Origin of the sequence: Exiguobacterium sp. MH3, assembly GCF_000496635.1 — a bacterium.
Classification (GTDB): domain Bacteria; phylum Bacillota; class Bacilli; order Exiguobacteriales; family Exiguobacteriaceae; genus Exiguobacterium_A; species Exiguobacterium_A indicum.
Genome location: NC_022794.1, coordinates 3,057,230 through 3,114,900 on the forward strand (window position 1 = coordinate 3,057,230; position 57,671 = coordinate 3,114,900).

Genomic DNA, 57,671 nt, shown 5'->3' on the forward strand with positions numbered 1-57,671 from the left:
TTCTTTTTCAACGTATCGTAGAACGTCGTGATATCTTCAGACGTACTGCGCTGATATTGACCGTGCTCATCGACCGGGTTGTACGGAATCAAGTTGACATACGTCAAGTGACGTTTGTCTTCGAACAGTTTTGCGAGTTCGACTGCGTGTTCCTTTTGGTCGTTGACGCCACGAAGCAAGATGTACTCGATCGTGATTTTACGGTTCGTCGTTTGAACGTAATAATCGATTGCTGGCATCAATTTCTCAAGCGGGATCGCCCGGTTGATTTTCATGATTTGCGTACGCAATTCATTGTTTGGTGCGTGAAGCGAGATCGCCAAGTTGACTTGAAGTTTCAAGTCAGCAAACTTGTAGATCTTGTCTGCCAAACCACTTGTTGAAACCGTGATGTGACGTGCGCCGATTGCAAGACCATTGTGGTCCTTGATGACGTTCAAGAAATCGACCATGTTGTCGAAGTTATCGAACGGTTCACCGATACCCATGACGACGACGTGGCTGACACGTTCTTCGTTACCGACTGCATCGAGGTGATGCTGGACGTTCATGATTTGCTCAACGATTTCGCCTGCTGACAAGTCGCGGCTCTTTTTGATCAGACCACTTGCACAGAAGCTACAGCCGATGTTACAGCCGACCTGTGTCGTAACACAGACAGAAAGACCGTACTTATGACGCATTAGAACCGTTTCAATCAAGTTGCCATCATATAATTTGAAAAGGAACTTGATTGTTCCGTCTGCTGATTCTTGCTTGACCGCTTCTGTCATCGAGTCAATCGTAAAACTCTGATCTAACAACTCAAGGCAATCCTTGTTGACATTCGTCATTTCCGCGAAAGTCGTGACACGTTTACGGTAGAGCCAATCCCATACTTGTTTGGCACGGAATGGTTTGTGCCCTTGATTCGATAACCATTCTGTCATCTGCTCAAGCGTTAATCCATAAATGGATGGTTTATTCATTTCGAAAGACCTCATTTCTTTTTCCAGAACTACAACATTCCTTTATCTTAGTAAAAATCAGCGCTTGACGCAACGTTCAAATCCTAAATGTTCACTTTCTATAAAGTTTTTGCGCCACTTTCGATCAAATCGACAGACTCCGACGTCCGAATTGAACGACTGCTCCGGTCAAGAACACGAGACAGAGGACGAGTAAAAGAATCGAATGAAGAAGAAAATGATTCGTTCCTTCTAGTAATTGCGTCGTATTGAATAAGGAGAAGACGGATAGATAACGGAGCCACTCCGTCTTGTCACTTAGTTCCGACAGAATCGTCAAGACGATCGATAGGATAAGCACACTACCAGCAAGCGAAAAAGCACGACGTTCTTCGTCAAATAACGTCGCAACGAATAACGTAAAGGCACCGATCGCCAAGAGTAACAATAGCGCATTGAGTTGAATCCGCCATAAGATGACGTCATTGATCGAAATATCTGTCATCCACCAGTCGGATACCATCAAGACGAGTCCATTCAGTCCTACGAGAACCATACTTGCGATACCCATGACGATCGCGACAGCAAACGTATACGTATTCCGGGTGATCGGGGCTGCGAGATAGACGATCAGCTCTCCATTGTCGATTGGTCGCGCAACGAGTCGCGCTGCTAATGAGAGCAAGAATAGACTCGCAATGACTTGAAAAATCAGTCCATAATAGTTCCCCCCGAGCAGATCCAGTACATTCTCGAACCCTGTCATCTTATCGTATTGAAATGCTTTTAAGACTTCTGGAGGTAACGCTTCTAGTTTTGCTTCTAGTAAACCTGTCTTCATCATCGATGGATATAGCAACGCAAGTATCAATAAGTAGAGACTCGTTCCAATCGCATAAGCAAGCACGGGCTTTCTGACCTGCTTGAATAAAGAGCGGATCAGCAATATCACGACGATTCCTCCTCCCCATAATAATGCAAGAAGACCTGTTCTAAATCATCTGCTGACGGACGAATCAGCCGTACATCATACTGGGTTAAATAAGCAATCACCTGATTTAAGCTCAGCGTCTCGTCCGTTTGAAAACTGACTTCCAGCCGCTTCGGTTCAACACCGACTTGCATCGCGAACTGTGCCGCCTCCACCTCTGTTCGGAAGACGATCGTGTACGTCTTTCGACTCGATCGAACCAACTCATGAATATCCGATTCGACGATGATGCGCCCTGCTTTGATTAAAGCCGCTCGATCGCACGATTTTTCCATCTCCGGAAAGTGATGTGAACTCATCAGAATCGCTTTTCCAGCATGTTTCTCCTGTTCGATCCACTCTAAAAAACGCTCTTGCATCAAAGGATCGAGTCCACTGGTCGGCTCATCAAGTAGATAGACGGGTGCATCCTTCATGAAGCAACCGACAAGTGCCAATTTTTGTTTCATCCCTTTTGACATTTTGCGGATTTTCGTCTTCGTCTCAAAAGGAAATCGTTTTAACAACAGTTGTCGCCGTGCCGGATCGCTAGCATGTAGTTGTTGCATCAAATCGAGCATGTCTGCTCCCGTCATGTCTCCAGGTAAACTAATCTCTCCCGGCAAATAACCGACCAACTGCTTCACTTCTTTACTTTGCTTCCAGCAATCAAAACCGCCAATCGTCGCCTTTCCACCGTCCGCAGCCAGTAGTCCCATCAGATGTCGGAGAGTCGTTGATTTTCCAGATCCGTTTGGTCCGATGAAACCGAATATCGTCCCCGGATCAACTGTAAAACTGACATCGAATATTCCACGTCCCGGTGCAAACTCTTTCGTGACATGCTCTAAACGGATCATCATCCGACCTCCTTATCTTTTATTTCTTTCCTCACTGTATTTATACCCGTTTTGAAGCAGTTTGTTCGGATCAAAGCGATAGATGACGAACCGCTCGTCATGATTTTTTTCATAGAGGTCTCGTAATCGAATCTCATCGACTTGCTCGAATACGGTATGACGCTCCAGGTACTCCCGGTATTCATCGGTCGGGTAATACAAGATGAGATCAACCGAACGCGGGGAACGTTCGACCGAACTTAAAATGTGATCAATCACTTTCATGAAAATTTGTGAAGAGAATGGATTGAAGAAATAAAACTTATTCGTCTCATCCGGAATGGCATACTGCTCGGCATACGTCTGTTCAAATCGCAAACTTCCGGAACGCCGCTTCCGTCGACTTTGGTAGTTCGCCATATTCCGGAGTGCGTCCTCGTAAAATTGTCCGTTCATCTCGATTCCGATGACGGAACAATCGAATCGGTCGTGTAAGTAAAAGTTCAAACGCCCTTTCCCACACCCGAAATCAATGACCGTGTCCTGTTTTTGAAACAAATACGTTTCGCATAATTCGTCTAGTGCCGCATAAGGCGTTGGTTCATATCGATTGTAGTGACTAAACACACCATAAAGATGTTGCATCTCAATGGTCTCGATTCGTAATCGTTGATCGTATTCCTGTTCATTCATTGTCGTTTGTTCCTTCTTTCCGGCATTCTTGCCTTCATCGTACTATACTGAAGAAGTACGTTACTCGTTTTTTGAAAGGGGATTTTATGATGATCGTCGTTACGAACCGGATTAAAGTCAAAAAAGGGATGGCTGCAGCTCTCGCTCCTCGTTTTACGCGTCCAAGTGGACTTGATACGATGGACGGATTCATCCGCGTCGAGGTCTTATTGACGCAAAACATCGAAGAACATGATGAAATGAACGTCAACATGTACTGGGAAGACATGAAGAGTTTTCAAGCATGGCGTGAGAGTGACGATTTCAAAGCGTCACATAGTCGACCTGCGAGTAGTGAGGCAGGAGAATCGCCAATGCTCGGCAGCGAGATTCTGACATATGAAGTTGCTTCGGTCAAAGAACGCGCATGATGCACGAAAAGGACTCGTCTCGAGTCCTTTTTTATATACCTATACACAAATAGTGAAAGGGTGTAATTGTCTCAAATGGTATTATTTGTTATTATAGTGCCAATACAGAGAGAGAGGGTTCTTCATGAATTCATTAACTATATTTGAACAAGCCATTCGTAGCTTACCTGACGATCGTACGTTACGACGTGATGAATTATGGACGGACGATTTTTTATTGCAACAGGAGAACGAGCTGACCGTCTATTACTCTCCGATTGGCGAATATGTCAATACTGAAGCAAAAGTCGTCATCATCGGGATCACACCAGGTTTTGAACAGATGCGAATCGCTTTCGAAGAAGCAACGGATGCCCTCCATCATGGGGCTTCACTAGAAGGGACGGCACGCATCGTCAAATATGCAGCCAGTTTTGCCGGAACGATGCGACGTAACCTCGTCCAGATGCTTGATACACTCGAGCTTCCAGCATTGCTCGGAATCGAGACAACAGCTAGCTTATTTCATCAACACCAGGAATTGTTACATCCGACGTCGCTGTTAAAGCAACCCGTCTTTTATCGCGAAAAGAATTACTCGGGTCATCAACCGAAGATCAATCGCAGTCCTTTATTGAGGCACTACGCGGAAGAACACTTCGTCGCTGAGATCAATCAGTTACAAAAACCAGCGTTATTAATTCCACTCGGTCGGGTCGTCGAGACGCAAGTCCGTGGATTGATTCAGGATGGACGAATCGAACAGCATCAGCTTCTTTCCAACTTCCCCCATCCATCTGGCGCGAACGGTCATCGAAAAAAACAATTCGAAGAAAACCAAGCCTATTTGATGAAACAGCTCATTCAACATTTTGCAGAGTAACTTATTCTTTTTTGTAAAAAATGACGCCATCCTCATACGGATAGCGTCATTTCAACTTAAACCATTAATAAACATACATCATTCGCGAACGCGACTGGATCCTCGAGTGGGAGTCCTTCGACAAGCAATGCTTGTTGATACATCAGTTTCGTATAGCGCTCGAATTTCGAACGATCGTTTTGATAAGCCGTCTCAAGAGACTCGAACACCGCGTGTGACGGATTCAATTCAAGAATCTTGACCGCTTCTACCCCTTCATTATTCGGCATCGCCTTCAAGATTTTCTCCATCTCGATCGAGACGGCGCCGTCCGTCGCAAAACAGACGGGATGCGATTTTAGACGCGTTGATGCTTTGACTTCCTTGACTTGTCCACTTAACACTTCCTGCATTGCTTGGAACATCTCCGCTTGTGCGTCCGTCGTCTCTGCCGCTTCTGCTTCAATCCCTAGATCGCTACTCGTGACTGACTTGAACGTCTTCTCGTTATATGTCACGAGCATCTGGATCGCGAACTCATCGATCTCTTCGGTGAAGTACAAGATGTCGTACCCTTTATCACGCACAAGTTCGGATTGTGGTAACTTGTCTAAACGATTCGTACTCTCACCAGCGGCGTAGTAAATATGTGCTTGATCTTCCGGCATCGCTGCGACGTATTCCGCAAGCGTGATCAACTTCTTCTCCTTCGCTGAGTAGAAGAGGATGAGGTCCTGCACCTGTTCTTTATGCATGCCGTAATCATTGTACATACCGAACTTCAGCTGACGTCCGAACGCTTGATAGAACGTTTCGTACTTCGTGCGATCCTCGCGCAGAAGTGCTTCGAGTTGTGTCTTGATCTTACTTTGGATGTTTTTCGCGATCAATTTCAATTGACGATCGTGCTGCAGTAACTCACGCGAGATGTTGAGCGATAAGTCTTCCGAATCGACCATCCCTTTGACGAAACTGAAGTGATCCGGCAACAAGTCGCTGCATTTTTCCATGATCAAGACACCATTGGCATAGAGTTCAAGACCCTTTTCAAATTCCTTCGAATAATAATCGTACGGTGCTTGCTCCGGAATGAATAAGATCGATTGATAACGAACAGCGCCGTCGACACTGATATGAATATGTTTCGCCGGTGTGTCGAAACCATACCGCTTCTCTTGGTAGAAGTTCGTATAGTCTTCGTCTGTCAATTCCCGTTTATTCTTCCGCCAGATCGGCACCATGCTGTTGATCGTCTTGACGACTTCGACCTCTTCCGTCTCGTCACTGCCTTCGATCGGCTGACGTTCGAGTTCCTTCATCTCGATCGGATAACGGATGAAATCCGAGTATTTTTTGATGATGCTACGCAGACGATATGTCTCGAGGTATTCATCATACGATTCTTCTTCCTCGTTCGCCTTGATGTGGAGTGTAATCTCCGTTCCGACGGTTTCCTTGTCGACTTCCTCGATCGTATAACCTTCGACACCACGCGATTCCCATTTATAAGCGACCGCACCGCCGAATGGTTTCGTAACAACAGTGACGACGTCTGCGACCATAAATGCAGAATAGAATCCGACACCGAATTGACCGATGATATCATGACCATCTTGTGCTTCGTTTTCTGCTTTGAAGGCAAGCGATCCACTCTTCGCGATCGTACCGAGATTTTCTTCTAGTTCTTCCTTCGTCATTCCGATTCCCGTATCACGAATGATGAGTTGACGCGCTTCTTTATTTGGTTCGATCGTAATTTTGTAGTGTTCCTTTTCGAACGAAATCGTCTCGTCCGTCAATGCTTTGTAGTACATCTTATCCATGGCGTCACTTGCATTCGAGATCAATTCGCGCAGGAAAATCTCCTTATGCGTATAGATGGAATGAATCATCATCTCCAGCAATCGTTTTGATTCCGCCTTAAATTGTTTCGTTTCCATGCTCATTCTGCCTCCCTTTTTTAGCACTCAATCATACAGAGTGCTAATTCATCTCCTATTATTAGGGAGTTCGAAATATCTGTCAATCACCTTTTTCACTGTATGTCACGACTTTTTCACGGACGATTTTTCCGATTTGACGTAAGTGTTCTGCTGACCCATAGGTGCCATGGCTGACGCCGTTTTCATCCTTTCGATTACCGAGACCGATGAACTGTTCACTTGGTTTGAAATGGAGCCCGACGACGGGTACCTGAAATCGTGACGAAAAGCCAACTTGAAAGATCGCGTCCGGATAATCCGTTGGTCGATAGGTCGTCCAAGCGATGTCTGGTTCGAGCTTCGCAAATCGTTCCGTGTGTTCCTTACCGAGCAGGATGATTCCTTTTATCGAGAACAGTTCAAGCAGGCGTAACAAAAATGTCTGACCGAACGGACTATCTTCCAACACGCTGCGTTCTTTGATCGCTCCCATGTAGTGGTGTGTCGGAAACGGGAAAAAATCCAGATGAATGACCGGATCAAACGTCTTCTCGTAAAACGACGCACCGAGTCCGTTCAAGAATCCTTCGAGCTTACCGCCACCTGGTCGACCGAACCAGGTTCGGTACACATTTGGTTGTTTGAAGTAACGATTGAAGCGTCGGATCGATTCCGTCAATGTCTCTTCTTGTAAATACGCATTCCACGTCATGGATTGTGGACGTATGAAAAGTGGACCGTGCTCGTCAAATCGTAATGCACCTGTTCGGTCTAAAAACTGCGATCGGGATGGGTTCGTCGCGATCGTCACCCAACTGCTACGCGTCGCATCACCAAACCAGAGGACAGGTGTCGTTTGGTCGATCAATTCACTTGCAAATGCACTCTTCTCGAGTGTCATTTGGTACTGGACGGCTTCGTGTAATAATTTTTTGGCAAGTTGCCATTGATCGGATGTCAGCGTTCTCATCTCCCTCTATACAGCGATTGTGCTGTTGTAGATGTACCCCCTATCCTCTAACACTAGACGCATCGATGGGTTTAATCTCCATTTCTCCGGGAATGTTTCATAAGGTGAACGATACGACTTAGGAGGGATTTAATAATGGGTAGACTCGATCAAAAAGTAGCTGTCATTACCGGCTCGGCAACAGGGATTGGACAAGCGACTGCACTTGTCTTCGCAGAACAGGGAGCAACGGTCGTCTGTGCCGATGTCTCACTTGAAAAAGCACAACAAACAGTAGAACAGATTACACAACAAGGTGGGAAAGCGGAAGCCGTCCATGTCGATGTCTCAGACGTCGAGAGTGTCGAGCAACTTGCGAAGCACGTCAAAGAGACATACGGTACGATCGACGTCCTCTTCAACAATGCCGGAATCGATGAACAAGGCGGGAAAGTCCACGAGTATCCAATCGATCTCTTCGACCGGATCATCGCGGTCGACTTGCGCGGTACATTCCTCGTCAGTAAATTCTTGATTCCACTCATGCTTGATAACGGTGGTTCAATCATCAATACGTCATCGATGTCTGGTCGCGCAGCTGACTTGAACCGATCCGGTTATAACGCAGCGAAAGGTGGGATTGCGAACTTCACGCGCGCGATGGCAATCGATTATGCGCGTCATGGCATTCGTGTCAATTCGTTATCACCAGGAACAATCGAAACACCACTCATCGATACACTCGTCGGTGAAAAAGAAAAAGAGCAAGGCAAACAGTTCCGCGATGCGAACGCTTGGATTACACCACTCGGACGACTCGGTAAACCACGCGAGATGGCAACAGTCGCCCTCTTCCTCGCTTCTGACGACAGCTCATATGTTACAGGTGAGGATATCACAGCAGACGGCGGCATCATGGCTTATACATGGCCGGGAGAGATGTTAATCGATTCGAAGTGGAAAGACGAAGCAGAAAAAAGTGAATGAGTAAGGTACGGTGTAACCTTCTGGTTGCACCGTTTTCTTTTATCTCAAGACGTTCAGCTCCGTAAATTATTTTCCGAATTCGTTTACCTCCCTGAAGTATTTTTATCAGGGTACAGGATAGGTAAAGGAGGAAATACTTATGCAAACAGCAATTACTTACTTACAACGATGTCTTCAAATTCCAAGCGTTAATCCGACGGACGGAGAGGAAGCCGTCGCACGTTATGTGTACGATGTACTGATTGATCATCACATCTCGACAGAATGGATCGAAGTCTCACCGAAACGGATTTGTCTCGTCGCGACCGTTCCTGCGAGTGAAGAGGTTTCACGTCCTGCTGTACTCGGATTATCTGGTCATCTCGATACGGTTCCGGTCCAAGGAGACGGCTGGACGAAAGATCCATACGGTGGTGAAATCGAAGACGGACGCATTTATGGTCGTGGGGCTTCAGATATGAAATCAGGTGTCATGGCGATGGTGCAAGCGCTCATTCAATACAAGGAACGTCAAGACCGTCCGAATACCGTCAAACTTCTGATTACATCCGATGAAGAGAATGGCATGACAGGAGCTCGTCATTTGACCGAACAAGGGCATGCGGATGATTTAGATGCTCTACTGATCACAGAACCGACGAGTGGGATGATTGGGTATGCACAAAAAGGGGTCGTTGGGATTGAAGTGACGTGCCGCGGAAAAAGTGCGCACAGTTCTGCTCCACAACTCGGACGTAATGCGATTGATGACGTATATCGTGTCATCCAGGAAGTGAAGTCGGAACGCTTCTCGATCACGACGAATCATCACCCAGCACTCGGTCCGGTCGTCGCGTCAATCACATCCATAAAAGGAGGCGAAGGACCGAACGTCGTTCCGAGTCAAGCCTCGTTCTATATGGATATTCGGACGATTCCTGGATTCGGTCGAGCGGATGTTCTTGCTGCCTTTACGGATATGGAGCGTCGACTTGTTGCCGAAGATCCTGACTTTGACATGAGCGTAACCGTCATCAAGGATATTCCTTCCTGTGAAACCGATGAACAAGCGCCTTTCTTGCAACAGGTCGCGGATACGATGGAGCAGGTCAGCGGCGTGACACCGCGAAAAATCGCCATCCCAGGCGGAACGGATGGTGCGATGTTCAGCCAAGCAAAAAAAGCATTCCCGATTGCGATTGCTTCTTTCCATGATTTCCGTCTTGCGCATCAGGTCGATGAGTCGATTCCGTTATCCGAATATGAACAAACGATTGCGTTTTGCTTCAACTTGATCAACACACCATTACATCAACCTCTTCCATCACACTAAATAAAAGAAGGGACGACTTTCGGGTGCAATACCCAAAGTCGTCCCTTCTACTTTTACTGTGTTTAGTTTAGTACACACCAAGCTGTGCCAACGCCTCACTTAAATAACTTTGATCACTACGAAATTCTTGACTTGTTTGCCCATCAGACCAACTGATGAAGACACGACCAAGCCGGTCATATCGTAAACGGAGACGTATCACGCCCTGTTCGAATACGACTTCACCGTGTAACGACTCATGGACGCGAGCAAAGTTACGGATGAACGCGTCATATTGATTAAATGTAACTGAAAACTCGTGTGCACTATCTTGTTCCGTCATCTGAATCATTAGTTCCTCTTGCTTTGGATATACGTGTAAGATGTCCCACGATAGACTGCTTTCTTCTCCTCGAAACACGATGCGATGCTTCATTCGATTTCCACCTCTGAGTTACAGGATATTTACTAGTCTTTCTCGAAAGTAACCGATATCTTCTTCATCCGAAAGGAGTCTGCTTATGTCTGATACGCCAAAAACAGGTCCTACCGAACAGTCCGTTGATGCTTTTCTGGCACAAGTCGAACCGCCATTACGTCAAGCAGATGGTATCACGTTACGTCAGTTCTTCGAAGATGTCACGGGATACGAAGCCGTCATTTGGGGGTCTTCCTTGATTGGTTTTGGTGCCTATCATTATCGCTATGCCTCTGGTCACGAGGGCGACAGCTTTTATGTCGGCTTTTCTCCGCGCAAGACGAACCTCGTCCTTTACCTCGCGCTTGGTGAAGACGATGTATCGGAACGACTGCTTGCCACTCTCGGTACGTATCGACGCGGCAAGTCCTGCCTCTACGTAAAACGACTGACTGACATCGATTTAAACGTCCTTCGGGAAATGATTGAGCACTCAATCCGCACGTTAAAAGACATGTACCCGTCTTGATTTCAATCAAAAACAGCCGAAGCGGATTCGCTTCGGCTGTTTTTTGAAATTAATGTCCGCCTTCTGTCCGATCGATATGGCGAATGTGTTTGAGATTGACCCCGATGATGATGACGGATAAGAGGACAAAGCCACTTCCGACATAAAACGGTAAGTTTGCGTTGAAGATTTCAGCCAATTTACCGGCCATGAATGGCGCGATGGCTGCCCCGAGAAAACGTAGGAAACTGTATGCCGCAGATGCTGTCGAACGTTCGACAGGTGCTGCGTCCATGACAGCGGTCGTGATGAGCGTGTTGTTATTCCCAAGCACGGCTCCCGCCAAGATGACACAGACGATGACGACGGCTGGTGTTTCCGTGAAGATCCCCATTAATAGAAGCAAGATTGCGAATGTGATCAACATCATGACCATCGCTTTGATTGTTCCGAACCATTGTTTCAGTTTCGGAGCCGTTAAGACCGATGTGATCGCAAGCAACATTCCCCAGCCGAGGAAAACGAATCCGAGTCCTTGCGCTGGTAGTTTCATGACGAATGGTGCATAGGCCATGATCGTAAAGAACCCCACGTTATAAAGTGCCGCTACGATCCCGAGCGTCAAGAGTGAACGATGCTTCATCGCTTGAAACGGTGCTTTTAATGATAACTTCTGTTTCGGTGCAGCAGATGCTGCTGGTTTTGGCATCAAGAAGAGCAAGACGAGGAACGCGATGACCATGATTGTTGCAACACCCATGAATGGCGCGCGCCATGTGATTGAACCGAGCGTTCCGCCTAACAGTGGTCCAATCGAAATCCCAAGACCAACGGCTGCTTCATACAAAATGATGGCTTTTGCTGTTCCGCCTGACGACAGCGAAACAATCGCAGCAAGTGCGGTTGCGACGAACAAAGCGTTCCCAAGTCCCCATCCACCGCGTAACGCGACGAGCGTCCAAATGCTGTCTGCTTGTGAAGCAAAACCAGCAACGGTTGCGATGACGGCAATCCCGAGCATCAATGTTCCTTTTTGACCAATCCGTGATGAGATCGCGCCTGTAATTAACATCGCGAATGCCATGACGGCGTTATAACTTGTAAATAAGAGCGTTACTTCACTTTTTGATGCTTCTAAATTCTCGGCAATCGTCGGTAAGACGGGATTGACGAGCCCCATTCCCATGAATGCTGTGATACTGGCGAAAAAGACCGCCCAGACAGCAACCGGTTGATGGAATAATCCATGTTTGCTTTCTGCTAATACCGTTTCCGGCTCAAGCGTCGTTGTTTTTTCAGCAAGTGCCATAGTGTCCCTTCTTTCTATTGAATGTGTTACATGAACTGTTTAAACGAATGGCGGATGACGTCACCTCGACTAATGATCCCAACAAGACGTCCTGCTTTCAGAATCGGAAGCTTTTTAATCCGTTTTGCGCCGAGCGTTGCTGCAATCTCTTCCATTTCTGTATCAGCGTCCGCTGTTACGACTTTTCGACGTGCCAGTTCCATGACACGTCGATTCAAGATGTGACGAATCCGATCTTCATAACCTTCTTCGTCTCCTTTGATGACATCTACGTATAAGAATGTATCGACGATGATGTCCTTGTGTTTTCCAATTGCGCGCATGATATCTCCATCACTGATATACCCGACGACCTCCTGCTCGGCGTTGATGACAGGTACGCCGCTAATACCAGATTGAATGAATCGTTCGATGACCGTACGAATCAGATCTGTATCGTTTACCGTGATGACCTCTTGTTTCATCGACTCATAAGCTTTCATCTGAATTCTCCTTTGTCGTTCGTTTCTCATCTACGAAAGTTGTATGATACAATTAAAAGAACAAAAATGATTGTATAATACAACTACAACTCTGTCAAGCCTCCTGCTTTTCGCATTGACAGCTTATCCACATTGGGTAATCATGAGGGACAGAGAGACTTTTTCGAAAGGGGAGATACCCGATGTCTCAACAATCACTTGAAACCATTGAATTGGAGTTAGCGATTCTGATCCGGCGCTTAACGACAGCGACGGCAGACAATCGTAATTTGGATCGTGCTTCTTATCTCTTACTGCGACAATTAGCAGATTCCGGCAACGTCGGTGTCAAAACACTTGCCCGCGAACTTCAGTTGGATGTCTCAACCGTCAGTCGCCAAGCAGCGGCACTCGATCAGAAGCAACTCGTTGAAAAAGTAAAAGATCCGACAGATGGTCGTGCCTTCTTCTATCATATTACGGATAAAGGACAAGAAGAGCTCACGATTTACCGGACAGCGCGCCTCGCGAGCATCGAACGTCTACTGACGGACTGGCCATCGGATGATGCCGAAGATTTTGGACGTCTATTGCAACAATTCAACCGTGCCTTGCGCGAGCGGTAACGAAATCACACCATTTAAAGGAACGGACGCGAAATCAATCGATTTCGCGTCCGTTTTTTCATCATTATTCATGATGTATGAGAAACCTGACAAACCGAACGAATTTGTGCGATATGTTCAGGTGACGTTCGGCAACAACCACCGATCAATCGTGCCCCTGCCTCATACCATGTCTTCGCGACGGTTTGGAACGATGTACACTGATTCGTACCTGACCACGTTTTTGCGACCGGATCATAGACCTCACCAGAGTTCGGATAGACGATGATTGGCACATCCGTCAACGCCTTGACGTGACGGATAAAGTCGGTCGCGTAAGATGCCGGAAAACAATTTGCACCGATTGCTGCGAGCTGTGGATGTTGTCCGACCGTTTCAATACACGTCGCAAGTGCCGTTCCTTCACTAATGTGTGTCGCATCTTGAAGCGAGAACGTCAGCCAAGCAGACACTTCCGGATACGCTTCGAGAATCCGGAACAACACGACAGCTTCCTCGAGCGACGGAATCGTCTCAAATGCCAGCAGATCAGCCCCCGCTTCAATCAATGCTTCGATCCGTGGTCTGTGGAAGGCTTCTAGCACATCTGCTGACACCCCATAATGACCGCGATACTCAGAACCATCTGCTAAGTAGGCACCATAAGGACCCACTGATCCTGCGATTAATGCGTCACGCTTTCCGCTACGCGTGCGTGCGTTTTGCGCCAAGGTGACCGTTTGTCGAATCAGCGCCTGTGCTTCCTCTGTCGTGATATGACGTTGCTTGAACCCTTCGATACTTGCTTGATAGCTTGAAGTGATGGCAACATCAGCACCTACTTCAAAGTAGTCACGATGGACGTGTTCGATTTGTTCCGGTGCTTCGATTAAGAGACGTGCTGACCAAAGCGGATCGTTCAGGTCGAATCCCTTCTGTTCAAGTTCGGTTGCAAGGGCACCATCTAAAATGAGAAAGGGAACTTCCTGTAATCGTTGATCAACTGGATTTTTGATTCGGGACATCTTCAACACTCCGTTTCTGAGAAGAATTCGTGAACGCATGTACGACATAACAGATCACGATGAATGGAATACCACAGTACAAGGCGATTCGTTGTGTCGGATCAAATCCGATACCAATCAGGGAAATCAAACAGACGACGAAAGCGGCGATTGGCACGAATGGAAAGAGTGGTGTGCGATAGACCAATTCGTCGACCGTATGCCCTTCGCGGAGAAATTGTTTCCGGAAGCGATACTGAGCAATGCTGATACTCATCCAAACGACGACGACAGCGAGACCGGAAATCGAGACGAGCGCGATATAGACACTCCCTGCTGCATAGATGCTAGACAGCAAGGCAAGTCCTCCGCCAAGCATGCTGAACAATACAGCTCGAAGTGGAACCCCACTTGGTGTCACTTGGGCGAAGAAGCGTGGAATCATACGTTCGTTCGCAAGCGACCAGAGCATCCGAGAGGCGGCGTAAAGTCCAGAGTTCGCTGCCGACAAAATCGCTGTCAAAATGACGAAGTTCATCACGTCTGCTGCGTAGGGAATTCCGATCCGTTCGAACACGGCGACGAACGGACTTTCGAGTACACCTTTCCCATCCGTTGGCAATAAGACGGCTAACACGATGATCGTACCGACGAAGAAGAGGACGAGTCGCAAGATCGTCGTCCGGATCGCAAGCGGAATCGTCCGTTTCGGATCGACTGCTTCACCCGCTGCGACACCGATCAGTTCCGTTCCCGAGTAAGCAAAATTCACGGCAAGCATCGTCATGAAGATGACGAAAGCACCATTTGGGAATAATCCACCTTCCGTTAAGGAAGAAAAGAATGGGGCTGGGCTACCATCTTGCAGTGGAATGAAGCCGACGATCGCTCCCGCACCAAGTAAAATGAACGCAATGATCGTCACGACCTTAATGGCGGAGAACCAAAACTCGACTTCAGCGAACACGCGAACCTTCAAGACGTTGATACCAAGGATCATCGCAGCGAATAAGGCACTGAACACCCAAACCGGAATCGATGGAAACCAACGTTGCATCAAAATGCCTGCTGCCGTGAATTCTGAACCAAGGGCGACCGTCCACGTCAGCCAGTAGAGCCAGGCTACTGTATAACCGGTGCCAGGTCCAATGTACTTCGTTGCGTACTTATGGAATGATCCGGTTTCCGGCATGTGCACGGCGAGTTCACCGAGACTTAACATGACTAAGTAAACGACGACGGCTCCGATCAAATACGATAAAATCGTTCCGACACGTCCTGCTTGTTCCAACGTATAACCTGTACTTAAAAATAATCCTGTTCCAATGACACCACCTAACGACAGCATGATCAGATGACGTGATTCCATCTTGCGTCGAAATGCTCCGCTCGTTTTCATGAATCCATTTCCTCCTCGTTCCACCTATTTCAAACAAAAAACGCATCCTCACGGATGCGTCGGTCGACAATTCGGAAATCTTATCGATCGGGTGCAGCACCCGCAGGAATTAGCACAGTATCTTTCGACCTGTTGCTGAGGTTTCATAGGGCCAGTCCCTCCACCTCTCTGGATAAGTATGTAATTGTTCCTAACCATATCAGAATGCAGATAATTCAGTCAACAGGCATTTCCCGATTTTTTTGATAGATCCATAAATTAGATTCAATCAGTTGAAGATGACGTGAAGAGCGTGTTTCGAGCAACGTACTAAAGAAATGTTTCACTTCGACGGGCTGACCCTTTTCCATGTCCCGTAACATTGACGATTTCATCGTGTCTTCCATTGCATGCATCTGCTTCAGCAAGACCGCTTCTACATCGTCATTAAAGACTGCGCCTTGTTCTTCCATCGCTTGCTTCGCTTCCTTCATGACGTCTTGAATCATTTGATGACCAATTGGGTCCTTGCGAATTGGACCGATGGCAGAGCGAAATAGTGTCGTCACGCCCGCAAATGTCGAAATGAAGAGGTACTTTTGCCACATGTCATCCATGATATGCATCGAGTACGCCATCGGTGCCTTCGCTTTCGCAAAACGTGTTGCAATCTCCTCTAAACGCGCTGTTGGTTTACCGGTTCGTGAACCAAACAATAGCCGATGCGACGGGCTTGTCTGTATAATACGCCCTTCTGCATCAAGCGTCGATTCAATGAAGCAAAGTCCGCCCAGTACTCGATCTTCTCCGAAGACTTCTGTTAACCGTCGTATATGCTGCATGCCGTTCAACAAAGGAATGATGTACGTCTCGCTCGAAACAAATGGCGCAAGATCCTGTAGGACATCATCCAAGTGATAGGCTTTCGTCGAAAGTAAGACGACATCAAATGTGTGATTCAGTCGCATGTCTCGTGTCACTAACTGAGGCGTGATCATAACATCACCATGAGGACTAGTGATCTGTAACCCTGTCTTTTGTAATTGTTCATAGCGCTTCGGACGAACAAGGAATGTCACCTGTTCCCCTTGCTCAGCAAGACGTCCCCCGAAATAACCTCCAACTGCTCCGGCACCTACGACTAAAACATGCATATGCATTACCTCCTTTTTAACTAATCGATTCGTTACTTACTCCTTCACCCTAACATATCGGAAACCATTTTCCTGATTCCTGCTTGAATCACTAAAATGTAAGTTAAGCGTTTGCATTTTAGAAAAAAACGTTTATACTAACTTGTATACAAGTATACTCACTTTAGAAATCAGGTGATTCCATGTCAGAACTGTTATACCCCTTGAAGTGGTTAGCAAAAGCTTCCGCTGGAGATCGTGTCGCACACGAGCTACGGATGCGCATCATTTCAGGAAAGATTGAAAGCGGTACCATTTTATCCGAAAACAAATTAGCCTCTGATTTTTCAGTCAGTCGCTCGCCCGTCCGTGATGCGTTAAAGGTCCTTGCATCCGAACAATTGATTCGTCTCGAACGAATGGGAGCGGTCGTCGTCGGTTTGTCTGAGCGCGACATTCAGGAAATCTATGATGTCCGGTTGCTCATCGAAACATTCGTCTTCGAACGACTCGTCAAAATCGAACGGGCAGAACTCGTCCGTGAACTCAGTAAAATTCTCGAAATGATGAAAGTTGCCATCAAATACAAGGATGCCGATGAATTCTCCTTCCAGGACGTTCTGTTTCACGAAACAATCATCCGCTCGATTGATCATGGATATGTCAGCATGATTTGGCAAAATCTCAAACCGGTCATGGAAAGTTTCATCCTCCTATCGATGCGGGTACGATTCGAGGAAGACATCGAAGACTTCGAACGCATCCTCGCGAACCACGCCTTGTACATCGAAGCGATCGAGACAGGGGACCGTGAACGGATGGTTGCTTCCTTACATCAGAACTTTGATGACGTCCAGGAAGTCGAAGATCTCTGGAAAACGCAACAAATGATGTCGAAAGGAGTCGATTCACATGACTGAATACATGTTAGGCGTCGATATCGGAACGACGAGTACGAAAGCGGTCTTATTTACGACAAAAGGAGAGGTCATCGGACAAACGAACGTCGGTTACCCGCTCCATACACCGAACCGCTCGACGGCAGAGCAGAATCCGGAAGAAATTTTTGATGCTGTACTCGAATCGATCCGTTTGATCACGAAACGTCATCCGAGCATGCCACCGAAGTTCGTCGCGTTCAGTAGTGCTATGCACAGCTTGATCGCGATGGATGCACAGCATCAACCATTGACTGCCTGCATCACGTGGGCAGACAGTCGGAGTGAAGCATGGTCGAACAAGATCAAGGAACAATATGGTCTATCGATCTATCACCGGACCGGAACACCGATTCATCCGATGTCACCGCTCAGCAAAATCAGTTGGCTCGTCGAAGATCGTCCGGAGCTCCACGCTCAAACGAAAAAATATGTTGGGATCAAGGAATTCGTGTTCCAAAGACTGTTCGGCAGATATGTCATCGACCACTCTCTCGCTTCAGCGACCGGTCTCTTCAACATTCATGAATTAGGCTGGGATACGGGCGCGTTACACGTCGCAGGGATCGATGCAAGCTACTTATCGGAACCCGTACCGACGACGACGACATGTACCGGACTGAACGCTGATTACGCACGACAAATGGGACTCTCCGCCGATACGCCGTTCCTAGTCGGTGCCAGTGACGGTGTCCTTTCTAACTTAGGTGTCAACGCGATTCGCAAAGGGGAAATTGCGATCACGATCGGAACGAGCGGTGCCATCCGAACAATCATTGATCGTCCTCAGACCGATGAAAAGGGACGGACGTTCTGTTACGCGCTGACCGAGGACCACTGGGTCATCGGCGGACCCGTCAATAATGGTGGAATGGTCTTACGGTGGATCCGAGACGAACTCGCTTCAGCCGAAGTCGAGACAGCAAAACGCCTTGGCATCGATCCGTACGCTGTTTTGACGAAGATTGCCGAACGCGTCCGTCCTGGATCCGACGGGCTATTGTTCCATCCTTACTTGTCCGGTGAACGAGCGCCGCTCTGGAATCCGGATGTCAGCGGTTCGTTCTTCGGTTTGACACTTTCGCACAAAAAAGAGCATATGATCCGGGCGGCACTAGAAGGCGTCATCTACAATCTCTATACCGTCTTCCTCGCCCTAATCGAGTGCATGGACGGTCCCGTGACACGGATTCAGGCAACAGGTGGGTTTGCCCGGTCCGAAGTCTGGCGCCAAATGATGGCGGACATCTTTGAATCAGAAGTCGTCATTCCGGAAAGCTTTGAAAGTTCATGTCTTGGTGCTTGTATTCTCGGACTGTATGCGACAGGGGAAGTCGATTCGTTCGAAGTCGTCTCTGAGATGATCGGGGAAACGCATCGCCATATACCAAATGAAGAAGCGATGCATGAATATCGTCAGCTCTTACCAATTTTCATTAGTCTAGCGCGGACATTGTCTGAGGATCATAAACGAATCGCTACGTATCAACGGAGCTTGATTCAAGAAGAAAACTAACTTAATCTTTTGGGGGAAGTCATCATGCCTTTAGTCATCGTAGGAATTGGGATTGTCGCGTTGCTCGTTCTCATCATGGGGTTGAAATTAAATACATTCGTCTCACTCATCATCGTTTCCTTTGGCGTTGCACTCTTGCTTGGCATGCCGCTCGATCAAATCGTCAAGACGATCGAAGCCGGTATCGGAGGAACGCTTGGTCACTTGGCACTGATCTTTGGTCTTGGTGCCATGCTTGGAAAGCTGATTGCTGACGCCGGGGGAGCGCAGCGAATCGCCATGACGCTTGTCGCCCGATTCGGGGAAAAGAACATCCAATGGGCAGTCGTCGTCGCTTCGTTCATCATCGGGATCGCCCTCTTCTTCGAAGTCGGACTCGTTTTGTTGATTCCAATCGTTTTTGCGATTTCACGTCAGCTTCGTGTCTCGATTCTATATCTCGGGATCCCGATGGTCGCTGCCCTATCCGTCACGCACGGATTCTTACCACCTCACCCAGGTCCGACCGTCATCGCTGGTGAGTATAAAGCCAATATCGGGGAAGTCTTATTGTATGGTTTCATCGTTGCTGTTCCGACCGTCATCATCGCCGGTCCTGTCTTTACGAAAATCGCAAAACGACTCGTACCTGAATCGTTTACACGGACAGGAAACATCGCGTCACTCGGGGAACAAAAAGAATTTGATTTAGAAGAGACACCAGGCTTCGGTATCAGTGTCTTCACGGCGATGCTACCGGTCCTCTTGATGTCGGTCGCAACGATCTTCACGCTCTTACAAGAAACACTCGGTTGGGGTGAAAATAGCGTCATCTCGGCAATCGAGTTCATCGGGAACGCTTCAACGGCGATGTTGATTTCACTACTCGTCGCGGTCTACACGATGGGGATCGCGCGTCAGATTCCGATGCAAACGGTCATGGAATCGTGTACGACGGCGATCGCCCAAATCGGGATGATGCTATTGATCATCGGTGGTGGCGGTGCCTTCAAACAAGTCTTGATTGACGGTGGTGTTGGGAAATACGTTGCGCACTTATTTGATGGATCAGCGTTATCCCCAATCCTACTCGCTTGGTTGATTGCTGCGATTCTGCGGATCTCACTTGGTTCCGCAACAGTCGCTGCCCTTTCGACAGCAGGTCTCGTCATTCCGTTACTGGAGCAATCCGACGTCAACCTAGCGCTCGTCGTTCTCGCGACTGGTGCAGGTAGTCTGATCGCTTCACACGTCAATGATGCAGGCTTCTGGATGTTTAAAGAGTATTTCGGGTTATCATTAAAAGAAACGTTTGCGACATGGACTGTGCTTGAGACGATCATTTCCGTTTGTGGACTTGGGTTCGTTCTTCTCCTCAGCCTCGTCGTCTAAGAAAAGGAGTCGTTCTACTTATGCAACATTCTATCGGAGTCATCGGGCTTGGCGTCATGGGACGCAACCTGGCACTGAATATGGCGAGTCATCAAGAAGAAGTCGCCATCTATAACTACACACGTGATTTAACGGACGATCTCGTCGCACATGATGAAGGACTACCCCTTCATCCGTACTACGACATTGAAGCATTCGTTCAATCACTCGCTCGCCCACGTAAAATCTTCATGATGGTCACGGCTGGTAGCGCGATTGATTCAGTCATCGAATCGTTGCTTCCGCATCTCGAAACAGGCGATATCATCATGGATGGTGGGAACTCTCACTTCCTCGATACAGAGCGTCGTTTCGACGAGTTACAACGCCACGGGATCGAATACATCGGCGTTGGTGTATCGGGTGGTGAAGTTGGTGCGCGGACCGGTCCTGCGATCATGCCGGGTGGATCGAAAGAAGCTTACGACCATGTCGCACCGATCTTGACGAAGATCGCTGCTCACGTCGAAGGAGATCCATGTTGCGTCTATATTGGTCCGAAAGGCGCTGGTCATTTCGTTAAGATGGTCCATAACGGCATCGAGTATGCGGACATGCAACTGATCGCTGAAGCGTATAGCTTCCTCCGTTTCCGTCTCGGACTCGACGTCACGGAAGTCGCGGACATCTTCGCTGAGTGGAACGCAGGTGAACTGAAGAGTTATCTGATTGAGATCACAGCGGACATTCTCCGGAAAACGGATGACGAGACAGGACAACCATTGATTGATGTCATTCTCGATCAAGCCGGTCAAAAAGGAACCGGAAAATGGACGAGCCTGCAAGCCATTGATAATGGAATCGCCTCTTCGATCATTACGGAAGCCTTGTTCGCGCGTTACCTTTCAGCTATTAAAGAAGAACGCGTCGCAGCGTCTTCTGTCCTGAAGGGACCAGAAGACTTGTCAACGCTTGAGCGAGACGCGTGGATCGAACGGATTCGTCAAGCGCTTTATATGGGGAAAGTCGCCGCATACGCGCAAGGCTTCACCCAGTACCGGACGTCGTCTGAGTTGTATGACTGGAACTTACGCCTCGAGGAGATCGCCTTGATCTTCCGTGGTGGATGCATCATCCGGGCCGACTTCTTGAATGTCATCAGTGAAGCGTTCAAAAATGATGCGAACCTCTCGAACTTGATGCTCGCCCCGTTCTTCGCTGAGAAAGTACAGGCGTATCAAGAATCGTTACGCCATGTTGTTGCCGAGGGTGCGTTATCTGGTTTTGCACTCCCATCTCTATCGACGTCACTGACGTATTACGATAGTTACCGGACAGCGAATTCGAATGCCAACATGTTGCAAGCACAACGCGATTATTTCGGAGCTCACACGTATGCACGGACAGACCGCGAAGGGATCTTCCACACGGACTGGCAATAAAGAATACAGCTCCCGACTCCTGTTTCATTTAGGAGTCGGGATTTCTTTTTTTGTTCACACAATCTTTCCTGAAATAAGAAATTGCCGATTATACCTTGACAAAAGTGTTGGTCTATATGAAATTAGTATTAGATTAGAATTATTCTAGTGTGATAAATACAGATTCCTTGTGTGCACTAGAACAGATTCTAAATATAGAACCCTTGAGGAGGATTTTTATCATGTCTTTAATCGGAAGTGAAGTAAAACCATTCAGCGCATCAGCATTCCACAACGGAGAATTCGTTGACCTAACGGATGCCAACCTTCGCGGTAAATGGAGTGTCGTATGTTTCTACCCTGCAGACTTTACATTCGTTTGCCCGACAGAACTCGAAGATCTCCAAAACCAATACGAAACACTCAAAGCGCTTGACGTTGAAGTTTACTCTGTCTCAACAGATACGCATTTCACACATAAAGCATGGCACGAAACGTCAGAAACAATCGGTAAAATCGAGTACGTCATGATCGGCGACCCATCACACGTCATCTCACGTAACTTCGAAGTCTTGAACGAACAAGATGGTCTTGCTGACCGCGGTACGTTCATCATCGACCCAGACGGCGTCATCCAAACAGTTGAGATCAACGCAGGCGGTATCGGTCGTGATGCGAGCACGCTCGTCAACAAAATCAAAGCAGCACAATATGTACGTAACAATCCAGGCGAAGTTTGCCCAGCGAAATGGGAAGAAGGCTCTGCAACACTCACACCAAGCCTTGACCTCGTCGGAAAAATTTAAGGAGCGGATTCGCGATGGCTTTAGCACCAGACATTAAAGCACAACTCGCGCAATACCTCGAGCTTCTCGAAGGCGATCTCGTCCTAGCCGTTAGTGCTGGGACAGACGCCGTCTCGCTTGAGATGAGCGCACTCGTCGAAGAGATCGCAAGCATGACACCACGCATCTCCGTCGAGCAGGCAAGTCTTCCCCGGACACCAAGTTTCACAGTCAACCGTGTCGGTGAAACAAGCGGCATTACGTTCGCGGGAATCCCACTCGGTCATGAGTTCACGTCCCTCGTTCTCGCTCTGCTCCAAGTCAGCGGTCGAGCACCGAAGGTCGATGCGGACGTCATCAAGCAGATTCAAGGCATTCAAGAAACGTACCACTTCGAGTCGTACATCAGCTTGAGCTGCCACAACTGCCCGGATGTCGTACAAGCATTGAACGTCATGAGCGTCCTCAACCCGAACATCAGTCACACGATGATTGATGGCGCGGCATTTAAAGCAGAAGTCGAACAAAAAGAGATCATGGCTGTTCCGACGGTCTTCGTCAACGGCGAAGCGTTCGGTAACGGACGGATGTCGCTTGAAGAAATCTTGGCGAAGCTTGGTACAGGTGCCGATGCTTCTGATTTCGCTGATAAAGATCCATACGATGTCCTCGTCGTCGGTGGTGGTCCAGCTGGATCGAGTGCTGCCATCTATGCAGCCCGTAAAGGCATCCGGACAGGAATCGTCGCAGAACGCTTCGGTGGACAAGTCATGGATACGATGAGCATCGAGAACTTCATCAGCATGAAGTACACGGAAGGACCAAAACTCGTCGCAAGTCTTGAGGAGCACGTCAAGGAATATGGCATCGACGTCATGAACCTACAACGGGCAACTCGCCTTGAGAAGAAGGACCTCCTTGAGCTCGAGCTTGAGAATGGTGCTGTCTTGAAAACGAAGAGTTTGATCCTTTCAACAGGTGCACGCTGGCGTAACGTTGGTGTCCCAGGCGAACTCGAATTCAAGAACAAAGGCGTCGCCTACTGCCCACACTGTGATGGTCCGTTGTTCGAAGGAAAACGTGTCGCAGTCATCGGTGGCGGAAACTCAGGAATCGAAGCAGCCATCGATCTCGCAGGAATCGTCAAGCATGTCACAGTCCTTGAGTTCGCACCGGAATTAAAAGCAGACGCTGTTCTTCAAGAACGCCTCGCTTCACTTCCGAACGTCACGGTCGTCGTCAACGCACAGACGAAGGAAATCACAGGAACGGACAAAGTGAACGGTATCACGTACATCGAGCGCGAAACGAACGTCGAACGTCACGTTGAGCTCGAGGGTGTCTTCGTCCAGATCGGTCTCGTACCGAACACAGACTGGCTCGGTGAAACGGTGAACCGTAACAAGTTCGGTGAAGTCCAAGTCGATCGCCACGGCGCAACGAACGTACCAGGCGTTTTTGCTGCAGGAGACTGCACAGATAGCGCGTATAAACAGATCATCATCTCGATGGGATCTGGTGCAACAGCTGCACTCGGTGCTTTCGATCACTTGATCCGGAATTAATGAAAAAGAGCGGAACTCAAACGAGTTTCGCTCTTTTTCTGCCTCAATAGTAGATTTCACCGTACCATGAACAATGATATTCTTTCGTGATGTGATGTCTTGTTAAGATGCCTTGCTTCGCGTATGTACCACTGACAGTTACGACCATCGTTTGCAAAGCATCGATTGGAGTACCGGAGAATCCGGTTTGCGTCCACTTTCCACCATCGATCGCAAGAGACGTCATCGAAAAGACATCGGATAATCGTTGGCGTTTACTCTGTTCCAAAAGTTCCGTCTCGAAATTTCCGATGATCCGGACATCGTTTCCACGTTCCGTACGTTCAAGCGTTCGTTCACTATCCCACTCTAAGCTCGTTTGGACACGTAGCGGCTTCAACCGTTCGAGTGCCCGTTCTTGAAAACGTTCCGGCGAAACCCAGTCCTCGTCTGCGAATTGATTTGCTGCAAGCAACGTGACGTCCGCATTTTCATGTGTCCGATTTATGTTTTCCACGATTTTTTCATATGCTGCGTAATAACGTTGGTGTTGTGTCGTCTGGTCCTTTGCCTCCGATGTGACTGATGACAATGAAGCGAATAAAAAAACAGCTGTCGCAATCTGATATTTCACTGACTTCCCCTCCCTTTCGCTTTTCATTGTACGAAAAAAACGAGGAATAGATTCGAAAACGACAACCGTTTTATGGATTTTTTCATTCAAGAGTGTATCAATAGATCGTACTCTTATGGAATTAAGAACAGATCAAGATTTGTATTCAAAACTGACCCCTATAAATAATTCAAAGTTGACACTTTTGACTAGTCCAGGCATCTGATAGATTAAAGCTATCTTAAAATCTATCATAAAGAAGGTTAGCCACATGCAAAAAGCAGCACCGTATTCTAGCACTCGTACCCGCCAGCTCGTCATCACTGCGATGTCAATCGCACTTGTTCTTGTTGCAACGATGTTCATCAATATTAAATTACCCATCGCTCCAAACGGTGGTCTCATTCATATGGGAACAGCGATGCTCTTTCTTGTTGCCATTTTATTCGGTCCACGGACAGCATTGATTGCCGGTGCTGTTGGAATGGGCTTATTTGATCTTCTATTGGGCTATACGATTTGGGCCCCTGGTACGATCATCGCACGTGGACTTCAAGGGCTGATTGTTGGTTACATCGCGTGGTCAGGTGGTCGCAACGGAACGAATGTCACATTCAACTTGATCGGGATGATCGCTTCCGCTCCTGTCATGCTGCTCGTCTACTTCGTACATGAAGGGATTATGTTCAGCAACTGGGTCGCACCATTCGGTTCCATTACAGGAAACATTATTCAAAACGTCCTCGGAATCCTTGTCGCGATTCCAGTCGGGATTGCACTGAAGAAAACACGCTTCTTCCGTAACTTCCGCTAAATCAAAAAAACCGTCCGGCTCCTCGTAGAGTCGGACGGTTTTCGTTTAGCGAATCGGTTGACCTTGTTCGAGTTCGAGCGTTTTTGCTGTTTCGGCATGGATCTGTTCGAACAGCTCCGGATGTTCAACGAGTGAGATCCCGTAAGACGGAATCATCTCCTTGATTTTTGCTTCCCACGCCGGTAATTCGGACGGGAAACATTTTCCGAGTACTTCGAGCATGACTGGAACCGCTGTTGAGGCACCTGGTGACGCCCCGAGTAAGGCAGCGACAGATCCGTCGGCCGCACTGACGACTTCTGTTCCGAACTGGAGTGTCCCTTTTCCTTGTGGTGTATCCTTGATGACTTGGACACGTTGACCAGCGACGACGACATCCCAGTCTTCTGTCTTCGCATTCGGAATGAACTCTCGTAACTCGTTCATCCGTTGTTCCGTCGACAAGAGGACTTGTTCGATCAGATACTTCGTCAATCCCATCTCTTTAGCTCCCGCAGCAAGCATCGTCAAGACGTTATTCGGTTTGACGGACGCAATCAAATCAAGATTCGATCCTGTCTTAAGGAACTTCGGTGAAAAGCCAGCGAACGGTCCGAAGAGGAGTGATTTCTTCCCATCGATGTATCGTGTATCCAAGTGCGGTACTGACATCGGCGGTGCTCCGACTTTCGCTTTTCCGTAGACTTTCGCATGATGCTGTTCAATGATTTCAGGATTTTTACAGACGAGGAACAAGCCACTGACTGGGAAACCACCGATCTGCTTCGATTCCTCGATGCCTGTTTTTTGGAGCAATGGTAAACTACCGCCGCCACCCCCGATGAAGACAAACTGAGCCGTATGATGCTCGATCCGGTGATCGCGCTCATTCTTCACTTTGACTTCCCAACCTCCGTCAACACGTTTCAAATCCTCGACACCGTGCTGATAGTTGATCTCTACATCGTGCTGTTCGAGATATTCAAACAGGATTCGTGTCAACGCACCAAAGTTGACGTCCGTTCCTGAATCGATTTTTGTCGCAGCAATCGGCTCGGGTGACGTCCGACCGTTCATGATGAGTGGAATCCACTCGGCTAATTTCGCTGGATCCTCTGAATATTCCATTCCCGCAAACAACGGATTTGCTGATAGCGCTTCCAATCGTTTTTTCAGAAATTCGACGTTTTCTGTTCCTTCAACCATACTCATATGTGGAATCGGCATGATGAATTCTTTCGGATTCGGCAAGACACCTTCCTTGACGAGATGCGACCAGAATTGACGTGATAGTTGGAACTGTTCGTTTACTTTGACCGCTTTACTGATATCGATCGAACCATCAGCATTTTCCGTCGTATAGTTCAGTTCGCATAATGCGGCGTGACCTGTTCCTGCATTGTTCCACTCGTTCGAGCTCTCTTCCCCGGCACTCGCGAGTTTCTCGAATACCTTGATGTTGATCTCAGGCGCGAGTTCTTTTAATAAGACCCCTAACGTCGCGCTCATGACTCCGGCACCAATTAAAATAACGTCTGTTTTTTTAGGCATACTGCTCATGATATCCTTCCTATCCCCGTTGATATTATGGACTACCTGTCATGAAAAACTTCCCCCTCATGACGACAACTTACCTTTCCATTATAACCCTATCATAGCTTGCGCAGAAAGGAACTTCTTTTACATTCAGAAATGTGCCGAGGCAGCTGATTTTACAAAATCGTCTGCCTCTTTTCGAAGCAGACGATTCCGCTCATTTGATGCGTAATCCTAAGTTTCCTTTAATGGTTTCATACCAACGATAGGTGTGATAGCTTTTTTGAATCACTGGCTCCTCCATCGAAATAGCCATGACCTGCTGCCCATAGTCATCAAAGCGTAGATAAACAAGATAACTCCCCCGCTCCATTTGTTTGGGTAGCTCTACCCGCAAGCGATAATAATGATTTTCAAGATCTGTGACATCTGTCTTTAAAAGATGCGTTTCTTCCATCCAATTACGATGTTGTAACGAAATCCCTTCTACACGAATTCGACGATCTCCAAGTGTTTGAACCGTTAGCTCGAGTCCCTTTTCTGTCAGTTCTAATTCGTGCACCTTCACATATAGAGAAAGAGCTAGCATTTGTTTCTGACCACTGCCTAATGGAATACTCCAGTAAGGTTGATCATCCACCCATTCGATTTCCTTTGTTTCTCTCGATTTCGACCACTTGACAGCATCCATGAAATCATCAAAACGTCCGGTGTTCCAGTAATGATACAACAGACGATTGAACGGCTTTTCAATCAATGAATCGATGGGATAGGAACGGTGTTGCGTAAATAAGGCAACGACGCGCGCAAACATTTGATGATAGGCTGACGGATCATGACTCTTGAGAAAGTGCTTACGATCATACAAACGTGTGATGCAGTCAAACTCAATCAGTCGATTGAGGATGAGACGTTCCTTTTCAACAGGTAATTTATATTCCAACACACGTCGTAAGACGATAAGATTCGTTTCCATCTTTTCCATGATATCAGTCTGCTTCGTTAATGAGTCATTTTCCTCGAGACGGTTCAAATAATAGATGGGAGCAGTGACCGTTGATATCGCATCCGTTCGTATTAAGACATCGATAAAAAATTGTTTATCTTCGGCGAATTTCATCGAAGGAAATTGAATCGCATGACGTAGCAGAAAGTCTCGACGCATCATACGGGCACGTGGACCGAGATGATAAAACGCATGCTTTAACGTATAAGGAGAAACGTGATCACGATTACGATTTGATTCGTGAACACCGATGATTCGGTTCGGTTGATTCGTAGACACTTGAATCGTACGTCCGACGGCGTAGTCCACTCCGGTTCGATCCATCGTCTCATTCAAAATTCGTAATCCATCATGCGCTAACCAATCGTCCGCATCCAAAAACGTAACATATTTCGATCGTGCAAGAGCCAAACCTAGATTACGTGGCATCGCAGGCGTGCCCGTATTGTTTTTCAGCAGTATGCTGACAAGTTGAGGATATAAGGAAGATAAGCGTCTTAACAGACGGCGTGAGCCATCTGTGGATTTATCATCTACCGCAATGATCGTCACGTTTCGAATACCGATCGTCTGTACTAAAACGGAGTTAATCGTTCGTTCAAGATAGATAATCGCGTTGTACACTGGAATAACGACTGTAACAGCAACATGACGTCTTAGACGTTTTGCATTTAAAACCTCATAGTCTTTTGGTACTGATGAAATCTTTGACCTCACTTGATTCACTCCTCATCCTCAAAGGTGATTCAATTTATCAACTATATTGGTTTTTAATGTAAAATACTTATAGTATAAACAAAATTCAATTGTCCTGCAAGTATCGTTTGGAACACACACGAACGTATGAATTTATTCAAAAACGGTAATCATATAACAAAGATAAAGGAGGGACTCTCATGGCGACACGCTGGATATTCGGTAATCAATTGAATCACGATCTCCCCTTATTGCAGGAAGCAAACAAACAAGATGACGTCATCCTAATGGTCGAAGCGTCCTCACGCTCCAAGTGGAAGACGTACCATAAACAAAAACTTGTCCTCGTCTTCTCGGCGATGCGGCATTTCGCGGAAGAACTACGCGAGAAAGGCTTCACCGTTGATTACCGGGAAGCCGACTCGTTCGATCAGGCATTCAAGGCGCACCGGAAAGATCATGATCCGGATCATGTATTCTATACGGCGATTACGGACGAACCGATGCGCAAGGCAATGCACAAGTGGCAAGACGCCTTACCGAAGAAGATCACGGTCGAGGTCTGTTCTGACGTTCCGTTGTTTTTACTGACACAGGAAGAAGCGATTGAAGCAATCGGCGACAAACCATACAAGATGGATCGGTTTTATCGCAAACTGCGTAAGGAACGAAACGTTCTCATGAACGGCTCTAAACCGATTGGTGGAAAGTGGTCGTTTGACGCCGAGAACCGAAAACCAGCGAAGTCCGGAACGACGTTTCCGGATCCCGTTCAGTTTCGTCCCGATCGTATCACAAAGGACGTCATCGACAAGGTCGAGCGTGATTTTTCCGATCATCCGGGAGCACTTGATTCCTTCCATTGGCCGGTTACGCGAAAGGAAGCGACGCGGGCTCTCCATCGTTTCATCGAAGAACGACTCGAGACGTTCGGGACATATCAAGACGCCATGCTGACCGGTGAAGATACGTTATCGCACTCACTCTTGTCAGCAGCAATCAATCTCGGCTTGTTGACACCGGAAGAAGTCATTCGTCAAGTCGAAGCCGCCCTCGAAGATCAAGATGCTCCGCTCAATGCGGTCGAAGGTTTCATCCGGCAAATCCTCGGCTGGCGTGAATACATGCGCGCTGTTTACTTAGCCGAGATGCCGGACTATGCGTCCGTCAATGCACTGCGTCACGAAGCGGATCTACCGGACTTTTTCTGGACCGGGAAGACGAACATGAACTGTGTCGCAGAATCGTTACGTCCCGTCGTCGAGCATGCCCACAATCACCATATCCAACGCTTGATGGTGCTCGGGAACTTCGCTAATCTGTTTGCGATCTCGCCGCAACAGACGGCAGATTGGTTCAACGAGATGTACATCGATGCCTACGACTGGGTCGTCTTACCGAACGTCCTCGGAATGGCGCTTCATGCCGATGGGGGAACGTTATCGACTAAACCGTACATCGCTTCGGCAAATTACATCCATAAGATGAGTGATTATTGCAAGGGATGCCCGTTCCATCAAAAGGACATGCTCGGAGAGGATGCCTGTCCGTTTAACGCCTTGTACTGGGACTTCATCGACCGGCATGAAAAACGGTTCGCTGATAATCAGCGGATGTCGATGATGTATCGGCAATGGGGAAAGCGCGATGCGGACAGCAAACGCGATATTCGAAAGAAAGCGAAAGCACTCCGGAAACAGTTACAGGACGGTGCTTTTGATACACCATAAAACAAGCCGGTCGGATTAGATCCGACCGGCTTGTTTTGGCTTACGCACTTTTTTGATTAGCTGCTTGTTGTTTCTTTTTCCGGAGGTGATACAGTCCGAATAGTCCGAGGAACCAAACCGGTGTCAGCAACAAGGCTGGGCGTGTATCGTCAGCAAACAGCATGACGACGAGAATGACCGCAAACAATCCGAGTACGAGGTAATTGACGAGTGGTGTCAATGGTGCTTTGAATGTCGACGCCGCATGCAATTCCGGATTTTGTTTCTTGTACCGGAGATGACAGACGAGGATGACACCCCAAACCCAGATGAAACAGATCGCACTGATCGTCGTGACGATACTGAACGCTTGTCCTGGTAACAGTTTACTGAGCAAGGCACCGACTGAGACGACGATCGTCGAGACGAACAAGGCGTTTGCCGGGACATGGTTTTTGTTCAACTTCGAGAACTTTTTCGATGCTTGCTGTTGATTTCCCAGGTTATACAGAATCCGGCTCGTCGAGAACATTCCGCTGTTACATGCAGAAGCAGCAGATGTCAGTACGACGAAGTTGATGATTCCTGCTGCGAGTGGAATCCCGATCAGACTGAATGTCTTGACGAACGGACTTTCTGTCGCACTTAATCCTGTCCATGGGTTGATCATCAAGAGGACGAGTAAGGCACCGACATAGAAGAATAAGATCCGAAGCGGAATCTTATTGATCGCGGATGGGATGTTCTTCTTCGGATCCGCTGTCTCCGCTGCGGATACCCCAACGAGCTCAACACCGACATAGGCAAAGACGACCATTTGGAACGATAGCAGGAATCCAGTAATTCCGTTTGGCATCCATCCACCATGTGACCAGAGATTCGATACCGTCACGGGACCAGCGTCTGTTTTAAAACCAATGGCGAGTAAGACGATTCCGACACCGATCAAGGCAAGGATCGTCACGACCTTGATCAAGGCGAACCAAAACTCGAGTTCACCGAACAATTTAACGGTTAATAAGTTAAAACCAAGTAAAATCAAGAGTGCAAGAACGGCTGGAATCCATTGCGGGATATCAAACCAATACTTGACGTACAGACCGACAGCGATAATGTCCGCCATCGCTGTCATGATCCAGCAGAACCAATACGTCCAACCGGTCACGAATGCGGCACGTGGTCCGAGATAATCTTCTGCGATATCCGTGAGTGACTGATAACCTGCTTTTGACAATAACAATTCCCCAAGTGCGCGCATGACGAAGAAGATCGCGATCCCGACGAGTAAGTAGGCAAAAATGATCGATGGTCCGGCGAGTTGGATCGCTTTTCCTGATCCTAAAAACAACCCTGTTCCGATCGTTCCACCAATGGCAATCAACTGTACATGACGATTCGATAAATCCCGCTTTAATCCTTGCTGTTCCAAACCTGAACTCCTCCTTGTGATGGTTTCTCTACGCTTCAGACCGTTCTGTCGGTCCTGAAAAAGAAAAAAAGAGACTGGACGAATGTCCAATCTCAACAAAATCAAAGGAATAACCCATACACGCCACTACGACATTCCATGAATGCCCGTCGCTGCATGTGATTACTCTTCTGTCCGTTTGCCTGAGATTGTGAACCCTTCGGCGCCGTGTCGACACGGTCTCTCCAGAAGCTGCTCCTGCCATAGTGTGACCCATGACAATCATAGCTTTCTCTTTATTTGATTATCCGATGCGTCGCTGCATCGATGAATTGTTTCTAATTCTAGTAATCTCGACAGCGTTTGTCAACGCCTTTTTCAAAATGATTTTTCAATCTATGAAAAGGACTTTACCATCTTTTCCAGAAATCATACAGCACGACTTGATCACGAAAGGATGAAACATTCATGTCGACGATTTACTTGATTCGCCACTGTGAAACGACTGGTCAAGCACCGGAAGCCCCGTTAACACCTCGTGGAGAAGAACAGGCGCAACGACTGTGTACGCAGTTATTTGAGCTTCCAATCACACATCTTATTTCGAGTCCGTATCGCCGAGCGCTCGACTCGATTCAACCACTTGCGACTGCTCTGAAACTACCCGTTGCACAAGAAGAGGACTTAAAAGAACGACGGTTAAGTGCTATTCCACTTGACGATTGGCAGGACCATCTTCTTCGAACGTTCATCGATCCAGACTATACGTGTCCTGGTGGTGAATCTAGCCGGATAGCAACTAAGCGCATCACGCGTGTCGTTGAAGAAGCGTTGCAACAGCATGATGGTTCCATTCTCGTGACACATGGGAATTTGTTATCTTTATATCTGCATTCGATTGACCCTACGTTTGGATTCGAAGAAAGTTTACAGCTGAAGAATCCGGATATTTTTAAGGTGACACGTATTCAGCAACAAACAATCGTCGAACACTTGGAAGCTTTTTGAAAATCTATTCATTTTAGGCATACGACTTGATATAATCTATTCTTTTTACTTATGAAAAGCATAAGAACTATCTATTTTACTTCCCTTCGGAACGGCTTTATATTGAATGAATTGATAATAAAGTTAAGTAGTTTTCGATTCAGGTATGAAGCGGAACTTCAGAAAAGAAGGGATTTTTATGTCTACCACAAAAAAAGGCTATTTCATGATGATCGTCCTCTGGTTCGCCTATGCGACCTTCGCCATGAACTGGGTCGCGGGTTCATCGTTGACGCCACAAATCACGGCGCATTTCTTCGGTAATCAGACCGTTGACCCCCTCATCTCACAACTCGTCAACTATTCGATTACGACGGCGCGTGTCTTCGCGAACATTCTTGCCGCGCTCATCTTGATGAAGCTCGGTCCGAAAAAAGCACCGTTGCTCGCATTGTTGTTCCTGATGATGTCGATCGTCGCCATCTACCTACCGAACTACTGGGCGTATACGGTCGCTCGCATGATCATGGGACTCGGTGGTTCAATGGTCATCGTCTACATGAACCCGGTCGTGACACGTTACGTTCAAGACCCGGCTGAAAAATTACGGATCAACGCCTTCAACACTGTCTCCTATAACGTCGGTGCATTTGTCGTGTCACTCTTGTTCACCTTGTTCGCTGATCAATTCGTCAGTGACTGGAAACTGACGTTGACGATTTTCGCGAGTCTGACAGCGATTCTCTTCTTCGCATGGTGGATCGGTAGTGAGTCGTTCGAGTTGAATGATGCTGCGGACGCGGACGAAACGCCTTACGGTTACGGAGACGCTGTTCGCGATCCATTCCTCTGGAAATATGCGGTTGCCTTCGGCGGTTTCTTGACGCTCTATATCTTATCGCTCGTCGGCTTGAAACCTGTATTCGATACGTATACGCAGTTGAACGGTTCGCTCGTCAACCTGTTGGTCTCAGGTGCCGGAATCGTCGGAACGTTCGTCGGTCTACGGATCGGTAACAAAGGAACACCTCGTAAACCGATTCTGTTGATTAGCGGGACGGTCATGATCGCGAGTTTCCTCGTCACGGTCTTGTTCGGAAACATCTCGCCGCTCGTTTCATATGTCTTTGCGTTCATTTCTGGATTTGCGATGTACATCCAGTATCCGATCTTCATGAACTTGGCACACGAACGAAAAGGGATGACACCGCAAAAGATCACCGTCTTATTCGGTCTCTTCTGGGCGATCGCTTATGCGACGCAGACGATCTTTACGATCATTTGGAGTTACGCACTCGGACATGCGGGATATACGGTCTCGATGATCGTCTTCTTCCTGTGCTGTTCCGTGTATCTGTTCTTCACGTTCTTCTTACCAGAAACAAAACCAAAACGGACGGATTCATTACGAAAATCCGCTTAATCAAGCAATAAGCCCTTCCGAATCACCGGAAGGGCTTATTTTTATGCTTCGTTATGCGCGCCGTAACTATGGCGAAGGGCAAACAACAGTCGAATCAATGATTCATGGTACCCGATGAACCATCCTTCTTCGATCCCGTTGACGATCGCTTCTTCTGTCATCCAAGCGACGCGCTGGACTTCTTCTTCCTGCAACGTCAGCGTCGTCAAATCCACTTCCTGCTCGACGAGATAATAATCATCAAAACCGATTTCAAACGGAATCGTCAGATGGGGACGGATGCCTGTGAAATCGATATCGAGTCCAAGCTCTTCCGACAGTTCACGTTGCGCTGCCATCTGACTCGTATCCTCGCTGATTGCACTGCCTCCGACCGTCACATCCCACATGTTCGGCCAACCAGATTTGAACGGTTGCCGCTGTTGGACGAGCATCTCTCCTTTGGCGTTAAAGACACAGACATGAATCGTCATGTGATAATCGCCGGCTGTATGTGGCGTCCCCCGTGTCCAGAGCCGTCCTGTTTTCTTACGATCTGCTGTGTATACGTCCCACTGTTCCATCCTAAATCCTGCTCCTTTTTAATCAATGAAAGATGTAGAGTTCGAACTTTCCTCCGCCTTGACGCAATCAATCGCGACGACGAGGGCGATCAACAATTCTTCCATCGCTTCATCTTCAACTTCAATGATGTACTGATCGGTCCAAGAGATCCATTTCTTCTGCACGCGACCAATCCGTTGCCCTTGTTGTAAGACCTCAAAATCAACATCCCACCAGTCGCCCGTCACTTCGAATTGATCCGAATTGATCGTATAGCGGTCCTTGAAGAACGTGAACTCTTTAATGATTTCAAACGATTGCCCTGCTACTTCGACATAAAAGACCGGTCGGAAACTGAACGTCTTCTTCGTGATTTCCGCGACTTCCTCTCCATCTCGGTTCGTCACGATGAATGACTTCGGAAGTTTCATAAAACTTCCCTCGATGTGATAGGCGTCGTGCCCTGCCTCGTCTTGAATCGAGAATCGTCCACGTAAACTGAACGCTTTTTCTTTCATATAGAGTGTATGCATACCGGTCTCCTCCTTTAGTGTATAGTCTCATTTACGCGATCACCGACGGAAAAGATTCAATATCTGGAAACTACCTCCGTCCAACTTTCTCTTATTTCCTTCATTCCCTCCTGCATCTAGTGAATCGCATCCCTTACTTGCACTTTTTAGCCAGAGCGCTTAAAGTGTATAGTTGATGAAATTCTTTAACCACACATGTGCATTACCTTAAGGAAAGGGTTTAATATACTATGAAAAAGAACTTTTGGCAGGACTTACCACGACCATTTTTCGTCTTAGCACCGATGGAAGACGTCACCGACGTCGTCTTCCGCCACGTCGTCGCGAAAGCGGCGCGTCCGGACGTCTTCTTCACGGAATTCACGAATACAGAAAGCTATTGTCATCCGAAAGGCAAGCAGAGCGTCCGCGGACGTCTCGAGTTCACGGAGGATGAACAACCAATGGTTGCTCACATCTGGGGCGACAAACCGGAATATTTCCGCGAAATGAGCATCGGCATGGCAGAGATGGGCTTTAGCGGGATCGACATCAACATGGGCTGTCCCGTCCATAACGTCGCCGTGAACGGTAAAGGCTCCGGCTTGATCAATCGTCCGGAAGTCGCGGCTGAACTGATCCAAGCTGCAAAAGCGGGCGGTCTCCCAGTCAGCGTCAAAACGCGTCTCGGTTATACGAAGGTCGAAGAGTGGCACGATTGGTTGCGCCACATCCTCGAGCAAGATATCGCGAACCTCTCGATTCATCTCCGGACACGTAAAGAGATGAGCGCCGTTCCAGCGCACTTCGAATTGATTCCGGAAATCAAGAAGTTACGCAATGAGATCGCACCACAGACGTTACTGACGATCAACGGGGATATCAACGATCGCCAACATGGTCTTGAACTCGTCGAGAAATATGGTGTCGACGGTGTCATGATCGGTCGCGGGATCTTCCACAATCCGTTCGCGTTCGAAGTCGAGAAAAAAGAACATTCGAGCCAAGAACTCCTCGATTTGTTACGTCTGCAGCTTGATTTGCACGATCATTACTCGGCTCAATTTGAGCCCCGTCTCTTCAAACCATTACGCCGGTTCTTCAAGATTTACGTCCGCGGATTCCGCGGCGCGAGTGAACTGCGGGTCAAATTGATGGAGACGAACTCAACGGATGAAGTACGCGCTTTACTCGACGCCTTCGTTGAAGAAGAAGGGATTCACGAGGTCAACTCGTTTTCAATCTAACAACAAAGCACGCCTCCTCGTCTTGAGGAAGCGTGCTTTTTCGTGTCACCAGTGTTCGATGGTTTGACGCGTATCTGCACACCATTGTTCAAAGTCAGACTGATGCGTCAGCGATAGGAAACGCCGTTTACCGAGTCGCCGATCGAGCCGTGCGATACCACGGATGAAAGGATGTGGATGAACAAGCGCTTGTTCGAACGCGAGGTTCGGGTACTGCAACAAGTCCTGCTGCATCTCATAGTTTTCCATGTATCCGTCTTGTTTGACCTGTCGTTCGATCTCAGCGGATAACGCATGCGACTGCTTCAACCAGTCGGACTGCCATAGCGATCCGGCTGGTTTTTCCGGTAACTGTGCAGCTTGTAACGCGTAGCGCCGATCGACTTCCCGTTCGAAGTGAAAGTCGTCTGCTCCGAGAATCTCTTCTCCGTCAAACGTCATCCAGACGCGACTAGGACTATCTTGAATCCGGTAGACGGCTGCATGAAAAGCAATCCGTCCCTGTAACGACGGGGCGAGTAGTTGCTCGACCCGTTTTTTGATGATGGAAAACTGCACGCAATCCGTCCTTTCCGTCCGGCTAATCTAATCAGCCGTTCTTCATATGAAACGATTCCGCAAGCGTAAACGTCAACTCTTTTAACTCGAGACCACCGAGTGCAAAGTAGAGTTTCAGATAGTTGTGTGGGTTGAAGACGAAGACGTCCTTCGTCTGACTGACCCACTCGCCGTTCGTTCCGTTGAAGGTGAAGGTCGCGACCGGCATGTTGTTCGCAAACAATGTCACTGGCATCTGCGCCAGTTCGCCAGCATTCGAACGTGCCGTCAACGTGACCTGATACATCCCTGTCTCTTCCGCCGTGACAGCGAAGACATGACTGCTTCCTGTCGTCGTCGTGACGTCCGTTAACGGGAACCCATCCCCACTGACGAGCCGTTGGTGCGAGACCGCTTGCTCTTCGAGCGTCTCCTCTTCGACCGGTGCCCCGAGAACTTCGACCGGTGATACTGTTCCCATCACACGGTCCATGACCGGTGAGCGTAACAGGAACTGACAGATGTTCGCGGCACTCCGCAGTAACTCGGAACGCCGAAGTGTTCCGTCAGCGAGAGCCGTCAACGTATCATCTTCGAACGGATTCGTTCCTGGTTCGCCGACGACCATGTAGAGATCGTTTTGCGAACGGACCATCGTTGCCGTTTGCTGACGGTTTGCTTCCAAACCTTCCGCGTTGATCTTCGCCCACCAGTCGGTCATGACGATTCCGTCAAAGCCCCACTCATCGCGCAAGATGCGTGTGTTCTGATCGTACAAACCGGCAGTCCAGATCCCATTGACGGCACCATACGTCGTCATGATCGAGTAGGCTTTCCCGTCCTTGACGGCCATCTCGAATCCTTTCAGGTACAACTCACGTAACGCCCGTTCTGATACGATCGAATCCAGATCGTGCCGGTGGAACTCTTGGTTGTTGGCACTGAAGTGCTTCAATGTTCCCGTCACACCAACCCGGTGCATCCCGTCGAGCTGTGCCACAACCATTTTTCCAGTCAGATACGAATCCTCCGAGAAATACTCGAAGTTCCGTCCGTTGAGTGGATGACGGTGGAGGTTCATCCCAGGTCCAAGCAACGTATCGATCTCGTTCTTCCGTAACTCAAGACCTGTCATCTCAAATAGATCGGCAATCAATGTTGTGTTGAACGTCGAGGCAAGCAATGTTCCGTTCGGTAACGAGAAGGCTTTCGTCCCGATGTCCATCCGGATTCCGGACGGACCATCCGCACAGCAACCTGCTGGAATACCGAGTGCTTCGAGTTCTGTCGTCACGCCACCGAAGGCGCCCGCCGTTCCTGGTGTGACGCGCGGTGAGTTCATCCCTTCGCCCCGGACGATCGCCGCGAGATCCGCATCCGTCAATTGATCGAGGAACGTCTCGAGCGTGACCCGTCCTTCTTTGACGTCGCGTAACTTCCAACCGGCATCTTCCGTCTGCGTCCGTTCAACAGGACGCTCCTGTTGACGACGTTGTTCCGGATCGATCGTCCGCAGTGGTGTTGCTTCATACGTCACCGTATATCCCGTTTCGGTCGCTTGTGGTTTGATGCGTTCAAACGCCGTCACCGGTGCCATGTTCTCCGTTAAGACGTCCGTGACGTCAAGCGTCTCGACGGAATGGCTTGCGACTGGAACCGCTGACCGGACGTCCGTTCCGAGATACAACTGATACGTGCCAGGTTCGACAACATAAGACGATTTATACCCGGTGACGCCACTATCGTCATAACTCGCAAATGAGGTGAACGGTACGACGAGTGTGAGAGATTCTTGCTCGCCTGGTGCGAGTTCTTTTGTCTTGCCGAACGTAACGAGTTGACGCGTCGGGTTCCCGAGTTGTCCTTGTGGTTTCTCAAGATATCCTTGTACGACTTCCTTCCCGCTCGTCTGACCGGTATTCGTAACCGTCGCCGTAACCGTCCAAGCATCAGCTGACGTCGTTACGTCTGTCGTAAGGTCAAACGACGTATACGATAATCCATAACCGAACGGATACAAGACCGCTTCCGGTGCGAACGTCTCGAAGTAACGGTACCCGACATAGATGTCTTCTTGATACAACGCGCGATCGGCATGACCGAAGTATGGTGTCGACGGATAATCATCGAGTGAACGGACGATCGTATCCGGTAGTTTCCCAGACGGCGAGACGCGGCCGAGCAAGAGATCACTCAGTCCAGTTCCACCTTCCATCCCTCCTTGCCACGCGTAAAGGACAGCACTTGGCGCCGTCTCTTCGACCCAGCGCATATCGATGATATTCCCGACGTTCAAGACGACGACGGTCTGTTTGAAGTGTGTCGTCACGAGTCGGAGCATCTCCTGTTCCGTCTCCGTTAAAAAATAACTCCCTGGATCCGCCGTATTGTCGCGGTCTTCCCCAGCCGTACGACCGATCATGATCAAGGCAACATCGGAGTCAAGCGCTGCTTGCTGAACGAGTGTCGCGTCAAGCGGCATCTCTTCTTGCGACCACGGCTCGGCTGCCCAGCCTTCACCTTGGTCAAACGGATGGTCTTCAAGCCACGTCTCGTACGCCTTGAGGACGTCTGCGTTCAGCGTTACGTCTTCGCGTAGCATATCGAGCGGACTGACGACGTTCGTAACGTTGACCATCCCGCCTGATCCTGTTCCACTTTTATAGTAGTTGAACTGATTACGTCCGAAGACAGCGACCGTCGATGCGGGTTGCAACGGGAGCACACCATCATTTTGTAAGAGGACTGCCCCTTCCGCGACGGTTTGTCGAGCGAGTTTTGTATAGGCTTGCCAATCGAGTGTGTATGTCATACGTCATCCACCTTTATTAGTTAGTTTGAGAAAAGAGTCGTTTTAAGTCCTTCGCAATTTCGTCTAAGCTGTCTTCGGCTTGCGGATACAGACCGAGTTTATCAAGAAAGGCATGTTCCATCCCGCGGTAGTGGAGATAACGAGTCTTGACGCCAGCGCGTGCCAGTTTTTTCGCATACGCTTCCCCTTCAAGACGTAAGTAATCAAACTCTCCTGTAATGACGAGTGCCTCTGGTAGATCATCGAGCGTCGCGAACAACGGTGAGATCCGTCGATCCGTCGAATCACTTGCTTGAACATACCATTGCTCGAGGACACCTTCTTCATCTTGAAGCGACAAAATGATCCGTTCGAGTAACTGCGGTTCCGTTTGTCGGTCATACGCTTCAAGCGTCCAGTCATATTCCGAATTTGGATGTTCCCCAACGTTGACGACTGGATAATACAAGACTTGATAGCGGATATACGGTATCGGACGCTCGCGGTCGAGCAAACAACAGACCGTCGCTAAGTTCCCACCGGCACTATCACCGGCGACAGCGATTGCACCTGGATCAATCCCAAGTCGATCAGCGTGCTCGACTGCCCAATCGATCGCTGCATGACAATCCATAAGCCCTGTCGGAAACGGATGCTCTGGCGCCAATCGATAACCAACGGACAAGACGGCGACGTTCCCTTTATCGGCTAATGCCTTACACGGATTCTCGACCGTCTCGAGCGTGCCCCCGAAAAAACCACCGCCATGGAAATAGACGACGAGCGGGATTGGACGCGCCGCTTCCGGACGATACAGCCGTGCTTCGATCGTGGTACCGGATCTTGGAATCACGAGGACATCCGTCGCAATCTGTCGGGTCGTCACGTCTTCGTTGTCCCAGCCCATGCCGGCACGCGCCAGTTCGACTGGCGACGCCCCTTCTGGAATCGAGACCGATGGACGCTGCGTGAGGACGACCTCACGGACACGCGGATCGAGTGTTCCTGGAGTCGAGACGTCAGGAATCGGCTTATCGACGATTTCGAGTCCATCTTGATGAATCGATGAACGATTTCGTAACGTTCGTAGTAAATCTTGCATCGATGCGGTAGACAATTGAATTGCTCCTTTCCTAATCAAACCGTTATCGAAAGCGCTTTCGATAACGGTTAAAAAAATTTCGAATGCCTCTTTTTCAAAAAAGAGACCGCTTACATCACAATATACCTGTCTTTGACAGGAGAAGCAAATGTTTCACCTAAAAAAATCAGCGCAGTCGCCTGCGCTGATCCTCATCGTAATTGTTCTTGGGAAACGATCGTAAAGCCATCGATGACCGTGTCTTCCTCGACCTCGATCAACAGGCATCGTTTCCCTTGATAGTTGACTTGTTTGACGTACTTCAAGTCTTGCGGACTGATCGCGATGTTTGCGACCTTCGTATTGATTTTAATCGATTTCGCTTCATAGTTCGGGACGATGTTACTTGCCTTCATCTCGTATGTCGGATCGTCAACGACCGTCTTGAACGCCCGTTCGACCTGCTCTGTGCTGACGTCTTCGACACCACTTGCCTTGAGGACACGTTCGACTTCCTGAACGTCGAGCATTGGCACTTCTTCCTCATCCTGATCCTCTTCGACGACGATCAACTGATTGATGTTTTCATAGACACCGGCTAACGTCTTCGTATCCATCGATTCACCGACGACCGATTTGACGATTTCCTCGAAGATCGCTTTATCCTCATCTGCCGTGACGATCGGTTGACCGTTCAAGACGTTTTCAAGGAAGCCAAAATCCGGTTTATTTGGTTTGCCCGCCGCATACAAGACATGATTGACGTCTGCTGCATTGTCAGTGAAGGTCGGGAAGAGGAACCCACCAATCGGCGACGCCAGTTTGATGACCGGATTGATGAATAAGTTCGACTTGAATTCGCGTTCGACGAAATCAAAGACGAGTGATTGTTTCGGTAGCTCTGTCAAGTTAAGGCTACCGAGGATGAACGGTGTCGTATAGACGTCGTCATTCGGATCAATCTCTTTCTCGTCCGCTTGGCGCTTCGTCGTTTTATAGTATTGTCCGCGAATGAACGTGACGACGAGGTCATTCTCGTACTGAACGTCTTGGACCATCTTCAACGCCATCGTCTGCATCTGCTCGACCCAGTCCTCCGGCTCTTTCGCATACAGTCCTTCATAAAGGAGCTGCTGCGTATGACCCGTCTCTCCTTCTTCCGGATGCGTGAACTTGACCTCGAACAGCTTGACGTCGAGTTTTCCACCTAGTACCTTCTTAAAGTTCGCGAGGAACAGCTCCTGTTGTTCCGGATCAAGCAATGGAAACGGTCGGGCTTCCTCATGATAGATTTCGCTCGTCTCTTTTCGGATATAGACGTTGTAGATTTCATGGATTTTTAGTAAATCGGCATCCATCTTGAAGTGACGACGGATGTCGGCGATGTCTTTTTTATTCATGCATACCAGCTCCTCGAATCATTAAAATCCTGCTTCCTGAAAAGCGTACCATATGCGAGATGACCCGACATCTTTTAGAAAATCAATGCGCACGGAACGAATACGCGCGTGTGACAGGATTAACGATCTCATATTCATATTCCTGGTGGGCAGCGCGAGCTTGCGCGATGCAATTATCTAGTTCTTTTGTGTTGAAATAACGTTGCGCTTCCGTCAACGTGCCACTTACGACTAAAAATACGCCGAACACGATCAACCATCCTCTGATTCGTTCGTTCATGATGTAGTCCCCTTTCTTCTCCACCTAAATCCTAACATCAGACCCTTTTATATAATGACAAAAATTTTATTTTAATAACATTTACACGATATTTATTTTCTCCTAAATAAGTGATGCCATACTAAAAATTGTGAAGGGTGTCTTCACATCATCTCGTCTCATACATAGGAGGAATGACACGTGTTCAAAGCCATCAAGTCCATCGTCATCACTACGCTCGTCTGCCTGACCGCTTTCCAATTCGATACGACGTCTGTTTCCGCATTACCGTCGGGTATCTCGTCGAAAGCGACGGCCCAGTCTCAACTCGATGCCTTAACGGTTAAAACAGAAGGCAGCATGACCGGTTATTCGCGTGATTTGTTCCCGCACTGGAGCAGTCAAGGAGGCGGCTGTGATACACGACAAGTCGTCTTAAAACGTGACGCTGATTCATATGTCGGATCGTGCCCCGTTACATCTGGTTCTTGGTATAGTTACTATGACGGACTGACATTCACGAATCCGTCTGACCTCGACATCGATCACGTCGTACCGCTTGCGGAAGCATGGCGCTCAGGAGCAAGCAGCTGGACGACGACAACACGTCAAGCGTTCGCAAACGATTTGACAGGTCCACAATTGATTGCTGTCTCTGCAAGCTCGAACCGTTCAAAAGGGGATCAGGATCCGTCGACATGGAAGCCGACACGGGCAGGTGCGAGCTGTGCCTACTCGAAGATGTGGATCAATACGAAGAGCCGCTGGAACCTCAGCTTACAGTCGAGTGAAAAAACAGCCTTACAAACGATGTTGAACACATGTACATACTAAAAAGGAGTCGATTCGATGGAAACGAAAACCTCTACCTTTACCGCCACACATGGTGTCATGACGCAAGAAGTTGGTGTCATCAGCGGTGAACTCGAACTCCGGACGACCTGTCAGGAGGACGGAACGTTGGAACTGAAGATTGCTTACGTCGGAGCGATAGACGTCTATACGTTACCCGGAAGTTATCGTGTCCACGATGTCCGGGATCATGACGTCATCCATCAGATGCTCGTCAATGTACTAGAGCGAACATAATGAAAAACAGACACCGTCCAAGTTAATGGACGGTGTCTGTTTTGTTCTCAACTATTTTAAATGAGATTGTTATTATTTGGTTCATCACCATAACGCTTGGTCGTTAATTTAACGATCCTCAAGGCGCTGCATCCAGAAAGACAGAAGTGACTGCTTTCGCCATCCCGGGTGCAAAATCACTGACGATAGAACGAACACCTCCCAGTACATCTTGGAGCACAGCCGTAATCGCCGATGCGTCCCGGTCCGAGACGATGTATAGAAGACGTCCAGTCTTGGCATCAAGAATGATTCTCGCATGGTGTCCTTTTCTCGTGGCGAACTCATCGACAAGGATGTGTGTCACCTGTCCCACTGTATCGACTTAAGCGTACTGATAAAACAACCGTTCCATAGTCGTATAAGGGAGTTCATATTCACGTGCTACATCTGAAATCGTCTAACCATGGCAACGTGGCAGCAATGAGAACGCCGATGATCTTCTGCATGAATTCTTCCTAAAAGAAACAAACTTCGGGATAGTTGACTTAGCAGAACTAGATCACGTACTCTCTCGAATCAACAATCGTCCACAAAAATGTCTCAATTGGAAAACAGCATATGAGGTCTTTTCTGAAGAAGTGTTGCGCTTAATTTGACAAACCATCCCAATAAAAAAGTAGATGGTTTTGAAATCCATCTACTCACTTAGCATCACTTCATCTTACTCGACCACAATCCAATTCAATTGTGACAAACTTTGCTTGAGTTCATTCAATTTTTTCAATCTTTGAATGAAAAATATCTCAATCTCATCTATGTGGTCTTGTGTACTTAAGAAATGCGTCAAAGATTGGTCAGCGTACAACATAAACCAGTCATTTCGCTCTTCTGGCGCTTCATAGATCCATCCTTCATTCACTTCTGCGAATTGTTCGAATGCATCCATCAAAATTGATCTGTGTTTACTGTTCGGGTGAACCTCTATATAGACAGACACTTCTGGATAATCAGCTTGTTCAAAACTAAATCCGCAGCCGATAAATTTCCAATCACTTTGATCATTTTGAATGACGTATCTATTATAATCACGAAGTTCAATCGCACGATTCCCCCATGGTTTCGGCTTTCCAAATAAATTCGTAAACATGTGCATCGTCTTTTCGTTGAGACATTGATCTAACATCGAAATGGTTCTTCCTAAGTTTTGAATCGCATATACATCTTGAGGTAGGAATGTTCTTGATTTATTCAATTCAATATCCTCCATATATTTGAGCACTTGTTTGTAGTACAAATCCTGTTTGTTATTTTCCTGCAGCATCATGTAAAGTTGAAACCATTGCAATTGAAAGAACTTGGTTGAGAATGTAGCAACTTGTTTGGGATCAAAATATTGAGTGATATAAAACAGGTATGTCGAAAATCCTTCTTCTTCACTTTGCTCAAGATGTTCTCGATAACGTTGCAATTGATGATGTCCTTCGCCGCTACCTAACTTATTCTCGATAAATACAATGTGTGGAGTTTCCCTTTCACTAAACGTGATGACGAGATCGGGTCGACTGTCGGTATCATGTGTGTGTAGTTTATTATACGTTTTTTGTGTATATGCCTTCACATGACTAATTTCATACAAATCCACATTTGCAAACCGTTTAAAAAAATTCGTCAATAAATCCGGTTGTTCGAAAATCGGAGCAATGATTTCGGTCAAATAATCTTCGTAGGGATTAGATTCAGATTGACGTAACAGGTTATAGATTTTCGAATACGATGACAACATCAGCTTCGCTCCCTTCGCAGAGTTTTAGCATTTTACCAACATATATTAAAACATTTTTCAAAAATCTTTACCGTTAGTCCTTTAGAATACGGATACATTATATATTTCAAAAATACATATTCATTTAATCCATTTTATTCTATGGTAATCCAGAAAGGAGAATAACGTCGGACTATTCCATTAGTCAAGCTACCAAAACGAATAATTCATCCATTTCTCAATTACGCTATTATGATAATCAAGGACTCTTGCCTTTTCTAAAGCGTATCCCAAAAGGAAATCGTATCTTTGATGAAGATGCTATGATTAAACAACACGAAACCAATGTTATCCGTAAAATGCGTGAAACAGAAGAGTGCTTAAAAAATCCAAGTAAAATCACCCGGCTAGAAAAAGAATTAGATAAGTAAGTATGTTGTCCCCCCTAAGCTACATTGCTTAGGGGGGACAGTTTATATGTGTTCAACAAAACTAGCTTGTCACATTTAATCTATTAATCTTACTTAAATTAGGGCAAGCTCATTGTATTTGATTTAAGTGATATGGTCCATTTCTATACTCACTTCATTTTTCCTTACATCTTCATTTGAATAGGAGATAGAATTCAATCCAATTAATTCAATACCATTCTTTCTTTAAATAAAATTTAATAAATCTGTCGAATAGTGATCATAATGATTCTTCCTGACTTTTGTTTAGAAATTTACTTATGATACGGCTCATTCCGATTAATCCGGTACGCCCGATAAATCTGTTCACAGAGGATCATCTTCATCAACTGATGCGGGAATGTCATCTTCGAAAACGAGATTGTATCGTTCGCCCGCTGCATCACTTCTGGTGCAAGACCAAGTGATCCACCGATGACGAAGGCAATCTTGCTCTTGCCGTATGTCGCGAGTTGATCGAGTTCTTTTGCGAACTGTTCACTCGTCCGTTGTTTTCCTTCGATAGCAAGTGCAAGGACATGAACGTCCGGTCCGATCTTCGCTAAAATCCGTTCGCCCTCTTTTTTCTTCACTTGCGCCATCTCCGCTTCACTCAATTGCTCCGGTGCCTTTTCGTCCGCGACCTCGATTTCTTGGATCGAACAGTAGGCGCCGAGACGCTTCGTATATTCGGCGATACCTTGCTTCAAATACTTCTCTTTTAGCTTTCCGACCGTAATGATGGTAATTTGCATCTTATTTCTCGCTTTCTGACAGAAAATTCAGGAGTTATCCACAGAGTTATCCACAAATCCACATGTTGATATTTATTTTTTGCTTGACACAAGATATGTTGCCGGTGCGTCACAGTATTCACAGGTGATGTTTTTTTCTGGATTTAGCTGATCGAGAATCGGGTATTGTTCTGTTTCATCCACGATTTCGTCGAGTGCGAGCTCGACATGTTCTAAACAGACGTACTTATCCACAGGTGGTCTCCTCCTTTCACTTATCCACATTTATCCGCTTCCAGTATAACAAATATCGACCTTCCTGACCGGAAAAGCCGCAGGTTTCCTCACTCAAAAAACCATCCACAGGTCGGACCTGTGGATGGTTTTTCAAGTGATGCCTTACTGAACGGTTGGCGACTGAGCCGACAACTTTACATCTGCTGTCTGTTTTTCACCGCCCCGGTAGAACGTAACTTTGACTGTTTCACCGACTTTTGCATCCCGGTAGAGGACACTTTTTAGGTCCGCGAACGATGCGATCGCTTTTCCGTTGATCTCGACGATGACATCGTTTGCCTTCATACCCGCTTTTTCGGCTCCACTGTTACGTGTTAGACCAACGACGACGATTCCTTTCGTGACATCATTCGGTAATTTCAGACGATCTTCGCGATATCCGCTTGGGAATTCCTGCACGTCACGAATCTGAATCCCGAGCTGTGGACGAACGACTTCGCCGTTTTGCTCGAGATCACGCATGATTGGTAACGCTTCGTTGATTGGAATCGCAAATCCGACGCCTTCAACACTTGCTTCTGCAATCTTCATCGAGTTAATCCCGATCAATTGACCAGCTGTGTTGATGAGCGCTCCACCGGAGTTCCCCGGGTTGATCGCTGCATCGGTTTGAATGACTTCTGTATTAAAGTCTTGCTGTCCATCCTTATTCGTATCGACTGGAACCGTCCGTTCCTGTGCACTGATGACACCGCGCGTGACTGAGTTCGCAAAGATCCCGAGCGGGTTCCCAATCGCAAGCACCGTTTCACCGGCACGTAACGTATCCGAATCCCCCAGTTTTGCGACTTGTGTCACTTTCGATGAATCAATCGAGAGGACCGCTAAATCGTACGTCGGATCTTCTCCGAGGACTTTTGCCTCGAGTGCTGTTCCGTCGGATAACGTCACAGACAAGCGGCTCGCGCCTTCAACGACGTGGTAGTTCGTAACGACGTAGGCTTTATTACCGTCTTTTTTATAGATGACGCCGGACCCTGCACCCGTTTCCTGATCGGTTCCTTGGAACGAGCTCTGAAGGTTCGTCACGCTCACGACGGCTTCCTTCGTCTTACCGACCGCACCGACGATGTCGGCTTCATCCTCTGTCGTCTGTGTCGCAGTCTGTTCCGCTGTCGTCGACGAAACCGGAGTCGGACTCGTCATCTCATCGCGGACGAACGGCCACGCGACGAGGGCAATCAACAAGGCTCCGACGATTCCGCCGATCAGACCGACGAAAAAGGCTTTTCCGGCACCACGACGGCGCGGTGGTTCTGGTTGTTCTTCATATGGTTCACGATAAGGGCTGACCGGTTCGCTCGTTGCCGGTTGACGGGGCGGGAAGCCGCTCTCATCGGATGACTGTTCGTATCGTTCGGATTCGTTCCGTGGTTCTTCGGGTCGATCCATCGACATACGCCTCCTTTATGACTCTCTTTACACAAGTATACCCCCATCACGTGGCAAGTGAGCCAAATGTGGGGGTCTTTTGAGCATATTCAGTAATTTCCCATAATCAAAGCTTCAGGAGCGGTGTCGGAATGACCGGATCCGTGTCGAGAAGCTGAATCTTACTCAGATCGACGTCACGGCTCGCGAGCGTCTGGGAGACACTCATCCGGGCGAGTTCCTTCATGTTGTTGTCCTTGCTCAAGTGGGCCATGTGGATGCGTTTCGTCCGGTCATCGAGGACCTCGCTCATCGCGATTGCGGCGTCCTCGTTCGAGACGTGTCCGTAATCGCCAAGGATCCGTCGTTTGACGCTCCACGGGTAATGTCCCATCTGGAGCATGCCGATATCATGGTTCGCTTCAAAGATATAGGCATCGGCGCCCCGAATGACACCTTTCATCCGGTCCGAGACGTATCCGGTATCGGTGATGTGCGCCAACCGTTTTCCTTCGTGCGCGAACTGGAAGAACATCGGATCCGCTGCATCATGACTGACATTGAACGATTCGACTTCGATGTCACCGAACTGCTTGACCTCTCCGACTTCCCAGAGGAACTTCAGCGCCGGATCGATCTTACCGATCTTCGCTTCCATCGCTGCCCATGTCTTTTCATTCGCATAGAGCGGGATATTGTACTTCCGTGCCATGATGCCGACGCCTTTGATATGGTCGGAGTGTTCATGGGTGACGAACAGACCATCGATGCCATGCGGCGACCGGTCGATCTGGTCGAACAAGGCGAGCATCGCCTTGCCGGTCAGTCCCGCGTCGACGAGCAAGCGGGTCTGTTCACTTTCGATATAGAGGGCGTTCCCCGTCGAGCCACTGGCCATGACGCTGTAGTGTAGGCTCATCGTGCATTCCTCATTTCTCTGAGACTGTATCCAATCGTTCGACGGTCTGGACGCCGCCGTCAATCGCATTGACGAAGTAGACTTCTTCATTGTCGAGCTCGATTTGCCACGTCGGCGGCAGGATTTGGACCGATTCCGTGCCTTCCGTGACGAGACAGAAATAACCGAGCTTGTGACTCGTCAACCGCTTCGATGCCGGGAACAAGCCTTGCTCCGACAACTGGACGATTGCTTCACTTGCCGATAACAACGTCACGTCCTGTGCTTGCCGGACGACCTTGTTCAAGTGACGTTGTTTGTAGCTGACGATTTCCTTCGCATCGTTGAGCTGCAAGACGAGCAGGGACGGTCCGATCATCGCATCGTCCTCACGCGACTGCTGTGGTGTCGAATAGAGCGGCTGTCCCTTATACGTCTGAACGAATGTCATCTCCTGATACTTACTATCATACTTCCAAAATGTATATTCGGCACCATATCGAACGGACGCTTGAACGAACGATGAAGCAGAATCTCGCATCGTCTTCGCATCGAGTCGATACGGTTTCGTCAACCGGACCGACCACTCGACATCGTTCTTGACGGAGGCGACCGCATCACGAATCGGTGAACTCGCGAGTGGCGCTAGCGTCCGCGCATCGACTTCGGCTGTTAAATAGCCGATGTCTCGCGTGACCGGTTGCAGCTTTTTCTCATCGATTTGACGATCCTTCAAGATCGATTTACCGGTCGCACTCGTCGCGACGATCCGCGGCTCGACCATCCGGTCCATCAATTGAATGGCAAGGTAGACGTTCAGGATCAAAAAGGTCAGCATCAATAAGGTCTTCGCTTTACTCCAGTCCATTCATCCTCACCCCTCATTCCCGACAGCTTGATTGATCGATTGCCAGACACCGTCGATTTTGATGAACCACGTCGGCTCAAAGACGGCATAGCGGCTCGTTGAAATCTTATACGTCATCTCATATCCAATCCGGATTCCACTGATCTCTTTTAAGAGATCAGCACGGCTCAGACGTTCGAGAACCGTTTCAACGGCTGGCACCGTCTCTTCCCGAAGGATGAGCTTCCGCTTCGCTCGGAGCATGCTACGGCTGAGCGACCGGACTTGATTTTCCTCATACATGATCTTCAGTGTCGCGAGATCGAACTTCGTCTGTTCGAGTAGCGGACCACTCTCCCCAAATACCGGATACCGGTTCAAGTACAACCGGAACGTCGCCGTCTGTTCCTCACTCTTTTTACTCATCTGATCGAAGTAATACCGGAAGCCACTGCGTTGGGTATCTTGATCGAGCCAGCCCCCATGAATGTTGACATAGCTGACGAGCGTGCTGTAATCGACCGTCGAGCTTTGGGTGTTCGGCGATAACGTATTGAAGCGATAGACATTGTAGTTTCGGTCATACGTCGAAACGCTGACGCCGTCCGTCAAGACGTCGAGATCATCCCGACTCTTGATTTGCTGGACGTTCGAGTTCTCGGCAAAAAAGGCACTCCGGATGCGGTCGAGTGGTTTCGGCGATTGCCCAACCTCGTCATAGACGAAGACTTGCTCTAGTCGCGTCGTACCACTCGCGACATACGTATAATCGCCGCCTTTGAGTTCGACGCGTGTCATCGGTTTTTTCTTATCATGCGCGAACAGTCGCTTCAGAACCGTCTCATCGCCGACGAGCTTGAAGTCCTTCAGGCGACCGGTCGCCGACTCAAGACGGAGGATTGGTCCATCATAATCGAGTAAATAAAGCCGTTTGATTGGTTCCGAGAAGGCGATTTGTTTTTCGCCGAGTAACTCTTCAAGAATCGTCGCACTGATCGGTGTCGGGAAAATCATCTCGACACTCCGGTCACCGACCGGGATGTTATTCGCTTTATCCGTCAAGACGAGGACACCGATGTTAAACGACGCACCGATGCGGTTAAGGAAGGTCCGACCGATGATTTGTGTCTGATAGATCCCTTCCTGGTCCGAATAGACGAGTAGTTCCGGGTTGATCAGTTGGTTGCTTTCAATCGTCTTTGAGGCATCGATCTCGTTGAACGAGACCTGTTCCCGCTCGATTGATTCACTGCTTGGATGATAGGTCCAGAGCATCGCTGTCTGAGCGATCGAACCGGCGACAAGCAGGACGAGTAACAGCGAACTCCAGTGTTGTTTCTTCATCCGGCATCCACCTCTTCGATCACCTCATACGGAAGCGTAAAGTAAATCGTCGTGCCGCGTCCCCATTCACTTTCTGCCCAGATGTCGCCACCATGTGCCGAAACGACGTCTTTTGCAATCGACAGACCAAGACCGGTGCCGCCAATTTTACGGGCACGGGCTTTATCGACACGATAGAAGCGTTCGAAGATTTTTTGGAGATTCGCTTTCGGGATTCCGACACCTTCATCCTTGATGCTGATGACGATCCGTTTTGCCCGGAGCATCGTCCGGACGGTGATCGTTCCGCCTTCCGGTGAGTACTTGATTGCGTTCGTCAGGATGTTGTCTGCGACTTGGATCAATTTATCCTGATCCCCACGGATATAGACTTTCCGCTTCATGATCTTACGACGGAAACGAATCCGTTCCGGCTTCGTCATGTCATGGCGATCGAGAATCTCATTCAGGAACTGAATGTAATCGAAGCGGACCTTGTTCATTTTGTATTCCTTACTGTCCATCTTCGACAGCTGTAAAAGATCGGTGACGAGGCGGATCATCCGCTCCGTCTCGTTTTGTGTCGTCTCAAGGAAACGCGGTGCGAGTTCCTCGTCCTGATACGCTCCTTCTGCCAAGGCTTCGAGATAGCTGCGCATCGTCGTCAGCGGTGTCCGGAGCTCGTGACTGACGTTCGCGACGAATTCGCGACGATCCTGTTCGACTTGCTCCTGTTCCGTGACGTCATGCAGGACGACGATCATCCCGGTAATCGGACCACTGTGTTTCTTGACGGGCGAGAAGAATGCCCGGACGAGGAACAGTTCATCCTCACTGCTGAAATCAAGCAGACGCGGTGGCATCGTACCGTCTTCCGGAATCATGAAATCGTCACCAAGTGCCAGTAAGTCCTTCAAGTTCGTGCCGACGACGCTCGCATCGTCCGCACCGACGATATCCTTCGCTTGATCGTTCATCAAGATGACGCGCAGCGTCCGGTCCGTCGCGATGACGCCATTGGTCATATTCTCAAGGACACTCGTCAACTTCCGCCGTTCAGCTTCCGTCGTCGCGTTCGCTTCGAGCAACTCATCTGTTAATTCGTTGAACGAACGGGCAAGCTGACCGATCTCATCGTCCGAATAGACCTTAACCTTCCGCGAGAAGTTCCCGCGTCGCATCTCGATCGCTTGACGCCGCATATCGGAAATCGGGCGTGTGATCGTCCGCGACAGCAAGACACCAAGAATCGACGTGATGACGAGGGCGATGACCGTTCCGGTCGCAAGAATCCGCGTGACCTGTTGCATCTGCGAATAGATCGACTCCATCGAGGCGCGGACATAAATCATCCCGGTCGTGACGCCGTCTCGTTCCGAGGTAACCGGTACGGCAAAGATCCGGATCTTATCCTCTGATTCCGGATCAAGCACGGTGTCCGTCCGGGTCGAGCTCGTTGCCTGTGCTTTTTTAATCAATGAATTCGTCGCTCGTTGTCCGACCGCCGACTGGTTCTCGTTATCCGATGTCGCCTGGATGATCGAGTCCTGGTCGATGATCTGGACTTCGAGGATGTCGTTCCTTGAGGTGGAGCCATTACTAAACTCAGACAGCAGTTGCCCTAGTGATTGGGACAACTGCCGCTTGGAGGCGTCATCATCGCCTGTTTTATCGAATTCCTTCCCGACGTTATAGGCGACAAGACCTGCCCGGTCCTCGACCGACTTCGAGAAGTTCGTAATGTACTGCTTTTCAAGGGAACGAACGAAATAGACGCCAATGACCTGCATCGCCACTAAGATCAATAAGGCATAGATGACGACGAGTTTCCATTGGATGGATTTAAAGAAGTTCGTTCCTTTTAACATCGTTATTCATTCTCCCCGTCTTGGAGATAGTAGCCGACACCACGACGCGTCATGATATAGACCGGCGTACTTGGGTTGTCTTCGACTTTCTCACGGAGACGACGTACTGTCACGTCGACTGTCCGGACGTCACCGAAGTAGTCATAGCCCCAGACCGTCTGTAACAAATGCTCACGTGTCATGACTTGACCGATGTTTTTCGCAAGATAGTGCAACAATTCGAACTCACGCTGCGTCAGCTCGATTTTTTGATCCTTACGTGTCACCGTATGCGAATTCGTATCGATATACAGTTCTCCGACTTTAAGTGGACCTGGTCCAACCGGTTGTGGTGTAGCTTCCGGACTCGTGTTGCGTAAGTGGACTTTCACGCGGGCAAGTAACTCGCGCGAGCTAAATGGCTTCGTCACGTAATCGTTCGCGCCAAGCTCAAGACCAAGTACCGTATCGATCTCGGAATCCTTCGCTGTCAACATGATGATCGGAATCTTCGACGTCTTTCGGACTTCTCGGCAGACTTCCATCCCGTCCATTAACGGGAGCATGATGTCGAGTAACATCAAATCCGGTTTGAACTCCTCGAATTTCTCTAATGCCTCCACGCCGTCATTTGCGATCGCGACCTGGTAGCCTTCTTTTTCTAATTTAAACTTGAGTATATCTGCAATCGGTAACTCGTCATCGACGACTAGAATTTTGCGTTCCGTCACTGGGTGTGCCCCCTTAAAAATTTCTATTCAATCTATTTTACCTGTTTTTTCGGCATATAGAAAGGTGGCGACGGAAACTCCCGGCGCCACTCTCTCTGCTGTTCGTCGTCTCACGGGAGAGGTTCCACGTGAAACACTGTATTCAGTATACCTGTTTTTGCTTCCGTTTGTGAACCATTTCGCACAAAAAACAGCCTCTTGCGGGAGACAAGAGGCTGTTGAGACTTATGCTTCTTCGTAGAGATCACGCAAGACGACTGTCTGTTCACGACCCGGTCCGACCGAGAACGTGACGAGCGAGATACCTGTGAGATCCGCAATCCGCTTGACGTAGTTCTGTGCGTTCAACGGTAGATCTTCAAAGCGACGGACACCTGTGATGTCCTCTTTCCAGCCTGGAAGTTCTTCGTAAACTGGAACACATGCTTCAAGATCACGGAAGCTTGCTGGGTACTCATCAATCTGTTTACCGTTGAATTCGTACGATGTACAAATCTTCAACGTGTCGAGTCCTGTCAAAACGTCGATCGAGTTGAGCGCAAGATCCGTCAACCCACTTGTACGGCGCGAGTGGCGAACGACGACAGAGTCGAACCAACCAACACGACGCGGACGTCCTGTCGTCGTCCCGTATTCACGACCGACTTCACGGATTTGGTGACCGATGTCATCGAACAATTCCGTTGGGAACGGACCATCACCGACTCGTGACGTGTACGCTTTACAGACACCAACGACGTGATCGATCCGAGCTGGACCAACACCGACACCCGATGCGACACCACCAGCTGATGCGTTCGACGATGTAACGAACGGGTACGTTCCGTGGTCAAGGTCGAGTAAGACACCTTGTGCGCCTTCGAACAACACTTTTTCGCCATGATCGAGGCTATCGTTGACGACGACGGATGTATCGCAGACGTATTTCGCGAACTCTTGTCCATAGGCATAGTACTCTTCGAAGATATCGTCGAACGCGATTGGTTCAGCGTCATACATCTTCGTGAACATCCGGTTCTTTTGGTCGAGAACGATCTTCAACTTCTCAGCGAACGTTTCTTTGTCGAGTAAGTCTGCCATCCGGATTCCGATTCGTGCGGCTTTATCCATGTAGCACGGTCCGATTCCTTTTAGCGTCGTTCCGACTTTTGCGTCGCCCTTCGCTTCTTCTTCTAACTGATCCTGCAACTGATGATACGGCAAGATGACATGCGCCCGATTCGAAATTAACAAGTTATCCGTTGAGACACCACGATCGTGCAGATACTTCAATTCCTTGACGAGTGATTTCGGGTTGACGACGAGACCGTTCCCGATGACACATTTCTTATCCGAGTAAAAAATACCTGATGGGATCAAGTGCAATTTGTACGTCTCGTTATTGAATACGATCGTATGTCCTGCATTGTCTCCACCTTGATAACGTGCTACGACGTCGGCTTGTTTCGAAAGAAAATCGGTGATTTTCCCTTTTCCTTCGTCGCCCCACTGTGTTCCGACTACTACTACTGATGACATCTTATCATCCACCTCCACGTACGATTCAAAACCACGACTAAGTGTAACGCGATAAAAAAAAGAAGTCAACCAAATACCGAACAATTAATTGTTACAATTCTCTTTCGTTCGTTTAATTATCGTTTTTGATGAATAAACTGAGAATCTTTAGGTGAAAATAAAAAAAGCTACGTTTTGTCTCCGATGATCGAAGACAAAGCGTAGCTTGGATTAAGCTGGTGGCGCATACGAGTTACTTGGCTCGAGATCCACGAACTTGTTGAATTCTTTTCGGAAGGCGAGTTTGACCGTTCCGGTTGGACCATTCCGCTGTTTTGCGATGATGATCTCAATCGTATTCGCATCTTCCGTTTCTTTATTGTAGTAATCGTCACGATACAAGAAGGCGACGATATCGGCATCTTGCTCGATCGCTCCCGATTCCCGGATATCCGACATCATCGGTCGTTTATCTTGACGACTCTCAACTCCACGGGAGAGCTGCGATAAGGCGATGACGGGGACTTCGAGTTCACGCGCGAGTGATTTCAAGGAACGGGAGATTTCCGAGACCTCTTGTTGACGGTTGTCGCTGGAGCGACCATTCCCTTGAATCAGCTGCAAGTAGTCGATCATGATCATCCCAAGACCGTGCTCCTGCTTCAAACGACGGCACTTCGCCCGGATATCGTTAACCCGAATACCTGGTGTATCGTCGATGTAGATGCCGGCTTGAGACAGGTTACTCATCGCAAGCGATAACTTGCCCCAGTCCTCTTCTTCGAGTTGACCAGTCCGCAGACGCTGCGCATCGACGTTTCCTTCGGCACAGAGCATCCGCATGACGAGCTGTTCGGCACCCATCTCAAGACTAAAGATGGCAACGTTCTCGTCAGCGCGTGTCGCGACGTTTTGCGAGATGTTCAAGGCGAACGCCGTCTTCCCGACCGATGGACGTGCTGCGACGATGATTAGATCGTTACGCTGGAAGCCGGCCGTCATCTTATCGAGATCCTGGAAGCCAGTCGGAATCCCCGTCGTCTCGCCGCTTTGCTTATGCAATTTATCAATCGTTGCATACGCACTCGTCAAGACGTCCGAGATCGGGATGAAGCTCGCGCTCCCTTTTCCTTGTGATACTTCGAGAATCTTCCGTTCTGCCTCGTTCAGCAGGACATCGACCTCGTTTTGCCGCTCGTATCCATCAGTGACGATTTCACCCGCCGTCCGAATGAGACGCCGAAGCGTCGACTTCTGGTCAACGACGTTGACGTAGTAATTGATGTTGGCTGCGGTTGGTACACCTTCCGCTAGTTCCGCTAGATACGGTAGACCACCGATCTCATCTAGGATGCCAAGCGTACTCAGCTCGGCTGTGACCGTGACGAGGTCGATCGCTTCGCCTCGGTCGGACAGCACGAGCATCGCTTCGAAGATCCGTTGGTGAGAGGCACGGTAAAAGTCCTGCGGTAACAGACGTTCTGATGCACTGATCAAACGATCCGCATCAATCATGATCGCCCCTAGGACGGCTTGTTCTGCCTCGATACTTTGGGGAGGCATATTTTGCATGACTTCACTCATCACCGTTCCCCTTTTCTACTCACGCCTCTTTGACCTGAACGTTCAGCGTCGCTGTCACTTCGTTGTGTAGCTTCAATGGTACCTTCGTAAAGCCGAGTGCCTTGATTGGGTGCTCGAGCTCGATTTTACGTTTGTCGATTTTGTAGCCCATGCTCTTGAGTGCTTCCGCGATCTGTTTGCTTGTGACAGAACCGAAGACACGACCGCCTTCACCGGCTTTCGTCGAGACGACGATCGTCTCTTTTTCGATTTTCTCTTTTAACGCTTGTGCGTCAAGCAAGTTCTGTTTCGCTTCTTCTGCTGCTTTACGTTCATGTGCTTCATGTTGCTTCAAGTTGCCAGTCGTCGCAGGACGCGCCAACTTTTTCTTGAAGAGTACGTTATTTGCATAAGCATCGGCCACGTCTTTGACGTCTCCTGCTTTACCTTGTCCTTTTACATCTTGTAAGAAAATAACCTTCATTCTGATTCCTCTCCTTTTGTCTCATCTTCTAGATATT

57 protein-coding genes and 2 riboswitches (2 of these 59 running past the window's edge) are annotated in these 57,671 nt (G+C 48.4%); of the genes, 20 read left to right on the plus strand and 37 right to left on the minus strand.

All coding sequences use genetic code 11. The features are described from left to right. The 4 genes from rlmN to U719_RS15855 all read right to left on the minus strand — a co-directional run. On the minus strand, positions 1-968 hold the 5' portion of the coding sequence (rlmN, locus tag U719_RS15840; RefSeq protein WP_023469793.1) for a 23S rRNA (adenine(2503)-C(2))-methyltransferase RlmN. It extends 106 nt beyond the left edge of the window; only the first 968 of its 1,074 coding nucleotides appear in the window; it begins with the start codon at positions 966-968; its stop codon lies beyond the left edge, outside the window. A 124-nt stretch (positions 969-1,092) separates the two neighbouring features. Further along, positions 1,093-1,899, minus strand: coding sequence for an ABC transporter permease subunit (locus U719_RS15845; RefSeq protein WP_023469794.1), 807 nt, complete (start codon positions 1,897-1,899; stop codon positions 1,093-1,095). After that, complete coding sequence (locus U719_RS15850) at positions 1,896-2,777, minus strand: ABC transporter ATP-binding protein (RefSeq protein WP_023469795.1); 882 nt, start codon at positions 2,775-2,777, stop codon at positions 1,896-1,898. Before U719_RS15850 ends, U719_RS15845 begins: the two co-directional genes overlap by 4 nt. A 12-nt stretch (positions 2,778-2,789) precedes the next feature. After that, entirely contained in the window at positions 2,790-3,449 is a 660-nt protein-coding gene (locus tag U719_RS15855; protein WP_023469796.1) for a cyclopropane-fatty-acyl-phospholipid synthase family protein, read from the minus strand. Positions 3,450-3,538: 89 nt separating this feature from the next. Between U719_RS15855 and U719_RS15860 the strand changes: the two genes are divergently transcribed. Then, positions 3,539-3,859: a heme oxygenase gene (locus tag U719_RS15860; protein WP_023469797.1), complete on the plus strand. Its 321-nt coding sequence runs from the start codon at positions 3,539-3,541 to the stop codon at positions 3,857-3,859. 124 nt (positions 3,860-3,983) lie between these two features. Next, a complete protein-coding gene (locus tag U719_RS15865) occupies positions 3,984-4,721 on the plus strand; it encodes a hypothetical protein (RefSeq protein WP_023469798.1) in 738 nt (245 codons plus the stop codon). 56 nt (positions 4,722-4,777) lie between these two features. Here U719_RS15865 and htpG read toward each other — a convergent pair whose 3' ends face one another. Both htpG and U719_RS15875 read right to left on the minus strand, forming a co-directional pair. Next, the gene (htpG, locus tag U719_RS15870) at positions 4,778-6,640 is read right to left on the minus strand and encodes a molecular chaperone HtpG (protein ID WP_023469799.1); all 1,863 of its coding nucleotides are present in this window, start codon (positions 6,638-6,640) and stop codon (positions 4,778-4,780) included. Between the two features lie 82 nt (positions 6,641-6,722). Then, positions 6,723-7,592 carry a hypothetical protein gene (locus U719_RS15875; RefSeq protein ID WP_023469800.1) on the minus strand — a complete coding sequence of 290 codons (870 nt, stop codon included), beginning with the start codon at positions 7,590-7,592 and terminating at the stop codon, positions 6,723-6,725. Positions 7,593-7,727: 135 nt separating this feature from the next. On the opposite strand from U719_RS15875, the gene U719_RS15880 reads away from it, so the two are divergent. After that, a complete protein-coding gene (locus tag U719_RS15880; protein ID WP_023469801.1) occupies positions 7,728-8,558 on the plus strand; it encodes an SDR family oxidoreductase in 831 nt (276 codons plus the stop codon). Positions 8,559-8,697: 139 nt separating this feature from the next. Further along, positions 8,698-9,870, plus strand: coding sequence for a M20 family metallopeptidase (locus tag U719_RS15885; protein ID WP_023469802.1), 1,173 nt, complete (start codon positions 8,698-8,700; stop codon positions 9,868-9,870). Positions 9,871-9,937: 67 nt separating this feature from the next. Here U719_RS15885 and U719_RS15890 read toward each other — a convergent pair whose 3' ends face one another. Then, positions 9,938-10,285, minus strand: a complete 348-nt coding sequence (locus tag U719_RS15890) for a hypothetical protein (RefSeq protein WP_023469803.1) — start codon at positions 10,283-10,285, stop codon at positions 9,938-9,940. Positions 10,286-10,370: 85 nt separating this feature from the next. Between U719_RS15890 and U719_RS15895 the strand changes: the two genes are divergently transcribed. Continuing rightward, on the plus strand, positions 10,371-10,796 hold the full coding sequence (locus tag U719_RS15895) for a DUF1801 domain-containing protein (RefSeq protein WP_023469804.1): 426 nt from the start codon (positions 10,371-10,373) through the stop codon (positions 10,794-10,796). A gap of 49 nt (positions 10,797-10,845) precedes the next feature. On the opposite strand, the gene U719_RS15900 is transcribed toward U719_RS15895, so the two are convergent. Further along, on the minus strand, positions 10,846-12,084 hold the full coding sequence (locus U719_RS15900; RefSeq protein WP_023469805.1) for an MFS transporter: 1,239 nt from the start codon (positions 12,082-12,084) through the stop codon (positions 10,846-10,848). A 26-nt stretch (positions 12,085-12,110) separates the two neighbouring features. Beyond that, entirely contained in the window at positions 12,111-12,566 is a 456-nt protein-coding gene (locus U719_RS15905; protein ID WP_023469806.1) for a CBS domain-containing protein, read from the minus strand. A 182-nt stretch (positions 12,567-12,748) separates the two neighbouring features. Here U719_RS15905 and U719_RS15910 point away from each other — a divergent pair, with 182 nt between their 5' ends. Further along, positions 12,749-13,171: a MarR family winged helix-turn-helix transcriptional regulator gene (locus U719_RS15910; protein ID WP_023469807.1), complete on the plus strand. Its 423-nt coding sequence runs from the start codon at positions 12,749-12,751 to the stop codon at positions 13,169-13,171. Between the two features lie 68 nt (positions 13,172-13,239). Here the strand turns inward: U719_RS15910 and mmuM are convergent, their stop codons facing one another. The 3 genes from mmuM to U719_RS15925 form a co-directional block, all read right to left on the minus strand. After that, complete coding sequence (gene mmuM / locus U719_RS15915; protein WP_023469808.1) at positions 13,240-14,175, minus strand: homocysteine S-methyltransferase; 936 nt, start codon at positions 14,173-14,175, stop codon at positions 13,240-13,242. Continuing rightward, a complete protein-coding gene (locus tag U719_RS15920) occupies positions 14,150-15,553 on the minus strand; it encodes an amino acid permease (RefSeq protein ID WP_023469809.1) in 1,404 nt (467 codons plus the stop codon). The genes mmuM and U719_RS15920 overlap by 26 nt, the downstream gene beginning before the upstream one ends. Before the next feature lie 77 nt (positions 15,554-15,630). After that, a riboswitch (SAM riboswitch) is annotated at positions 15,631-15,732 on the minus strand. Between the two features lie 36 nt (positions 15,733-15,768). Beyond that, a complete protein-coding gene (locus tag U719_RS15925; protein WP_023469810.1) occupies positions 15,769-16,686 on the minus strand; it encodes a ketopantoate reductase family protein in 918 nt (305 codons plus the stop codon). A gap of 182 nt (positions 16,687-16,868) precedes the next feature. Between U719_RS15925 and U719_RS15930 the strand changes: the two genes are divergently transcribed. From U719_RS15930 to ahpF, 6 genes are all read left to right on the plus strand, one after another. Continuing rightward, positions 16,869-17,585, plus strand: a complete 717-nt coding sequence (locus U719_RS15930) for a GntR family transcriptional regulator (protein WP_023469811.1) — start codon at positions 16,869-16,871, stop codon at positions 17,583-17,585. Beyond that, a complete protein-coding gene (gene gntK, locus U719_RS15935) occupies positions 17,578-19,119 on the plus strand; it encodes a gluconokinase (RefSeq protein ID WP_023469812.1) in 1,542 nt (513 codons plus the stop codon). The genes U719_RS15930 and gntK overlap by 8 nt, the downstream gene beginning before the upstream one ends. 24 nt (positions 19,120-19,143) lie before the next feature. Next, positions 19,144-20,490 carry a GntP family permease gene (locus U719_RS15940; RefSeq protein WP_023469813.1) on the plus strand — a complete coding sequence of 449 codons (1,347 nt, stop codon included), beginning with the start codon at positions 19,144-19,146 and terminating at the stop codon, positions 20,488-20,490. A gap of 20 nt (positions 20,491-20,510) precedes the next feature. After that, positions 20,511-21,911: a decarboxylating NADP(+)-dependent phosphogluconate dehydrogenase gene (gene gnd, locus U719_RS15945; RefSeq protein WP_023469814.1), complete on the plus strand. Its 1,401-nt coding sequence runs from the start codon at positions 20,511-20,513 to the stop codon at positions 21,909-21,911. 221 nt (positions 21,912-22,132) lie between these two features. Continuing rightward, entirely contained in the window at positions 22,133-22,696 is a 564-nt protein-coding gene (ahpC, locus tag U719_RS15950; RefSeq protein WP_023469815.1) for an alkyl hydroperoxide reductase subunit C, read from the plus strand. 14 nt (positions 22,697-22,710) lie between these two features. Beyond that, positions 22,711-24,240, plus strand: coding sequence for an alkyl hydroperoxide reductase subunit F (ahpF, locus tag U719_RS15955; protein WP_023469816.1), 1,530 nt, complete (start codon positions 22,711-22,713; stop codon positions 24,238-24,240). A gap of 43 nt (positions 24,241-24,283) precedes the next feature. On the opposite strand, the gene U719_RS15960 is transcribed toward ahpF, so the two are convergent. Then, entirely contained in the window at positions 24,284-24,853 is a 570-nt protein-coding gene (locus U719_RS15960) for a hypothetical protein (RefSeq protein ID WP_023469817.1), read from the minus strand. Positions 24,854-25,103: 250 nt separating this feature from the next. Between U719_RS15960 and U719_RS15965 the strand changes: the two genes are divergently transcribed. Then, positions 25,104-25,646: an ECF transporter S component gene (locus U719_RS15965; protein WP_023469818.1), complete on the plus strand. Its 543-nt coding sequence runs from the start codon at positions 25,104-25,106 to the stop codon at positions 25,644-25,646. A 45-nt stretch (positions 25,647-25,691) separates the two neighbouring features. Here U719_RS15965 and U719_RS15970 read toward each other — a convergent pair whose 3' ends face one another. Together U719_RS15970 and U719_RS15975 are read right to left on the minus strand one after the other, a co-directional pair. After that, positions 25,692-27,185 carry a malate:quinone oxidoreductase gene (locus tag U719_RS15970; RefSeq protein WP_023469819.1) on the minus strand — a complete coding sequence of 498 codons (1,494 nt, stop codon included), beginning with the start codon at positions 27,183-27,185 and terminating at the stop codon, positions 25,692-25,694. A 193-nt stretch (positions 27,186-27,378) separates the two neighbouring features. Further along, positions 27,379-28,884, minus strand: a complete 1,506-nt coding sequence (locus U719_RS15975) for a glycosyltransferase family 2 protein (protein ID WP_023469820.1) — start codon at positions 28,882-28,884, stop codon at positions 27,379-27,381. A 179-nt stretch (positions 28,885-29,063) separates the two neighbouring features. Here U719_RS15975 and U719_RS15980 point away from each other — a divergent pair, with 179 nt between their 5' ends. Then, entirely contained in the window at positions 29,064-30,593 is a 1,530-nt protein-coding gene (locus U719_RS15980; RefSeq protein WP_023469821.1) for a cryptochrome/photolyase family protein, read from the plus strand. A 40-nt stretch (positions 30,594-30,633) separates the two neighbouring features. Here U719_RS15980 and U719_RS15985 read toward each other — a convergent pair whose 3' ends face one another. Then, positions 30,634-32,001 (minus strand): amino acid permease, encoded by a 1,368-nt coding sequence (locus U719_RS15985; RefSeq protein WP_023469822.1) that lies wholly within the window; start codon positions 31,999-32,001, stop codon positions 30,634-30,636. Positions 32,002-32,161: 160 nt separating this feature from the next. Continuing rightward, positions 32,162-32,239, minus strand: a riboswitch (glycine riboswitch). 209 nt (positions 32,240-32,448) lie between these two features. Here U719_RS15985 and U719_RS15990 point away from each other — a divergent pair. Further along, positions 32,449-32,988: a histidine phosphatase family protein gene (locus U719_RS15990; protein WP_023469823.1), complete on the plus strand. Its 540-nt coding sequence runs from the start codon at positions 32,449-32,451 to the stop codon at positions 32,986-32,988. Positions 32,989-33,166: 178 nt separating this feature from the next. Next, positions 33,167-34,390, plus strand: coding sequence for a sugar MFS transporter (locus U719_RS15995; protein ID WP_023469824.1), 1,224 nt, complete (start codon positions 33,167-33,169; stop codon positions 34,388-34,390). A 41-nt stretch (positions 34,391-34,431) separates the two neighbouring features. Here U719_RS15995 and U719_RS16000 read toward each other — a convergent pair whose 3' ends face one another. Beyond that, positions 34,432-34,953: an NUDIX domain-containing protein gene (locus U719_RS16000; protein WP_023469825.1), complete on the minus strand. Its 522-nt coding sequence runs from the start codon at positions 34,951-34,953 to the stop codon at positions 34,432-34,434. An 18-nt stretch (positions 34,954-34,971) separates the two neighbouring features. Next, positions 34,972-35,466: an LURP-one-related/scramblase family protein gene (locus U719_RS16005; RefSeq protein WP_023469826.1), complete on the minus strand. Its 495-nt coding sequence runs from the start codon at positions 35,464-35,466 to the stop codon at positions 34,972-34,974. A gap of 230 nt (positions 35,467-35,696) precedes the next feature. Here U719_RS16005 and U719_RS16010 point away from each other — a divergent pair, with 230 nt between their 5' ends. Further along, positions 35,697-36,692 carry a tRNA-dihydrouridine synthase gene (locus U719_RS16010; protein WP_023469827.1) on the plus strand — a complete coding sequence of 332 codons (996 nt, stop codon included), beginning with the start codon at positions 35,697-35,699 and terminating at the stop codon, positions 36,690-36,692. 45 nt (positions 36,693-36,737) lie between these two features. Here U719_RS16010 and U719_RS16015 read toward each other — a convergent pair whose 3' ends face one another. The 5 genes from U719_RS16015 to U719_RS16035 form a co-directional block, all read right to left on the minus strand. Then, a complete protein-coding gene (locus tag U719_RS16015; protein ID WP_023469828.1) occupies positions 36,738-37,250 on the minus strand; it encodes a hypothetical protein in 513 nt (170 codons plus the stop codon). Positions 37,251-37,281: 31 nt separating this feature from the next. Continuing rightward, positions 37,282-40,041: a glycoside hydrolase family 3 C-terminal domain-containing protein gene (locus tag U719_RS16020; RefSeq protein WP_023469829.1), complete on the minus strand. Its 2,760-nt coding sequence runs from the start codon at positions 40,039-40,041 to the stop codon at positions 37,282-37,284. A 16-nt stretch (positions 40,042-40,057) separates the two neighbouring features. After that, the gene (locus U719_RS16025) at positions 40,058-41,122 is read right to left on the minus strand and encodes an alpha/beta hydrolase (protein ID WP_023469830.1); all 1,065 of its coding nucleotides are present in this window, start codon (positions 41,120-41,122) and stop codon (positions 40,058-40,060) included. Positions 41,123-41,313: 191 nt separating this feature from the next. Beyond that, positions 41,314-42,501, minus strand: coding sequence for a DUF4317 domain-containing protein (locus U719_RS16030; protein ID WP_023469831.1), 1,188 nt, complete (start codon positions 42,499-42,501; stop codon positions 41,314-41,316). Positions 42,502-42,583: 82 nt separating this feature from the next. Further along, positions 42,584-42,781 (minus strand): hypothetical protein, encoded by a 198-nt coding sequence (locus U719_RS16035; RefSeq protein ID WP_023469832.1) that lies wholly within the window; start codon positions 42,779-42,781, stop codon positions 42,584-42,586. Between the two features lie 192 nt (positions 42,782-42,973). Here U719_RS16035 and U719_RS16040 point away from each other — a divergent pair, with 192 nt between their 5' ends. Both U719_RS16040 and U719_RS16045 read left to right on the plus strand, forming a co-directional pair. Next, a complete protein-coding gene (locus U719_RS16040) occupies positions 42,974-43,594 on the plus strand; it encodes a DUF1524 domain-containing protein (RefSeq protein ID WP_029343013.1) in 621 nt (206 codons plus the stop codon). 15 nt (positions 43,595-43,609) lie between these two features. Beyond that, on the plus strand, positions 43,610-43,849 hold the full coding sequence (locus U719_RS16045) for a hypothetical protein (protein ID WP_023469834.1): 240 nt from the start codon (positions 43,610-43,612) through the stop codon (positions 43,847-43,849). A gap of 118 nt (positions 43,850-43,967) precedes the next feature. On the opposite strand, the gene U719_RS16050 is transcribed toward U719_RS16045, so the two are convergent. Further along, the gene (locus U719_RS16050) at positions 43,968-44,204 is read right to left on the minus strand and encodes a transposase (protein ID WP_041255236.1); all 237 of its coding nucleotides are present in this window, start codon (positions 44,202-44,204) and stop codon (positions 43,968-43,970) included. A gap of 348 nt (positions 44,205-44,552) precedes the next feature. Then, positions 44,553-45,614 carry a PD-(D/E)XK nuclease family protein gene (locus U719_RS16055; protein WP_023469836.1) on the minus strand — a complete coding sequence of 354 codons (1,062 nt, stop codon included), beginning with the start codon at positions 45,612-45,614 and terminating at the stop codon, positions 44,553-44,555. Positions 45,615-45,793: 179 nt separating this feature from the next. Between U719_RS16055 and U719_RS16710 the strand changes: the two genes are divergently transcribed. Continuing rightward, positions 45,794-46,024 (plus strand): hypothetical protein, encoded by a 231-nt coding sequence (locus U719_RS16710; protein ID WP_255343809.1) that lies wholly within the window; start codon positions 45,794-45,796, stop codon positions 46,022-46,024. Between the two features lie 293 nt (positions 46,025-46,317). Here the strand turns inward: U719_RS16710 and rlmH are convergent, their stop codons facing one another. From rlmH to U719_RS16110, 12 genes are all read right to left on the minus strand, one after another. Continuing rightward, the gene (gene rlmH / locus U719_RS16060) at positions 46,318-46,797 is read right to left on the minus strand and encodes a 23S rRNA (pseudouridine(1915)-N(3))-methyltransferase RlmH (protein WP_023469837.1); all 480 of its coding nucleotides are present in this window, start codon (positions 46,795-46,797) and stop codon (positions 46,318-46,320) included. Between the two features lie 72 nt (positions 46,798-46,869). Beyond that, a complete protein-coding gene (locus U719_RS16715; RefSeq protein ID WP_023469838.1) occupies positions 46,870-47,031 on the minus strand; it encodes a CxxH/CxxC protein in 162 nt (53 codons plus the stop codon). Between the two features lie 144 nt (positions 47,032-47,175). Next, positions 47,176-48,465 (minus strand): S1C family serine protease, encoded by a 1,290-nt coding sequence (locus tag U719_RS16065; RefSeq protein ID WP_023469839.1) that lies wholly within the window; start codon positions 48,463-48,465, stop codon positions 47,176-47,178. Between the two features lie 106 nt (positions 48,466-48,571). Further along, the gene (locus tag U719_RS16070; RefSeq protein WP_023469840.1) at positions 48,572-49,363 is read right to left on the minus strand and encodes an MBL fold metallo-hydrolase; all 792 of its coding nucleotides are present in this window, start codon (positions 49,361-49,363) and stop codon (positions 48,572-48,574) included. A gap of 10 nt (positions 49,364-49,373) precedes the next feature. Continuing rightward, entirely contained in the window at positions 49,374-50,210 is an 837-nt protein-coding gene (locus tag U719_RS16075; RefSeq protein ID WP_023469841.1) for a two-component system regulatory protein YycI, read from the minus strand. A gap of 6 nt (positions 50,211-50,216) precedes the next feature. Next, positions 50,217-51,533, minus strand: a complete 1,317-nt coding sequence (yycH, locus tag U719_RS16080) for a two-component system activity regulator YycH (protein WP_023469842.1) — start codon at positions 51,531-51,533, stop codon at positions 50,217-50,219. Further along, on the minus strand, positions 51,530-53,380 hold the full coding sequence (gene walK / locus U719_RS16085; protein WP_023469843.1) for a cell wall metabolism sensor histidine kinase WalK: 1,851 nt from the start codon (positions 53,378-53,380) through the stop codon (positions 51,530-51,532). Before walK ends, yycH begins: the two co-directional genes overlap by 4 nt. A 2-nt stretch (positions 53,381-53,382) precedes the next feature. Then, the gene (gene yycF / locus U719_RS16090) at positions 53,383-54,090 is read right to left on the minus strand and encodes a response regulator YycF (RefSeq protein WP_023469844.1); all 708 of its coding nucleotides are present in this window, start codon (positions 54,088-54,090) and stop codon (positions 53,383-53,385) included. Between the two features lie 225 nt (positions 54,091-54,315). Continuing rightward, complete coding sequence (locus U719_RS16095; protein ID WP_023469845.1) at positions 54,316-55,608, minus strand: adenylosuccinate synthase; 1,293 nt, start codon at positions 55,606-55,608, stop codon at positions 54,316-54,318. 210 nt (positions 55,609-55,818) lie between these two features. Beyond that, positions 55,819-57,171, minus strand: a complete 1,353-nt coding sequence (gene dnaB, locus U719_RS16100) for a replicative DNA helicase (RefSeq protein WP_023469846.1) — start codon at positions 57,169-57,171, stop codon at positions 55,819-55,821. Positions 57,172-57,190: 19 nt separating this feature from the next. Beyond that, positions 57,191-57,634 carry a 50S ribosomal protein L9 gene (gene rplI / locus U719_RS16105; RefSeq protein ID WP_023469847.1) on the minus strand — a complete coding sequence of 148 codons (444 nt, stop codon included), beginning with the start codon at positions 57,632-57,634 and terminating at the stop codon, positions 57,191-57,193. Beyond that, positions 57,631-57,671: the 3' end of a DHH family phosphoesterase gene (locus U719_RS16110; protein WP_023469848.1), read on the minus strand. The gene runs 1,945 nt beyond the window's last position; the window shows 41 of its 1,986 coding nt (coding positions 1,946-1,986); its start codon lies off the right edge, out of view; its stop codon occupies positions 57,631-57,633. The genes rplI and U719_RS16110 overlap by 4 nt, the downstream gene beginning before the upstream one ends.

Coding starts and splice junctions, on each gene's coding strand:
- U719_RS16095 (WP_023469845.1), bottom strand. CDS start 55,608: ATGTCATCAGTAGTAGTAGTCGGAACACAGTGGGGCGACGAAGGAAAA.
- U719_RS15940 (WP_023469813.1), top strand. CDS start 19,144: ATGCCTTTAGTCATCGTAGGAATTGGGATTGTCGCGTTGCTCGTTCTC.
- ahpF (WP_023469816.1), top strand. CDS start 22,711: ATGGCTTTAGCACCAGACATTAAAGCACAACTCGCGCAATACCTCGAG.
- htpG (WP_023469799.1), bottom strand. CDS start 6,640: ATGGAAACGAAACAATTTAAGGCGGAATCAAAACGATTGCTGGAGATG.
- U719_RS16030 (WP_023469831.1), bottom strand. CDS start 42,501: ATGAATAAAAAAGACATCGCCGACATCCGTCGTCACTTCAAGATGGAT.
- U719_RS15895 (WP_023469804.1), top strand. CDS start 10,371: ATGTCTGATACGCCAAAAACAGGTCCTACCGAACAGTCCGTTGATGCT.
- U719_RS15970 (WP_023469819.1), bottom strand. CDS start 27,185: ATGAGCAGTATGCCTAAAAAAACAGACGTTATTTTAATTGGTGCCGGA.
- U719_RS16075 (WP_023469841.1), bottom strand. CDS start 50,210: ATGGACTGGAGTAAAGCGAAGACCTTATTGATGCTGACCTTTTTGATC.
- U719_RS16025 (WP_023469830.1), bottom strand. CDS start 41,122: ATGCAAGATTTACTACGAACGTTACGAAATCGTTCATCGATTCATCAA.
- ahpC (WP_023469815.1), top strand. CDS start 22,133: ATGTCTTTAATCGGAAGTGAAGTAAAACCATTCAGCGCATCAGCATTC.
- U719_RS15965 (WP_023469818.1), top strand. CDS start 25,104: ATGCAAAAAGCAGCACCGTATTCTAGCACTCGTACCCGCCAGCTCGTC.
- U719_RS16000 (WP_023469825.1), bottom strand. CDS start 34,953: ATGGAACAGTGGGACGTATACACAGCAGATCGTAAGAAAACAGGACGG.
- U719_RS15885 (WP_023469802.1), top strand. CDS start 8,698: ATGCAAACAGCAATTACTTACTTACAACGATGTCTTCAAATTCCAAGC.
- rplI (WP_023469847.1), bottom strand. CDS start 57,634: ATGAAGGTTATTTTCTTACAAGATGTAAAAGGACAAGGTAAAGCAGGA.
- U719_RS15900 (WP_023469805.1), bottom strand. CDS start 12,084: ATGGCACTTGCTGAAAAAACAACGACGCTTGAGCCGGAAACGGTATTA.
- U719_RS15930 (WP_023469811.1), top strand. CDS start 16,869: ATGTCAGAACTGTTATACCCCTTGAAGTGGTTAGCAAAAGCTTCCGCT.
- rlmH (WP_023469837.1), bottom strand. CDS start 46,797: ATGCAAATTACCATCATTACGGTCGGAAAGCTAAAAGAGAAGTATTTG.
- gntK (WP_023469812.1), top strand. CDS start 17,578: ATGACTGAATACATGTTAGGCGTCGATATCGGAACGACGAGTACGAAA.
- yycH (WP_023469842.1), bottom strand. CDS start 51,533: ATGAAGAAACAACACTGGAGTTCGCTGTTACTCGTCCTGCTTGTCGCC.
- U719_RS16055 (WP_023469836.1), bottom strand. CDS start 45,614: ATGTTGTCATCGTATTCGAAAATCTATAACCTGTTACGTCAATCTGAA.
- U719_RS16070 (WP_023469840.1), bottom strand. CDS start 49,363: ATGAGCCTACACTACAGCGTCATGGCCAGTGGCTCGACGGGGAACGCC.
- walK (WP_023469843.1), bottom strand. CDS start 53,380: ATGTTAAAAGGAACGAACTTCTTTAAATCCATCCAATGGAAACTCGTC.
- mmuM (WP_023469808.1), bottom strand. CDS start 14,175: ATGTCCCGAATCAAAAATCCAGTTGATCAACGATTACAGGAAGTTCCC.
- U719_RS15875 (WP_023469800.1), bottom strand. CDS start 7,592: ATGAGAACGCTGACATCCGATCAATGGCAACTTGCCAAAAAATTATTA.
- U719_RS15850 (WP_023469795.1), bottom strand. CDS start 2,777: ATGATCCGTTTAGAGCATGTCACGAAAGAGTTTGCACCGGGACGTGGA.
- U719_RS16005 (WP_023469826.1), bottom strand. CDS start 35,466: ATGCATACACTCTATATGAAAGAAAAAGCGTTCAGTTTACGTGGACGA.
- U719_RS15910 (WP_023469807.1), top strand. CDS start 12,749: ATGTCTCAACAATCACTTGAAACCATTGAATTGGAGTTAGCGATTCTG.
- U719_RS15860 (WP_023469797.1), top strand. CDS start 3,539: ATGATCGTCGTTACGAACCGGATTAAAGTCAAAAAAGGGATGGCTGCA.
- U719_RS15925 (WP_023469810.1), bottom strand. CDS start 16,686: ATGCATGTTTTAGTCGTAGGTGCCGGAGCAGTTGGAGGTTATTTCGGG.
- U719_RS15890 (WP_023469803.1), bottom strand. CDS start 10,285: ATGAAGCATCGCATCGTGTTTCGAGGAGAAGAAAGCAGTCTATCGTGG.
- U719_RS15880 (WP_023469801.1), top strand. CDS start 7,728: ATGGGTAGACTCGATCAAAAAGTAGCTGTCATTACCGGCTCGGCAACA.
- U719_RS16020 (WP_023469829.1), bottom strand. CDS start 40,041: ATGACATACACACTCGATTGGCAAGCCTATACAAAACTCGCTCGACAA.
- U719_RS15990 (WP_023469823.1), top strand. CDS start 32,449: ATGTCGACGATTTACTTGATTCGCCACTGTGAAACGACTGGTCAAGCA.
- U719_RS15980 (WP_023469821.1), top strand. CDS start 29,064: ATGGCGACACGCTGGATATTCGGTAATCAATTGAATCACGATCTCCCC.
- U719_RS16045 (WP_023469834.1), top strand. CDS start 43,610: ATGGAAACGAAAACCTCTACCTTTACCGCCACACATGGTGTCATGACG.
- U719_RS15995 (WP_023469824.1), top strand. CDS start 33,167: ATGTCTACCACAAAAAAAGGCTATTTCATGATGATCGTCCTCTGGTTC.
- U719_RS16010 (WP_023469827.1), top strand. CDS start 35,697: ATGAAAAAGAACTTTTGGCAGGACTTACCACGACCATTTTTCGTCTTA.
- U719_RS16065 (WP_023469839.1), bottom strand. CDS start 48,465: ATGGATCGACCCGAAGAACCACGGAACGAATCCGAACGATACGAACAG.
- U719_RS15855 (WP_023469796.1), bottom strand. CDS start 3,449: ATGAATGAACAGGAATACGATCAACGATTACGAATCGAGACCATTGAG.
- U719_RS16035 (WP_023469832.1), bottom strand. CDS start 42,781: ATGAACGAACGAATCAGAGGATGGTTGATCGTGTTCGGCGTATTTTTA.
- U719_RS15865 (WP_023469798.1), top strand. CDS start 3,984: ATGAATTCATTAACTATATTTGAACAAGCCATTCGTAGCTTACCTGAC.
- U719_RS15905 (WP_023469806.1), bottom strand. CDS start 12,566: ATGAAAGCTTATGAGTCGATGAAACAAGAGGTCATCACGGTAAACGAT.
- dnaB (WP_023469846.1), bottom strand. CDS start 57,171: ATGAGTGAAGTCATGCAAAATATGCCTCCCCAAAGTATCGAGGCAGAA.
- U719_RS15920 (WP_023469809.1), bottom strand. CDS start 15,553: ATGAAAACGAGCGGAGCATTTCGACGCAAGATGGAATCACGTCATCTG.
- gnd (WP_023469814.1), top strand. CDS start 20,511: ATGCAACATTCTATCGGAGTCATCGGGCTTGGCGTCATGGGACGCAAC.